Origin of the sequence: Pedobacter lithocola (assembly GCF_042650845.1) — a bacterium.
GTDB lineage: Bacteria > Bacteroidota > Bacteroidia > Sphingobacteriales > Sphingobacteriaceae > Pedobacter > Pedobacter lithocola.
Map to the genome: position 1 here is coordinate 173,015 of NZ_JBHSBW010000011.1, position 57,671 is coordinate 230,685.

Here is a 57,671-nt window from a genome sequence, read left to right on the forward strand (position 1 = left end):
CAACAATCTTATCTGCCCTGATTTTAGCCACCTTTGCGCAAGAGCAAATCATATTTAAAACCAAAAATTTATCGCAACCCGATACGACTTGGGTCTTCTCGCCAAAAAATCTGGATAAGAAGCTAAAAGCGCCTACTGTAATTTTATTGCATGGCTTTGGCGGCAATTACAAACAGTGGAACAACATAATGGATGCCCAAAAATATGCTGATGAGTATGGCTATATTTTAGTTTGTCCTGATGGTTTAGTTAAATCGTGGTATTTAAATAGTCCTGCAAAAGCAAACTGGCAATATGAAACTTTCTTTTTTGATGAGCTTTTGCCGAAACTTAAAAAGAATTACCCAATTGATACGAATAACCTTTTTATCACCGGCTTAAGCATGGGTGGACATGGTGCGCTTTGGTTATTTTTAAAACATCCAGAGGAATTTAAAAGTGCAGGAAGCACAAGTGGCGGCATAAATTTGAGAGATGCTATCGGTAAATTTGGCGTTCCTGAGCTTTTGGGTAACCCCGACAAGGATAGTGATGTTTGGCTTAAATATTCTGTAATTCAAAACATCGATAAACTTGTAGGAAGCAAAAAGGAAATTATTTTCGATTGTGGTTCGAGTGATTTTTTTTACCAGTCGAACAATGAGATGAAAAGGAAATGTGATAGTTTAAAAATAAACGCTACCTACATTTCTCAACCAGGCAATCACAATTCTACCTATTGGAAAAAATCGATAAAACAGCAGTTTGAATTTTTCAGCAAACAGATCTCGAAGTAATTATTTCATGACTTCTGATTTTAAATCCATATCGCAGCCATTCTCAAATACCATTGAAATTGATGGGACAGCGTATTTATACTTTGGTGGAACGGCGTATTTAGGTATTCCTCAAAACGAAGAATTTATAAAACTTTACATTAAAGGAATTAAATTATTTGGATTAAATAACGGCACAAGTAGAGCCAATAACATTCAGTTAGGAATATATAACGAAGCCGAAAACGTTGCTGCGAAACGATTCGGAGCAGAAAGTGCGTTAATTACCTCGAGTGGGTATTTAGCAGCTCAACTAACGGTGAAAGCTTTATCTACAACAGGCCAAGTCATTTATGCTCCAGCAACGCACCCTGCTCTTTGGTTAGAGAATCAACCTTTAGTATTAAAATCCTTTTCAGATTGGAAAGCGGAAACCATTCAATTAATTAATAATTCGAAACAGCAAAGTTGGGTTATTATAAGTAATTCTATGAATAATCTTTTTCCTGAAATATATGATTTCAGCTTTTTAGAAGAGATTCATGGCGATAAAAAAATCATGTTAATTGTCGATGACTCTCATGGAATTGGCATAAATAATAACGGTTTAGGTACTTATTGTGACTTGCCAAAAAAGGATAATATTGATGCGGTTGTTGTGGCATCGATGGCAAAAGCACTTGGTGTAGATGCAGGATTGGTTCTAGGTTCAAAAGAAATCATCAACAAACTTAAAAACACAAACACATTTGTTGGTGCTTCACCCCCACCAGCGGCAGCGCTATATGCATTTATAAACGGTAATGAAATTTACAAAAGAGCGTGGAACAGTTTGCAAAAAAATATAGAATTGTTAGAATCAAAAATTAAAATCTCTGGTAAATTTGAGGCCGGTTTTCCTGTATTTCACTTTGAAGATTCGAATTTAGCTGAGAGGCTATTTACTCACAAGATTTTGATTTCTTCATTTTCTTATCCAAATGCAAATGATGCGCTCATCAATCGAATTGTGCTCAGCAGTTGGCATACAAATGCAGATATTTTAAAAATTTCATCAGTTATTTAATTCTGCGGATATAGCTATTTGTGCTTTGCGGTTAAAAATCATTTCATCGTAAACAGGCAAATTAAACACGAGTTTTATTTAACCACTTAATTTTTCAATATTTACTTCATGAAAAAATTATTTTTATTTCTATCCATAACCTTTTTATTTACCTCTTCTATTTTAGCGCAAACTACAGAGATTTGGGTAGTTCGCCATGCCGAAAAAGATAAGTCAAATCCACAGGAAAAAGATCCAGAATTATCTGATGAAGGAAAAATAAGAGCAAGAGATTTGGCGGAGTATTTAAAAAAAGAAAAAATCGATTTCGGATTTACCACACCATATAAAAGAACCCGAACAACTTTAGATTCTTTGATTATACCTAAAGTGTTGAATTATACTGATATTAAATCACTAGTCGATAGTATCAAAACAAATTACGTTGGTAAAAAAATTGTAATTGCTGGTCACTCAAATACTGTTCTAGAAATTATCGAAGCCTTTGGAGGAAAACGCCCAAGAGAAGAACTTACTGATGATGATTACGATTTTATCTTTCACTTAACCGTAAAAGGCGATAAGGCCAGAGTAAAAATGGACCAATACGGTGTTCCGCATCATTTGTAATTTAGGTTGAAACCTAGCTTATTAAAAAAGCTGAACGTATTTATATCTTTTCAAAAGGAATATCCATTAAAGTATAATTCTGCCAACCTTGAAAATCATAATGCCACCATTCATTTTCAAGAACGTTCAGTTTATGTTTTCTCATTAATGAAATAAAGAATTCGCGGTTCTTTTTAACTTCTGCTGATACATTTGGGTAATTGGCTGCCGCAGCCGCAGAAAAACTATCGTAAGGTGTAGGCATAGGAATTTCCTTACCAGTTTTTAGGTTAATGATAGTTAAATCAACGGCGCAACCTCTATTGTGTTTCGAACCTTGCTTCGGATTTGCGACAAAATTTTTATCGCTTGCTTTTTTATAAAACGCAACTGTAATTGCATACGGTCTGTATCCATCAAAAATCTTTAAACCCAAACCTTTTTTATTCAATTCTTGCTGCACCTTTTTTAACGATTCTACAACTGGTTTCCTGGCGAAAGCTCTAGCCTGCCCATACATAACCTGCCTCATAAAATTGTTTTTAGTAGCGTAACGTATATCTAGCTTAATATTCGGAATCGCTTTCTTTATCTCAACAAGTTCGTTATTTGGATTAATTTTAACCGATTGTAAATATTGATTGTAAGAATTTATTACAACAAGTTTCTTTGTTTTTTCAGGCTTTGTTTGCGCAAAAACAGGAAAGGAAACAAATACGAAAAGTACAAAAATGTTAAATTTCATCTGTCATGATTTTGAGCATCACAATTATCAAGATTATTTTACTGATTTGATACAACCAGTAATTCCAAATCTTTAAAAGGCAAATTAAACATATCTGCTAAATCTTTGTTGGTAACATTACCTTGGTAAATATAAAGTGCCTCGCGAATACCAGGATTATTCCAAACCATATTCATTAAACCACCAAATTCGCCAATATCTAACAAAATTGGTGCAAATATATTGGTTAAAGCGTAAGAAGCTGTTCTAGGAACTCTAGATGCAATGTTTGGAACGCAATAATGAATTACATCGTATTTTCTAAAAACCGGGTTAGTATGGTTGGTAACTTCAGAAGTTTCAAAACACCCACCCTGATCTATGCTTACATCAATTACCACAGAGTGTGGTTTCATCCGCGCAACGGTTTCTTCCATAACAATACAAGGACTACGACCATGACTTGCACGAATAGCGCCGATGACTACATCACAAGTTACAATTGCTTTATTTAAAACGATTGGCTGCATTACAGATGTAAAAACCCTGCTGTTGCCAAGGTTATTTTGAAGTCTGCGTAAACGATAAATAGAACTATCAAAAACTTTTACTTCCGCTCCTAGTGCTAAAGCCGTTCTGGCTGCATATTCGCCAACGGTTCCTGCACCTAGAATTACAATTTCTGTTGGTGGCACACCTGTAAAGCCCCCGAGCATTAAGCCTTTACCGCCGGTAACATTGCTTAGGTATTCTGCAGCAATTAAAATTGAAGTAGAGCCAACAATCTCACTCATTGCTCTAACTACACTTAATACATTACCTTCATCACGAAGATTTTCAAAACATAATGCATTAATCTTTTTCTGCATTAAAGCTTTAAGGTATTCTTGTTTAAGCGTGCCTGTTTGTAAAGATGATATTAAGGTTTGCCCTGCATGCATCATTGCAATTTCCTCCAACATGGGCGGTGCAATTTTCACTAAAATATCACAATCGAAAACTTCCTTTTTATCGTAGGCAATTTTAGCACCTTGCTCTGCATATTCCGAATCTGAAAAATTTGCTGCTATACCCGCACCGCTTTCTAAAACCACCTGATGCCCATTATTAACCAGCAAAGCAACCGATAAAGGCGTTAAAGCAATTCTATTTTCTTGAAAAGATATTTCTTTGGGGATTCCTATATAAAGGTTATTCTTTTTATTTCGGGTTTCAAGCGTTGCTTCTTGGGTTTGCAATAAACCCTGACGAGCTATATCGGCCATTCCTTCGCGTAATCCTGTAGCCATGTTTTTATATCGGTAAATGTTTTGATTTAGGTTGATGAAGGTACGGAAAATCTGTTAAAATACTGATAACAAATCACATCAGAATTTAGATTTTACTAAACTCGAAAATTCTTTGGTGCTCATCTAAAATTGATATTACTACCTTTACATAATGTTCTGGCAATAATTCTTCTATTCTTTCCGGCCATTCGATAAGGCATATTCCGCCACCGTAAAAATATTCTTCATAACCTAAATCATAGGCCTCTTGAATGTTTTTTATGCGATAGAAATCAAAATGATATACCGCTCCAGCGTTGCCTACATACTCGTTGACGATAGAATATGTTGGGCTAGAAACTGCATCATTAACGCCTAAAGTTTTACAGAAATTTTTTATGAATGTTGTTTTGCCAGCACCCATTTCTCCTTCAAAAAGAAAAATTTTATGTTCGCCTGCAAACGCTAAAAGCTTGTTGGCAACTTCCGGTAAATCTTCTAAACCATTAATCTGAACTCTCATTGCTACAAAAATAAAAAGCAAAAGTAATACATAATTGTATTGCTTTTGCTTTTTGAATTTAAGCATATAAATAAGTGAAGCTTTCGACTACAGCACAGAAAGCGTTGTATTTTTGAGTTTCGGTCTGTGAAGACACAGACCGAGGGAAATAACTACATCGTTTTTGTTTTTTCTCCTGGTTAGGAGATTATCTAGGAGAATAAGTTACCACAGGAATAATCATTTCTTCTAACGATATTCCGCCGTGCTGAAAAGTTTCGTTGTAATAATTAACAAACTGATTGTAGTTATTAGGATATACGAAGTAGCTATCTTCTTTTGCAAAAATATAACTGCTGCTGATATTAATTTTTGGCAGTAAAGCATCATGCGGATTTTTAATTGCAAAAACCTCTTTTGCATTAAAATTCAGATTTCTACCTTGTTTATAACGCAAGTTGGTATTTGTGCTTCTATCTCCAATAACTTTTACTGGTTTTTTAACACGAATGGTTCCATGATCTGTGGTAATGATAACTTTAACCTGCTTTTGCGATATTTTTTTCAATAAATCCCAAAGCGGAGAATGTTCGAACCACGATAATGTTAATGAACGATAAGCAGCATCATCGTTTGCCAATTCCCGAATCATTTGCATATCGGTACGGGCGTGGCTTAACATATCAACAAAGTTGAATACAATTGCGTTAAAGTCGTTTTTTAGAAGATTATTGGTTTGCTCTACCAGTTCCTTTCCTTGCTCAAAAGTTAAGATTTTGTTGTAGCTAAACTTGCAATCTTTACGCAAACTACGTTTAATGTTATCTGCTAAGAAGGCTTCTTCGTGCATGTTTTTTCCACCTTCGTCATCATCGTTTTGCCACAAACTAGGAAAGCGCTTCTCCATTTCCAAAGGCATTAAACCAGAAAATATCGCGTTCCTTGCGTATTGAGTTGCAGTTGGTAAAATACTGGTGTACATATCTTCCTCATCAATTCTAAAATACTCAGAAATTAATGGGTTAATAATTTTCCATTGATCGTAACGCAGGTTATCAATCAGAATAAAAAACACCGGAGTTGTATCGTTAATGTGCGGAAAGGCTTTTTTCTTCAATAATTCGTTTGATAGAAGCGGTGCGTTATCCTTATCCTTAATCCAGTTTAAGTAGTGTTCTTCAATAAATTTAGAGAACTGTGTATTGGCTTCTTGTTTTTGCATGGTTAAGATCTCATGCATTTGCGGGTCATCCAACTTCTCAAGTTCAAGTTCCCAAAAAATTATTTTTTTGTAAGTATCTACCCATTCCTCGTAACTAAGGCGGTCGCCCAATGTCATTCCCAACCTTCTAAAATCTTGTTGGTATGCCATTGAAGTTTTTTCACTTACCAAAAGTTTTTTATCAATCAGCTTTTTTATGGTTAAAAGAACTTGTTTCGGATTTACCGGTTTAATCAGATAGTCATCAATTTTACTTCCAATTGCATCCTCCATCAAATTTTCTTCTTCACTTTTGGTAATTAAAACTACCGGTACGTCTGGGTTTAGGTTTTTTATCGCCGAGAGGGTTTCAATTCCACTCATACCAGGCATGTTTTCATCCAAAAAAACAAGGTCGAAATGGGCTTTACCAAAGGCTTCGAGCGCATCGTTACCATTTGTAAATGTAGTAACGTTGTAACCTTTATCGTTGAGTAATAATATATGAGGTTTTAGTAGATCGATTTCATCATCGGCCCACAAAATTTTAGTTTCTTGCATGTTTTTGTAAAAATTGTTGTGTATTAAGCCATATATTTTGGCAGGCAATCAAAGTATAAATAAAAATAGCAATTTTTGTACCGTATATGTGTATTTAACTATTTTTAACGCTTGAATAAGAAGAAAATCATAAATGATCCGGTTTACGGATTTATCAGCATTCCAACCGAATTAGTTTACGATGTTATTTCGCATTCGTACTTTCAGCGATTGCGCTACATAAAGCAACTTGGAATGACGCATCTTGTTTATCCAGGAGCATTGCACACCCGATTTCATCATGCTTTAGGTGCTATGCATTTAATGAGCTTGGCAATTGGTTTATTAAGAAGTAAAGGACATACAGTTAGCGATGGTGAGGAAGAATCGGCAATATTGGCCATTTTACTGCACGACATTGGCCACGGACCTTTCTCTCACGCCCTCGAGCATTCATTAGTTACCGGAATAAAGCATGAAGACATCTCAGCAAAGCTGATGCAGGATTTAAACCGCCATTTTAATGGGAAATTAACGCATGCGATTGAAATATTTAATGGCACTTATCACAAACGCTTTTTACATCAGTTAATTTCAGGTCAGCTAGATTTAGATAGAATGGATTACCTGAATCGAGATAGTTTTTTTACAGGTGTAAGCGAGGGTGTAATAAGTTTCGATAGAATTATAAAAATGTTTAATGTTTTTGATGATGATTTGGTTATCGAAGAAAAGGGCATTTATTCAATCGAGAAATTTCTTATTGCCAGGCGTTTAATGTATTGGCAAGTATATTTGCATAAAACCGTAATCTCTGGCGAAATGATTTTGGTTAAATTGTTAGCACGAGCTAAAGAATTATCAGCCAATGGAGATGATTTATTTGCTGCACCATCATTAAACTATTTTCTTAAAAACGATATCAACGAAGAAAACTTCTTTAATCAGCACGATAATTTAGAGCATTTTACAAATCTTGATGACCAAGACATTTATACTTCAGTAAAAGTTTGGACTAAGCACCCCGATAAAATTTTGTCTGAACTATGTAAAATGCTTACCTCACGAAATTTATATAAAGTTGAAATGAGCAATGAAAAACCAGATGAAGAACGTATTGAATTTTTACAAAATGCTGCTGCGGATTTACTAGGCATAACCAAAGAGGAAGCTAAATATTTTGTTTTTACCGATTCTATACAAAACAGAGCTTATAATGCAGGTGTTGGAAATATCAAGATATTGATGAAAAATAACGATATTGTTGATATCGCAAAAGCATCAGATTTATCCAACCTAGAATCATTGCAAAAAACGGTAGAAAAATATATTCTTTGCTATCCTCGTGGGATTTAAGCTTATTTAACAAAATATTTAACTTTCAGTGCCGTTTTAAGTCTTATTATTGTGTATTAAATACACGAGTTAACCCGAACAGGTTTTTTTGTTCATATCAATTTAACATTTACCTTTGTACAATGCAATTTACTGCCAAGCAGATAAGCGAGTTTTTAAACGGTTCCATTGATGGTAACCCAAATGTAGCTGTAACAGAACTCTCTAAAATAGAAGATGGTAAAGAAGGCTCTTTGTCTTTCCTTTCTAACCCCAAGTATGAAAACTTTTTATATTCTACACAGGCATCGGTAGTAATTGTTTCTAAAGATTTTAAACCCACACAAGAATATACAAGCACGTTAATTCGTGTCGAAAACCCTTACAGCTCTTTTACAGTATTATTAGATAAGTATAATGAAGCCGTAAATGCCCAGGCAGAAAAATCTGGTGTTGACAAATTGGCTTTTGTACATCCATCAGCAAAAATTGGTAAAGGTGTATTTATTGGTCCGTTTTCTTATATAGCCGAAAATGTAGAAGTAGCCGATGGTACGAAAATTAATGCTCAAGTATTTATTGGAGAAAACTCTAAAATAGGAGAATCGTGTTTGTTTTTTCCGGGCGTTAAAGTTTACCATAACTCTATTATTGGTGACCGGGTAATTATTCATTCAAATACGGTTATCGGTAGTGATGGTTTTGGTTTCGCTCCTCAAAAAGATGGCACCTACAATAAAATACCTCAAATAGGTAACGTGATTATCGAAGATGATGTAGAAATTGGCGCAAACACAGCTGTTGATAGGGCAACAATGGGTTCTACAATTATTAAAAAAGGCGCCAAAATCGATAATTTAATTCAAATTGCCCATAACGTAGAAATTGGCGAACACACTGTTTTAGCGGCGCAATCGGGCATTTCAGGAAGTACCAAAGTGGGTCCAAATAGTGTTATCGGTGGTCAGGTAGGCATTGCAGGGCATTTAACACTTGCAAAAGGCACACAAATTGGTGCCCAGGCTGGCTTAAACTTTAACATTACCGAAGAAAATAAACAATGGCATGGCAGTCCGGCGCAACCATTACGCAACTGGATGCGTGCTTCTGTAATTTTTAAACATCTACCTGATGTTGAAAAAAGAATTAATGTGCTCGAAGAAGAATTAAAAAAACTTACAGCAGAATTGGAAAAGAATACAATTAATAATGAACGTTAGACAAAGAACAATTACTAAAGAAATATCAGCATCGGGAGTTGGTTTACATACTGGCGCTAACGTTACCATTACTTTTTGCCCTGCGGCAGAAAATCATGGTTTCAAATTTCAACGTGTTGATTTGAATGGTCAGCCCGTTATTGATGCCGATGCCGATAATGTAACTGACACCTCCCGAGGAACCACAATAACTCAAAACGGAGCAAGTGTTAGCACAATCGAACATGTAATGGCCTCATTAATAGGCATGGATTTAGATAACGTTCTAATTAAACTTGATGGACCTGAAACACCAATAATGGATGGAAGTTCCATTCAATTTATTGATTTGTTGGAGGAAGCTGGCACAATTGAGCAAAATGCTGATAGAGAATACTTTACCATCCCTCATAATATTACCTATACCGAAGCAGATAGAAAAGTAGAAATTGTAGCCATGCCTTTGGATGACTACCGTTTTACTTGTATGATTGATTATAACTCTCCTGTTTTAGGCAGCCAACACGCTGGGATTAACACCATTGCCGAATTTAAAAAGGAAATTGCTTCGTGTCGTACTTTTTGTTTTCTACACGAGTTAGAATATCAATTGCAGCATAACTTAATTAAAGGTGGCGATTTAAATAACGCTATCGTTATTGTTGATAAAGAAGTTACTAAAGATGAATTAAACCATCTGGCAAAGCTTTTTAATAGAAAGGACATTGATGTAGCTCCACAAGGAATCTTGAATAATATGGAACTGCGTTATCAAAACGAGCCAGCCCGCCATAAATTATTAGATATGATTGGCGATTTAGCGCTGGTTGGTATGCACTTGAAAGGCCACATCATGGCTGCTCGTCCAGGCCATGCCGCCAATGTTGCATTTGCCAAAAAAATAAAAGCCGCTATAAGAAAAGAGAAAAATAAAAAGATTCAAAAAGTTTACGACCCTTCTGCCAAGCCATTGTATGATGTAACTCAGATAATGGAAATTTTGCCACACCGCCAACCTTTTCTTTTTGTTGATAAAATATTAGAACTATCTAAAAACCATGTTGTTGGTTTAAAGAATGTAACCATAAATGAGGAGTTTTTTAAAGGTCATTTTCCAGGTGCGCCGGTTTTTCCAGGAGTAATTCAGATAGAGGCAATGGCACAAGTTGGAGGTATTTTAGTTTTAAGCACTGTACCCGACCCTAGCAATTATCTAACTTATTTTTTAAAAATAGATAATGTACGTTTTAGGGCGCAGGTTTCTCCAGGTGATACCATTATTTTCCGTTGCGATTTGCTTGAGCCAATTAGGAGAGGCATTGCACAAATGAAAGGTGTTGGAATGGTTGGCGAAAAAATTGTAGTAGAAGCCGAAATGATGGCTCAGATTTCAAAAGTTAAACAAACAGAACCAGTCTAATAATGATACAACCATTAGCATATATACATCCCCAGGCAAAAATTGCCGAAAACGTAGTTATAGAACCTTTTGTTGTAATACATAAAGATGTTGTAATTGGCGAAGGAACATGGATTGGTTCGAATGTTACCATTATGGATGGCGCTCGGATTGGCAAAAACTGTCGTATTTTTCCTGGAGCCGTTATTTCTGGTGAACCACAAGATTTAAAATTTGCTGGTGAAGTTACTACTGCAGAAATCGGTGATAATACCACCATTCGCGAGTGTGTTACCATTAACCGTGGAACAAAAGATAAATGGAAAACCACTATTGGCAGCAACTGTTTAATTCAGGCATATTCGCACATTGCACACGATTGCGAAGTTGGCGATAATTGCATTTTCTCTAACAGCACAACGCTAGCTGGTCATATTACCATAGGAAACAATGTAGTACTGGCTGGTTTAGTTGCCATCCACCAATTTGTTAAAGTAGGTTCTTATGCATTCGTAACTGGTGGTTCACTAGTACGTAAAGATGTTCCTCCTTATGTTAAAGCTGCTCGCGAGCCACTTTCTTATGCAGGAATTAATTCTGTTGGTTTACGTAGAAGAGGTTTTACCAATGAGCAAATTGATGAGATACAAGAAATTTATCGTGTGCTTTTTGTAAAACATAACAACGTTACCAAAGCTTTGGATATGATTGAAGCCGAATTTAAACCAACAGAAATTCGGGATGAGATTGTAGATTTTATCCGTAACTCTAACCGCGGTGTGATGAAGGGTTTCGGCATGGGAAGCTAGGTTTACAAGATTGAGGTACAGGATTAAGGTTAAAAGGTATGCCGGCTTAGAGTGCTAAGGGTTACAGTATCTTCATAGCGAGGACCGAAGCAATCTCTTACCTAAACCACATCTATAAATATTCTAAAATTTATTTAATGTCTATAGCATTAGTTTAGCTTTCTTAGGTGACTAAAACGGTAAAAAATAAGAATATGAATAATCTAGCGTTAGTCAGAACCGATTCAGATAATACCGATTTTAGACAATTGGTTGCATTACTGGATAAAGATTTAGCGATTAGAGATGGTGATGAACATGCTTTTTATGCTCAATTTAATAAAGTTGATGCAATAAAAGAAGTTGTTGTTGCTTATCAAAATGAAATTCCCGTTGCTTGTGGAGCCATAAAGCCTTTCTCAGTTTCTGCAGCTGAAGTGAAAAGAATGTTTGTTCATCCCGATTACAGAAAGCAAGGCATAGCGGCAAAAGTTTTATCTGAATTAGAAACTTGGGCAGCCGAATTAAACTACAGCGAATGTGTTTTAGAAACCGGTAAAAAGCAACCTGAGGCTATTGCATTGTATCAAAAAGCGGGTTATCAGATTATAGATAATTACGGGCAATATGTTGGTGTAGAAAATAGCGTTTGCATGAGTAAAACCTTAATTGATATTTGATACTCAATTTTTGATAAAAAAAATGAAGATAAGCTTAAACAACGTTGGCAGAAGATTTAATAAGGAGTGGATTTTTAGAAACCTAAGCACTGAATTTACTTCTGGAAACAGCTATGCGATATTAGGTCCGAATGGTTCAGGGAAATCTACATTGTTAAGCGTTATAACAGGAAGTTTAATGCCATCAGAAGGGGATATTTCCTTTACAGATACAAAGGATATTCCGGTTGAAGATATTTATAAACACATAAGTTTAGCTGCCCCATATTTAGAGCTCGTTGAAACTTTTACCCTAAGAGAACTTATAGATTTTCATTTTAAGTTCAAAAATTTTACAACAGGCGTTGATGCAAAAGAACTTGTTACTATTCTCGGTTTAGAAAAATCGGCAAATAAAGAAATCAAGTATTTTTCGTCGGGAATGAAGCAAAGAGCCAAACTAGCTTTGGCTTGCTGTTCTGATTCACCAATATTATTTTTAGATGAGCCAACGAGTAATTTAGACGTTCAAGGGATGAATTGGTATCTTGAATTGATACAAAATTTCACTAAAAACAGACTTACCATTATAGGTTCAAACCAGATTGCCGAATACGAATTTTGTAATAACCACATTCAAATAGCTGATTATAAGTAGATTAATCCGATTTAGTTATCCACTCCAAGACGTATTTTTGTCATTAATTTGTATTAAAAAAATATTATATTAAAAATATTTTGTGAGTAATAAATTATTCTTACCTTTGCACCACCAAAACGAGAAACAAATTTCATATTTTTTCTCTTTAGGAAAACATAAAAATTCCCGCACTCGCGGACAAATGATATAGCCAGTAAATGGCAAAGAGTTTTTCATAGTTTAGTTTGAGGTTTAGGTTGATTATGCCTTTGGAGTGGTTCCCAAAGGCATTTCTTTTATACAAGGTTTTTTTTGCTAAACGCAGGAGCAGGTTTTTGTTGTTTGCAATGCCATAGGTTAATTAAACCCGATTGCACGAAAATACTTTTTTAAAACCCCGAAAGGGTATTAATTAAAAAAGATTGTAGTAAAAGCGGGACTAACCTTAACCGATTTACACAGGTATTGCTTTTCATATTAAAAATGAAAACACTCTTAAAAAAAATATGGTGTGAAATGAGCCTTAACCCCCCTAAGCTTATGCCTTTAACTTGCTAGGTTTTTATTAAAATAATTTTACCTTTGCCATCACAAAAAATCGAAATTAATCCATTAAGGATAACATTATATGGCAAAAGCATCAGAAATTAAAACAGGTAACATTCTTCGTGTAAATAATGAGTTGGTTACTGTTGACGAATGGAACCACCGTACGCCAGGTAAGGGCGGCGCTTTTTACACAGGAAAGTTTCGTAACATTAAATCGGGTAGAATTGTTGAGGCTCGTATGAATACCGATGAGGCCGTGGAAATTTGCCGAGTTGAAACCAGCGATTATCAATATTTGTACGAAGATGGTGATTATTTGGTGGTGATGGATAACAACACTTATGAGCAATATAATGTTGAAAAAACGTTATTTGGTTCGGCAATTAAATTCTTAAAAGAAGGCATGAATGTTATCGTTTCTATGGAAAGCGATGAGGCTATTATGGGCCAGCTGCCAAACTTCGCGGAGTTCGAAATTACATATTCGGAACCAGCAGTTAAAGGTGATACTTCTACAAATGCGTTGAAAGCAGCAACGCTTGAAAATGGCGTTGAAGTTAAAGTGCCGATGTTTGTAAACCAAGGCGATAAAATTAAAGTTGATACACGTACAGGTGAATATGTGGAGCGTGTAAAATAATATTTACTATTGAATAGAAAGCCTTTGAATTATATTCAAGGGCTTTTTTGTTTTAAAGAATTGCCTCGAAACAATTTGAGCAAAAAATAAGATAAGATGTTTTAAATTTGAGCGATGTTAAAGGCAGAAATTAGAAAGCAAGCTTTAAAAGAGCGATTATCTTTGACTAATGAAGAATATGAGCGTAGAAATGATGGGCTTTTATTTCAATTTAAATCGCTCGATTTTAGTATTGTAAAAGGATTGCATATTTTTTTACCGATTGTAGAGAAAAAGGAGCCGAATACCTTTTTGTTGATTGATTGGTTGGCGAGAAATCACCCAGAAATTAAAATCGTAATACCCAAGGCAGATTTTAAAACTTCATTAATGACTCATCACGAATATACGGGCTTTAACGATCTGAAAAAAAACAGCTACAACATTTTTGAACCACAAGTAGAAAATCAATACCAAGGTAAAATTGATGTGGTTTTTGTGCCATTGTTGGCTTTTGATAAACAAGGATATCGTGTTGGTTATGGCAAGGGCTTTTACGACCGCTTTCTGGAAAATTTAAATGCTCAAAAAATAGGCTTATCTTTATCGCCAGTAATAGAAAAAATCGATGACGTAAATGAGCACGACATTCGTTTAAACTCTTGCATTACACCCACAGAAATTATTAAATTTTAATCATCATGGCATCCGAAATCGTTATCAAAACAGAAAAGCAATACGAAGATAATATGGTTGCAGTGTTTGAGTTGCAAGAAAAAGAAGAACTAACGGCCGATGATTTAAAACAAATTGAACTGATGCTAAAAGCGGGCGAAAAATACGAGGCTGAACATCTTTAATGCAACTCCAATAAAACCGGGCAATGGTCTGAATGAATTGCATCGGGCAAAATCCTCACATTTTTTAACCGATTTTCCATCGCTCGGGTAACCAGGTGATAATCGATACGCCAGCCTAAATTCTTACCTCTAGAACCAGCCCGATAACTCCACCAAGTATAGTGGTGTGGGTCTTTGTTAAAATGACGGAACGAATCTATAAAACCATTTTCTAAAAACAGCTGCATCCATTCACGTTCTTCAGGCAAGAAACCAGATGAATTGGCATTTGATTTTGGGTTGTGAATATCTATTGATGTATGGCAAATATTATAATCGCCACTCACAATCAGGTTTGGAATTCTTTCTTTTAATGCTCCGATGTAAACATCAAAGAATTTCATAAACTCATACTTTTTTACTTGGCGCTCATCGCCACTTGAGCCTGATGGCATATACAAACTCATTAGCGAAAACTCATCGAAATCAGCCCGTAAAATCCTTCCTTCTCGGTCAATCCATTCTTCACCACAACCATATTCTATATTATTGGGTTTTAATTTGGTTAAAATTGCAACGCCACTATAGCCTTTCTTTTCTGCCGGAAACCAATAATGATGTTAGCCTAGTTGTTCTACCAAGGCAATGATTTCTGGTATTTGTGATGGCATTGCTTTTATTTCCTGCAAGCAAATCATATCGGCATTAGTGGCTTGCAACCAGCCAAAGAAGTTTTTTGTGCTGGCAGCACGTATTCCGTTAACGTTGTAAGAAATAATTTTCATTCCAAATTTTCAATGATATTGCAAAAAGTATAATTAGAAATTAATTGAGTAATTGAGATTGCTTCGCCTTTGGACAAACCCGTCGTCACCACTAATCCATTTAAGGGTCTTATCGGCAGAAAAGATGCTGTTATGAATTCAGCATGAAGAGAGTATTATCCCTGCGCCAGCTGCTTTTCTAACTTCTTTGCTGCTCTCCTTTTCAAAATTGTGATATCCATTTTTACATCCTGCTTTGGACGATTATTTTTATCTGTAACTAAAGCCGCAATTTTATCAACCATATCTAAACCAACAACAATTTCACCGTAAACGGTATAATTTCTATCTAAATGAGGCGTTCCACCAATGGTTTTATAAACTTGACGTTGCCATTCTGGAATCTTATATTTTAACCGCTTTTCCTCCACGATATTCAATTGTTCATCTGTAAAAACCTTTCCCTGTACCAAATAAAACTGACTTCCACTTGAGGCTTTGCTTGGATTAACACCATCACCTTCCCGGGCCGCAGCTAAAACACCCTTTTTATGAAAAAGACTATCTCTAAATTCTGCCGGAATGGTATATTTAGGTCCACCCTCTCCAAGCAAAGAATCTGGCTTAGCATTTCTAGAATCTGGGTCTCCCCCTTGAATCATAAAATCTTTTATCACACGATGAAATAACGTACCATTATAATAACCCTCTTTAGTTAATTTCAAAAAATTATCACGATGCAATGGTGTTTCATTGTACAACTTTACAATGCAATCTCCGAATGCAGTTTTAATACGGATATATTGGTTTCTGGGTTTAGCTGCGAAGCTTGAAAGAACAGAAAACGTAAAGATGAACAGTAATAATTTCTTCATGTTGATAGTGTTTGAGCCTAAATTAATCTAAAAAATGAAATTGAGTAAATAAAAGCATGTATTATGTGATTTATTTTCTATTACCTTTGTATTAATGAAGTTAAAACAAAAAATAGCACTTTCTTTGGCCGTACTCTATGCGGTTAGTGTTATGGGTTTGGCTTTAAGTTTGCATTTCTGCAGTGGTAAACTTGAAAATGTAAAGCTATTCAGTAATGAAGTTTCTTGTAAATTTTGTGCAGATATTCCTGCTGAAAAGATAAAAGATGACGGCTGTTGCAAAAACACACAAGTATCCGTAAAAGTTAAAGATAGTCACCAAACAGAGGCACAAACCCAAATGCCGAAGTTATTCTCTATTCAGTTATTTTTACATCCACCAGTTTTATCTTTTCTAAGCAACGTTAGCCCAGCTTTTTTTAGCAAATTCACTAACAAAGCACCGCCAACTTCCACAAGGGTCGCTTTACATGTTTTCAATTGCATTTTTAGGAATTAGGATTAATCATTGTCCATTGCGTTATGCAAAGCATTTCGACTGGTTTAATATGACATTTCTTAAATTCTAATTCAAAAAATCATGAAAACAATAAAATTATTTAGCATTATTATGCTTCTTTTTGCCGTTAAGGTTTCGGCTCAACAAATAGCAACAGCAGATTTACAAGTAATTGGTTTAACTTGTTCAATGTGTTCAAATGCAACTCAAAAATCACTAGAAACGTTGAGTTTCATCAATTCGGTAAAACCAGATTTAAATAAAAATATTTTCGTTTTAACCTTCAAAAAAGGTGCTGATATCAATTTAGATATGGTACGCAAAAAAGTTCAGGATGCTGGTTTTTCTGTGGGCGGCTTAACTGCAGATTTCAATTTCAATCAAGTTAAAGTAGATGAAAAAGGCCAAGCGATTGTTAATGGCAATGTTTATCGTTTTGTAAATGCAAAAAACAAAACCTTAAATGGAATGGTAAAAGCATCGGTTGTTGATAAGAATTTCATTTCTGGTTCGGCTTTTAAAAAACAAGCTACAACCGTAAATTCTGATGCATATGCAAATGGAACTGCCGTAGTAAACGGAAAGAAAACTCGTGTATATCACTTAGTGCTTTCTTAAAAAATGAAGAGTGTTTTAATAACAGCGCTGATTGTAATCGGCGCTTACTCTTCTGTTATGAGTCAGGAATTGTACGTTTTTACAGAGCCGGCCAGCAATATGCCAACAAAATCTATTGGCGTTAGGCTTACAAATGAAGGCATGAATAACCCAGATTTCATGAGCAGAACCATTCCGGAAGTTATGGTTGGTTTCAATAAAAATCTGATGATGCATGCCCAAACCTTCTTATCCGATATGGATGGAAAATATCGTTTGGAGGGTGGAAGTTTATATGCAAAATATCGTTTTTTATCTTTAGATGAGGCTCATTCTCATTTTAGGGCAGCTGCTTATGGGCGCATAAGCACAAGTAAAAGACCAACATTTACAAGAGATATAAACTTAGAGGGAGATAATAGTGGTGTTCAGGGTGGATTAATTTTTACCCAACTTTTGCACAAACTGGCGCTATCGGCAACTTTAGGTTACGCACATGCTTTCAAAGATTACGATAAACAGATTGTAGGCATGCCGCGACCGAACAATATGCTATCGTATAGTTTATCATCGGGTTATTTAGTTTTGCCTATCACATATAAAGACTATAAACAGCCAAACTTTAACGTTTATTTCGAAGTATTAGGCAAAACAGACCCAAGCTCTGGTCAATCTTATTTAGATTTGGCTCCTGCATTACAGGTTATTTTAAATAGCACGACAAGAATTGACTTGGGCTATCGCTTTCAGGCTACTGGAAATATCGCCAACCGATATACCAAAAATATGTACCTAATAAGGGCAGAATTTAATTTTTTTAACGTTTTAAAATAGCAAAAAAGATGAAAAAAATAATGATAATGCTGGCAATAATTGCTATCGCAAATACCAAACTTACATTTGCACAAAGTAAAACCGATGTTGCATTTAATCAGGTTTTAACTGCATATTACGATGTTAAAAATGCCTTGGCAACAGATAAAAAAGATGTTGCCATTGAAAAGGTAAAGGTTTTAACGGCAAAAGTAGATGCTGTGCCGCATAAAAATTTACCTGCCGCACAACATAACGTTTGGATGGAACAAGCTAAAATCATCAAAGCAAAAGCAGCAGAATTAGCTGCTGGTAAAGATATCAAAGTGCAAAGAAAATCATTTGAAGGAATTTCTTATGCGATGATTAAAACCGTAAAAAACATCAAATTTAATTCGGCTACAGTTTATGTTCAACATTGTCCAATGGCGAAGGCAAGCTGGTTAAATGAAAAAGAAAACATCGAAAACCCGTATTATGGAAGTATGATGTTTGATTGTGGTGATGTTGCTGAAACAATAAAAGCTAAATAATGAAGCTGCATATCAAAAACATGGTATGCAACCGCTGTAAAATGGTGGTTAAAGCCGAGCTAGAAAAGCTTGGTTTTAACCCTATTTCGGTCGAATTGGGGGAGGTTTTTTTAGTCGATAATATTTCTATTGATGATAAGTTGGAAATAGCGGAAAAACTAACTCATTTTGGTTTCGAATTATTGGAAGACAGGAAAAACCAGATTGCAGAGCAAGTAAAAACTTCGATTATCAACCTGGTTCATTATGCAAAAGAGCCCATAAAAATTAATCTTTCGGCTTATTTAAGCCAGCAACTCAAAATTGAATACCCACAGATAAGTTCGGTTTTTTCAGAAGTGGAAAATCAAACAATTGAGAAGTATTTCATCGCCCAGAAAATAGAAAAAGCTAAAGAAATGCTTACTTATGATGAGTTAACACTTAGCCAAATTGCCTACCAACTTAACTACAGTAGTGTTGCACATCTTTCAGCACAGTTTAAAAAGGTTACTGGTTTAACACCATCGGCTTATAAAATTGAAACTAATGGTAAAAGAAAAACGTTGGATGAAGTGTAAAAATTGATATAGCAAATTGCCGAAATAAAATAGAGGCAAAATTAGTTGATTATCAATATCCGTCAGTTGAAACTGACGGCCAGGACCAACAGGATGTTTACGCAATAGAGAGAGAAAAAATCAAATAATTTCAATTATAATTCATCAGTTGAAACTGTCGGCAAGGAATAACAAGGGGATATGAATTATTGAAGTTGAGGAAGCCTAGTTAATATGTACACTATCCATTTCATTGACGTTGAATTTAGTCAACGGATAATAAATATTCTATATACAAAGTCTACTTTCTTATCCTAAGTTAAGTTGCCACTAAAAGTTGCGCCGTATCTTTAAGCTTAATCTTAAATAGATGTCAACTTTATCACAATTCAGAAATTTCACTCAGCGTTTGCCTCAAACGGATTTAATGCCAACCCTTTTTATTGGGCATGGTTCGCCGATGAACGGAATTGAAAACAATGAATTTAGTGAGGGTTGGGCAAATTTAGCTAAGAACATTCCTGTTCCTAAAGCCGTTTTGGTAGTTTCTGCACATTGGTACACCCACGGTACTTTTGTTACGGCAATGAATTTTCCTTATACCATTCACGATTTTGGTGGTTTTCCTCAGCAGCTTTTTGATGTTCAATATCCTGCACCAGGCGATGCTGAGTTAGCAGCTGAAATCCCAACCTTGATTAAATCGTCCCAAGTTGGGCTAGACCACGATTGGGGTTTAGACCATGGAACCTGGACAGTAGTTAGGCATATGTACCCTGAGGCTAATATACCAGTTTTACAATTAAGCATTGATTACACCAAATCGCCTGAGCAACATTACGAAATTGCTAAAGAAATTTATGCCCTAAGAAAAAAGGGCATTCTAGTTATTGGCAGTGGCAATATGGTACATAATCTTCGTATGTTGAGTTGGGATATGATTAACGGAGGTGGTTATGATTGGGCAAATGAGATGAATGATAAATTTAAAAATATTATTGTGAATGGCGATCATAAACCCTTAATTGATTACCGAAATTTAGGTGCTGATGCGATGCTGGCCATTCCTACTCCCGAGCATTATTTGCCTTTGATATATACTTTAGGTTCAAAAAACGACAAAGATGAGGTTTCTTTCTTTAACGATAAAGCTGTGGGCGGTTCACTCACAATGACTTCGGTTTTGGTGGGATAAACCAATTAACCCAGGGACGAACTCGCTTTGTTCATAAACCCGATTGAATGAATGCCGATTTTTCTTCGGCAGTAAGGAAAGCGGGGCTGCTATTTCCGATGATACACAGCACATTCATTTCCAATAAATAAATTGCTCTTAAAAAATCTAAAATTCTATAACATTTTATGATTATTCAGTAACGCTTTACGGGCAGCTAAAAAGTAAATTTGTACAAACATTTTAACATGACACATACCTATCAACTTACCGGAATGACTTGCGGCGGTTGCGAAAATAAAGTTAAAAGTAACCTTTTGATACTGCCAGATGTTACGGCGGTTGAAGTTTCGAAGGATACAAATTCGGCAACAATTAGCATGGATAAACACATTGGCTTAGCTGAATTACAACAAGCTTTGGGTGGCAAGGAAAGTAAATATCAAATTTCAGCAACCATGCAAACCGAAATAACGGAAGACACAAAATCATGGCTAGAAACTTATAAGCCAATCCTGCTTATTTTTGGTTACGTTACGGCAATATCACTGGTTGTTTCGTGGCGTAATAATGCAGTTGATTTCATGATTTTCATGCGCATTTTTATGGCTGGTTTTTTCCTAACTTTTTCTTTCTTCAAGATGCTAAATTTGAAAGGCTTTGCTGAAAGCTATGCGATGTACGATATCGTTGCGAAAAAATTTAGTGCTTGGGGATATATTTATGCCTTTATAGAACTTGGGTTGGGATTAAGTTTTGCTTTAAACCTTGCGCCTGTTGTGGTAAATTGGGTAACATTAATTGTTATGACCATTAGCATTTTAGGCGTTTTAGAAAGTGTTTTGAACACGAAAAAGATTCAATGCGCATGTTTGGGAGCCGTTTTTAACTTGCCCATGAGTACGGTTACCATTGTAGAAGATGCAATTATGATTGCCATGAGTGCTGCAATGTTGGTTTTGATGTAGATTCCTTATTTGAATTTTACTTCATAAGGAAGAATATAAGACTAGGTTTTCGAAACAGTATTTACAATATGCGCCAAATGGTGTTTACCATGCCATGCGTACATGCCCAACATATTTGCTAAGGTAAGTTGCTTGTTTTGTGCAGGATGAATATATTTTCTTTGATAATCTTCCATTTTCAAGGTGTTTAGAAAAACAACCCAACGCTGATGTAGACTTTTTAAAAGAGAAATTGACATCTGAATATCGCCATTTTTTGCTTCTTCTGTTTCTGCCCAGCGCTCTTCGTAATACGGTCTGATGATTGGAATATCCTCTGTAATTGAGAGCTTAAAACGAATATAAGCATTCATGTGGCTATCGGGAATATGATGAACCACCTGTCTTAAAGTCCAGCTATTTGGGCGGTAAGTTTGATTCAGTTCTTCTTTAGTTAGGTTTTCAGTTGCCGTTTTGATTTGATTTGGCAAATTCTCGATTTCAGAAATCCAGATTTTGGCTTGTTGCTCATCAAATATTGCCGGCATGATAAAATGCCCAATTGGGTATTTAAGTTGTTCTAAATCCATAAAAGCAAAATAGGGTTTATATTGTAATTGCAAAGGAGTTTGTTTAAGCTTTAACTAAATAGTCATCAATAAACTCAGACTAACGTGTTATGCGAATAGAATCATCTTAAAAATCTTCTAATATTGAATTAATCTCTTTTCATCTTAAAATCCTACAATCCTTTAATCCTAGCCTTACAGTATTTTCTTCAACCACTTCAACAAATCCATTTTTTCTTTGTAAGGTGGATATATCATGTTCGTCATGCCTAACTTTGATTGAAAGACTATAGCTCTTTCGTGTGAGAAGTTTTTAAATCCGAAGATACCGTGGCAACTTCCCATTCCGCTACTGTTTACACCTCCAAAAGGAAGATTCGGATTGCTGATATGAACCAAAACATCATTTACACAAGTGCCACCTGAGCTGGTTTCTTTAATGATTTTATCCTGATTACCTGAATTATTGGAAAAAATGTAAAGCGCCAAAGGCTTATCTTTTGCATTTACAAAATCGACAGCATCCTGTAAGTTTGCATAGGTTATTATTGGCAAAATCGGACCAAAAATTTCTTCCTGCATAATGGTATTTTCAGCGGTTACCGAAATTAAAATGGTAGGTTCAATGGTTAAATCTTCAAGATTGGTTTTACCTCCCCAACTCAGCTTAGCACCATCTTCAACCGCAGTTTTAATTAAGCCATCTAACCGCTGAAACTGTTTCTCATTGATGATTTTGCCGAAAACTTGTTTATCAATTTTACCATCGTTATAAAACATTTTTTCTGCTGATGTTTTAAAGTACGACACAAATTCTGTCTCGTGCTTTTCATCAATTAAAACATAATCTGGTGCGATACAAGTTTGCCCTGCATTAACCAGTTTACCCCAGGCAATTTTTTCTGCTGCTTTTTTTAAATCTGCAGAATTATCAACAATAGCTGGCGATTTACCGCCCAATTCCAATGTTACAGAAGTAAGGTTTTTAGCTGCTGCCTGCATTACTACTTTGCCAATGGCTGTGCTGCCGGTAAAAAAAATATGGTCGAATGGTAGTTCTAGTAATGCTGTTGATACTGACGCATCACCTTCAAAGCAAGCAATTTCATTGTTATCAAAAGTTTGGCTAATGATGGTATTAATAACATTTGCTGTTGCAGAACTGAGTTCAGATGGTTTTAGAATTACACAGTTTCCTGCAGCTATTGCAGAAATTAGCGGACTCATAATTAATTGAAAAGGGTAATTCCATGGTGCAATAATTAAGCAAACGCCCTTTGGCTCGTAATAAATTTTATTGCCGGCAAAAAGGTTACTTACCGTTCTACCTACCGAAACTGGTGTCATCCATTTATTAAGATTCTTTATCGCATGGTCTATTTCAGCATAGGTAAAAAACAATTCGGTTACTGCAGTTTCAAAACGGCTTTTGCGTAAATCAATTTCTAGAGCTGTGTAAATTTCTTCTTCTGCGCTTTCTAAGGCTTCCTTAAGTTTTTTAAGTTTCGAAATACGTGTTTTTGCATTGGTTTTACGCAATTCAAATTTGTATTTCTGCTGTAAATCGAAGGTTGCTTTTATTTTTTCTTCCATGTTTGGCAATACTCTTTATTTAACATTTAAAGAATGTAAGAAAATATAAGGCTGTTGAGCTTATATGAAATCTTAAATTTCTTAATTGGTCAATTAGATACACTGTGTTTAAATTTAGTTAAAATAACTTCATCTCATTAAAAATTCATCGATTTAAGGCATATTGCATTAATTTTTCAAATCATCGTTTATGAAGAGATTGTTTCTGCTATACGCCTTTTTATTTCCATTCATTATCCAAGCACAAACCCTAAAAACGGATGTATTAATTATTGGAAGTGGAGATGCTGCATTAGCCTCCGGAATTCAATCTTATAAATCGGGTGTGAAAACGCTAATTTTAACTCAATCAACTGGTTTTTCTAGTCAGAAAAGCGCTGTGAAACAATCAATTGCTGTTCAAAATTTATTTAAGACTTTAGCTGCATGGGAAGTTAAAAAGTTAAATAAGCCAATTGAACAGACTTCAAAATCAAAAGCTAAAAACACTAAAAAGCCAATTGATAGTGCAGCTTTTTTAGATGTAGTTAATAACGTAAAATACACCGAAATTAAGCGTTCGGGAAATGGATGGGCTTTAAATTTGAGCGATGGCTTGGATATAAAAGCTAAAATTTTGGTGTTAGCCCATGAGCCTGCAAAACTTGTAGCTGCTTTAAAAATCAATGAGCTTGCACCTGCCAAAACCGAGGTTTTAAATTATAACGATAATCTGTACAGAACTACAATTTCCAGACTTAATACAACAGAATCGCGTTATTTATCTTTATATAATTTGCTCATTCCGAATCAGGAAAACTTATTGTTCATCCCTCCCGGAAATGTGGAAATTGGTCAGGCTGCTGGAGCTACCGCAGCATATTCTGCTTTCTTTGATACAAAAACTAGTTTATCAAATTTAAAAAGGATTCAAGGCGAATTGCTCAGTTATAAACTTGCCTTAATGCCTTTTGAAGATGTTAAAGCGGCAGATTCCAATTGGTTAGCACTGCAAAAAGTTGGTATTACCGGGATTTTAAAAGCAGATATTAAAAATGGAAAAGCATTTTTTAATCCGGAGCTGGAAGTTACTTATGATGAAATAAAACAGCCCATAAAAGATTACTATTACAAAGCACAAATCTGGTTTGATGACAATAAAAACATTCCTATCAACCTAGTAAACACAATCACTTTGGTTTGCTATGTTGGCAATAAGGCAATTGATGCCACAACAAATGAAATCGAAAAGAAATGGAAGAAGAACTATAAATTTTCGTCTAAATATGATTTGAAAAAAGTGCTAACCCGTAGAGAGTTTTCAGTAATCATCAATGAATATTTAAAGCCGTTTGATGAGGTGAATGTAGATAAAACAGGGAGAGTGATTCGTTAGAATCGGTTCTCTTTTTAACTAAAGGTTTAAGGTAATTCTGTGAAAATCTGCGTTTCTGTGGCAAACTGCTGCACCTGATAGAAAACAAAATTTTGCCGCGGAAACACAGAAGTCACAGAAACTATTTATGTCAAAAAACATCATCTGTAAAATCTTTTTTATTTGTGGTTGATAGATACGAGCGTTGTAACATTTCCATTTCCTTAACAATTTAATTACTGCATTATTTAAATTGCAGCATCCAAAATAAAATTCATGAAGAAATATTTACTTTTCCTTTTCCTTTTCCTTTGCTCAGGCGAATACACTTTTGCACAACAAATTGCCCCGCTAACCGTAGAAAAAATAATGCGAGACCCAAAATGGATGGGAATTGCACCAACAAATTTCCGTTGGACCGCCGATAGCAAAACATTGTATTTTAATTGGAATCCTGAAAATAAAACTAAAGAAGAGTTGTTTAAAATTTCGGCTTCGGCAACTAAACCAATTAAGGCGGTTGAAAAGGAAGATGAAAAATTATTGAGCTTAAATTACATTTACAATAAAGATAAATCGCTAGGCTTGGTAGAGAAAAGTGGCGATATTTATCTTCAAAATTTTAAAGCCAAAAAAGAACGTCGACTTACAAATACCATGGAAAGGGAAAGTAGTCCTGTTTTTTTAACCAATGGCGATATTGTGTATCAGTTAGGTGATAATCTTTTTCAACTGAACTTAAAAACTGCCGAAACGAAACAAATTACAAATTTCACTAAAGGCAAACCTGCTGGAAGAACGGCAACAAAACCTGCAACTGAGCAAGATAGTTGGCTAAAAGCGCAGCAGACTGAGCTTTTTGATATCATTAAAAAAAGAAATGCCGACAGCCGCGGCGGCGCTCGTGGTGCCAGAGGCCGTTTTGGTACACTGACTGCTGATACAAAATCGCTAAAACCCCTTTATACTGATGATAGGTTTTTAAATGGTGTGGTTATTAGTCCTGATGGCCGTTATGTTACCTACAAATTAACTACTCCGGCAACCAATAACCACAATACGATCGTTCCAAACTATGTTACAGCATCTGGCTATACAGAAGATATTCCCGGCCGAACTAAGGTTGGAGAAAGTGAAAATGTATCTCAAGGATTTATTTATGATACGCAAAAAGATTCGGTTTATGCAATTCAAACGGCAAGCATTCCGGGCATAAAAGATATTCCAGATTTTTACAAAGACTATCCTAAAGAATTGGATACTTTAAAGAAGAAAAATGCTGATAGGCAGGTTAACTTTTTCGGTCCGCTGTGGAATGAGAACGGCAGTACAGGAATTGTAGTAGCAACCTCTACCGATAATAAAGACCGCTGGATATTAAAATTAGATGCCGCAACAGGAAAATTTAATTTACTAGATCGCCAGCATGATGAGGCCTGGATTGGCGGCCCGGGCGTAAGCGGTTTCTTTCAAGGTATTACAGGCTGGATTGATAATAACCGTTTCTATTATCAGAGCGAGGCCACCGGATATTCGCATTTATATGTAGCAAATATTTCTACTGGCGATAAAAAACAATTAACATCAGGTAAATGGGAAGTTCAATCTGTTCAGCTTTCGAAAGATAAGAGTACGTTTTTCATTAAAGCAAATAAAGAACATCCGGGCATAACGAACTTTTTTAAAATTGGTGTAAACGGTGGTGCACTTACGCAAATTACTTCAATGAAAGGTTTGAACGACATCACACTTTCTCCTGATGAAAAATACCTGGCCATAAATTACTCTTACCTGAATAAACCAGGCGAATTATACATTCAACCGAATAAGGTTGGTGCAAAAGCAGTTAAAATTACCGAATCTACATCAGCTGAGTTTAAATCGTACAAGTGGCGTGAACCCGATATGGTTTCGTACAAAAACCGTTATGGCGCCGATGTTTATGCAAGGGTTTACAAATCTGATAATCCACATCCCAATCATCCTGCCGTAGTTTTTGTACACGGAGCAGGTTATTTACAAAATGTTCACTTTGGCTGGAGTACCTACTTCCGTGAGTTTATGTTTAATAATTTACTGGCTGATAATGGCTACACCGTTATTGATATTGATTATACCGGAAGCTCTGGTTACGGCCGCGACCATAGAACAGGAATTTACCGCCACATGGGTGGAAAAGATTTAACCGACCAAGTTGATGGCGTAAAATTTTTGGTTGAGAAATATGGCGTAAATCCTAAAAATGTTGGTTTATATGGAGGCTCTTATGGTGGCTTTATTACGCTAATGGCGATGTTTAACGAATCGGATGTGTTTGCCAGTGGAGCAGCTTTACGTTCGGTTACCGATTGGGCGCATTACAACCATGGTTATACTTCGAATATCTTGAATGAACCTTTTAACGACCCAATTGCATACAAACGGAGTTCTCCAATTTATTTTGCTGATAAGCTTAAAGGAAATTTATTAATGGCGCATGGAATGGTTGATGTAAATGTTCATTTCCAGGATATTGTGCGCATTTCACAACGATTTATTGAGCTTGGAAAAAACAATTGGGAATTGGCAGTTTACCCGGTTGAAGACCATGGTTTTATCGAGCCAAGCAGCTGGACGGATGAGTACAAACGGATTTTTAAATTGTACGAGAATACGTTAAAGAAATAGTTTTTTAAATCCCTCTTGATAAAAAATTAAGAGGGATTCGTGTTTAAGCTCCTCCCCATCCCCCTACAAAGTGGGATAGCTTGCGCCATACCTGCAATTTGTTAAGAAATTTAAAAGGTTTTTTGAGCTATATGCGATTGGCACTCTGTCTGCCCCGCTAGCAGGGAATTAAAGGTGATGGCTTTATCCCAAGAACACTTAGCCTTGATAAATAAACCAGACAGCAGTGGAAATCCTTTTTGATGCAAAATTTTCTCGGATTTCACAATCATCCGTTTAAGTAAAACCGTAGAATAGGCAGAAGTACCCAAAAAGATTGCAACGAATGGCGGGGCTGTAAACCGCCATCTACCCTTCCTTTCATTACCAAAAAAACAAAATAGTCAAATTATATATACCAAAAAAAGATTATAGTTTTTAACTATATCGTTATCAATAAATACAATTAACTATTAATAAATCTGGGTTGATTGCCATATGATTTAGCCGTACCTTTGCAGCACAAAATTAAACACAAAAAATTATGGCAATAGTAGGCAAAAAATTCCCGAGTGTAAGTATTGATGCAATGTCTGACATGGGCGATGACATGAAAATCAACGTATTTGAAGAGGCTGTAAATAAAAATAGTAAAGTATTATTATTTTGGTATCCAAAAGATTTTACTTTCGTTTGCCCTACAGAATTACATGCTTTTCAAGCGGCTTTACCTGAGTTTGAGCAAAGAAATACAATCGTTATTGGTGCATCTTGCGATACAAATGAAGTTCATTTCGCTTGGTTAAATACACCAAAAGATAATGGCGGTATTGAAGGTGTTACTTATCCAATTTTAGCAGATACGCACAGACAATTATCTGGAATTTTAGATATTTTAGATCAGGAAGTTAATTACGATGAAGAAGGAAATGAATCTTTCTCAGGCTCGAATGTTTCTTTCAGAGCAACTTATTTAATTGATGAAACTGGTAAAGTTTTCCATGAAAGTGTTAATGATATGCCATTGGGTAGAAACGTTAAAGAATATTTGCGTTTAATTGATGCTTATACTCATGTACAAAAACATGGTGAAGTTTGTCCTGCAAACTGGGAAGAAGGAAAAGAAGCAATGAATGCAAACAGAACTGGCGTTGCTGAATATTTAGCCGCTAACTAATAAAATAAAACATTATGTTTTTAGAATTAACAGAAGATAATCTTCAACAATATTTAGCCGACAATTCTAAAGTTATGGTTCAGTACGCTGCATCTTGGTGTGGTAACTGCAGAATCATGAAACCAAAGTTTAAAAAATTGGCTGCTGAAAATGAAGATGTTGCTTTCTTAATTGTTGATGCAGAGAAACTTCCAAACTCACGCAAATTTGCAAATGTTGATAATTTACCAACTTTTGCAGCTTTTGAAGGTGGTGCTTTGGTAGATCAGGTGCAAACTAACAAAGCAGAAGGTTTAATTGAATTATTTAGTAAGATAAAATAATGAAGATTCCGGTTATAAAACAATTATTTCAAAATACCACACCAGCACAGCTAGAAACTACTTTAGAGGTTTTGGAAGCTTTCTGCGAATTTAGAGGTGTAAGCGAGCATGAAGTTGATGTGGCTGGAGAAATGATTACCAATATTTGTGGTGCGCTGGAAGTGCATCAAATGGTAAGCGATGGCGCAGTTGAAAAAGACGCCCTTAACGCGTTCGGCCAAAAAGTTATGGGCTCGATTGATAGATAGTTTTTAAATTCCTTTTAAAATATAAACCCTTTGCAGATTCATTTGCAAAGGGTTTTTGTTGACTTATTTTCTAGTACCCGTTTTAGACTTGAAAAAAAAGGTATGTGCGGACACAGGGGTAGAAAAACTTATATGTCCTTAACTTTCTTATGTGGTAAATTAACCTTAGCTAAATTTTACGCCAAATTCCTGCCTGCGTTAACAATTCCAAAAACCGTTCGTACTGCCAATTTTTCTAACGCGGTTTGGTCTTTTTCGCTTTGGTCGTGCTGTAATTTTTCTAAAGCAAAATGCTGAATGAGCACCAAAGGCAAAATAATTTTTTCTCTTGTAGCGATAGACTTTTTATCGACCGGATAATTCGCCATTAAAGTTTCCTGTCCTGATAGTTTTAAAAGCATCTCCTTTGTTAATTCAAATTCATCTCGTAGTTGTGTCCAAAATGTACCAAATTCCTTATCGTTTGCCAAATGGGCGGTAATCACAAAGTCTGATTTGCTCATACTCATCATACAATTATCTACAATTGTTTTTAGATAATCAGAATCTTCATAAACCCTTACAACTTTATCCCAATTGCCAGCACTTTCTTGATTTTTCATTGCCGTTCCCATACCATAAAAACCAGGAACATTTTGTTTTAGCATACTCCAGGCAGTAACAAAACTAATGGCTCTTAAATCTTCCAGTTTCATTGCACCGCCGCCATTTCTTTTTACCGGGCGACTGCTAATATTTGCTTGAGACAATAATTTAAGTGGAGATAATTTTTCTAAATAACTTACAAACAACGGATGCTCCCGCAAATCGACAAAGGCCTTATAGCCATCTTCGGCCATGGCATCTAATAATGATTTATTTTCTGGATCTAATAGTACATTGTGTTTTTCTTTTAAGCCAGATGATATCCCTGCGTTAATTAACTGCTCGATGTTAAATTCTGCGCTTTCAATTGAACCGTATTGCGAACTGATGGTTTGCCCTTGCACTGTTAACTGCATGTTTTTATTGGCAATTTCTTTACCCATCGATGCATAAAAACGGTGTGTTTTACCTCCACCGCGAGATGGCGGTCCGCCACGACCATCAAAAAATGCCAATTGAATATTGTGTTTTTTAGAAACCGCTGATAACGTAGTTTTTCCGTTAAAGATAGACCAATTGGCCATCAAATAACCACCATCTTTTGTACTATCAGAATAGCCCAGCATAATATCCTGTTTATTTCCTCGGCTAGCCAAATGCGCCTTATAAAAAGGATTGCTGTAGAGTGTTTCCATAATATCGGCAGCACCTTTTAAATCATTTACGGTTTCGAAAAGTGGTACGAAATCGATAGTCAAAGCATCTTTACTCCAACCATTCCAAAGAAAAAGTTCGATTAATTGAAGAATATCACTTGCTTGTTGACAATTGCTAATAATAAAACGGTGGCAAGCTTTTTCTCCATTTCGCCTTTGGATGCCTTTAATTTCATTGATAACCTGAATGGTATCTTTAATCAAATCATCTCCTTCAGTAGCATAAACTGGTGTAGCCTCTTTAAAAGAAATTAATTTTAGTTTTTCCCCCTCCGAAAGCTCATCATAATCTGCCGGGTAAAGCGATGAAATAGGTTTATTTTGGCGACAATAAGCATGCACACTTCTTAAAACTCTGCTATCCTGACGAATATCTAATGAGGCAAAATAATTTCCATATAAATCTACCTTACGGATTAGGTCGTTTACCAAATCAACAAATAAGCCATCATGTTCTGCAAGTAGCGTTTCTTTTATTTTATTTAGATTTTCTCTTAATTCATCTGAAATATCATGTAGTTCGCAGGTTTGGTCGAAAGCGTTTTTATACAAAACATCATGCAAAATGGCAATATTTTCTTCTACTCCTCTGAACGTAATTCGGCGTTTAATTACCCTAAAATCGCGATAGTAACAACGGAAAAGGATTTGGCGTAACATTTTAGAAACTTCCAACGTGGTATCAGCATGGATGTTTGGATTTCCATCTCTATCGCCACCCGGCCAAAAACCAAGCTCTAAAATCTTTTTAGTTTCAAGGTTGTATTCGTCTAAATTCTGGTCTATTTCTTCCTGAATATTTGCCGCAGCGAAGTAAAATGTATTTTCTAAAAACCAGGCAAGGTTTAGTGCTTCATCAACAGGTGTTGGCGATTTTTTATTAAAAAATGGCGTTTTACCCAATTGCTGCAATAAAGAATTCATCGATGTGATGTTATTCTCACGTATGGCTTTGGTTAAATCGGTAATAATTGCCAGCACACTTCCGGGATAAAACTGTGTTGGGTGCGCCGTTAAAACCAAACGCAATGATAATTCATCAATCAGTTTCTCGATTTTTGAAAGCATTGGTTTGTTATCCGCATTTTTCTTTAAGATAAACTCAAGCGTACTTTGTTCATCAGTTGTATTTAACTTGGTGAAGGAAGCGTCTTCAACGGCATCAAAAAGTACTACCTGCCGCTCAATGTATTGAATGAAACGGAAAAGTAAATCGATAATATCTTTTCGGTCGGTGTAGCTGGTGTATTTAGCAAAAAATTCTTCGATAACCTGGGCCGGAGTTTGCCCGTTTGCGATACCTTCTTCGCAACTTTTAAAGAATAAAGGCAATAATGTTCCAGTATCTTTTATTTTATAAAAAGGCAGTGTTAAGAAAAGACTGTTAAAAAGTTCGAATTTCGAGATAACCTCGTTATTAAAAATAGATTCTCGCTGTGTGGTCAAACGGAGTTTAGGCATAGCTTAAGCAATAGTTTTGTATATGGTAATACTACAAAAAATGCTTAAGGTATTAAAATTCTAGGGCTTACAATTTGGAATTTTGTAGAATATATTTTAATTTTAAAATCTTATTTGGCTACTTGGTAGTTAAGTAAGAACATTTGCAATGTTTAAGGGCGTTGCATTGATTGTTAATTTTTTGGGTTAAAACAGCCGGTGTACTAAAATACACCGGCTGTTTTTGTTTGCACCTCCTAAAAATCCTACCCTTCAAGAGTAAGACGGTACAACTTACGTCAATCTCAAAACTCTTATTGGTTAGGATTAATGCGCATCCGTAACAATATTTGCATTTTTCTTAAATTTTTGCAGATACAGTAATGGTATCGAGAACAACATAATCAATCCGGCAACCCAATAAGCATCGTTGTAAGTAAGCAACATAGTTTGTTTAATTACGGTACCCTCAATCGCTTTCATTGCCATTAATTTTGCATCAACAAAAGATGAACCTCTAGCCATAAAATTATGAACCAAGCCATTTAGTTTTTGTGTAAATGCAGGGTTATATTCGTTAATGTTGGTTAACAGATTACTTCTGTGGAAACCGGCACGAATGTGAATCAAAGTGGTTAAAGCTGCGATACCAAAAGAACCGCCTAATTGCCTGCTCATATTGTTCAATCCCGAACCTTGACCAATTTCTGGTCCAGTTAAATCTTGCATGGCTAGTGTAGTTAGCGGCACGAAAAGCAAAGCCATTCCAAATCCTCTAATTACTAAAGGCCAGAAAAAGTCGCCCGTTCCTGATGCCAAGGTTGACTTGCTCAGCATCCAGCAGAAAACGAAAAATAAAAACATCCCTCCGGTAGCCATAAACTGAGCCGGAACACCTTTTTTAAGCATAATACCAATAAACGGCATCATTGAAATGGTACAAATACCGCCAGCAATAAACAGCTTTCCGGTTTGTAAAGGCGTAAAACCTAATAAATTTTGTGCAAAAACCGGGAAAACGAATACAGAACCGTACAATCCAAATCCTAAAATAAAGGAAGTTACCATCCCGATGGAGAAACTTCTTTTTTTCATAATTCGCAAATTTACGATAGGATATTCAGTACTTGTTTCTCGCCAAATAAATAACAGCAAACCAAAAACAGATGCTACCGCTAATGCAACGATATAGGGTGTTGAGAACCAATCTTCGCTCTCTCCTTTTTCTAATAAAGTTTGTAAACTTCCAACCGCGATAGCTAATAAACCAATTCCCCACCAATCGACAGGTTTTCCTTGCCCATCTTTGGGCGTCTCTCGAATAAAGGTTATGGTACAGTATGCGGCGAGTATCCCGACGGGAATGTTCACATAGAAAATCCAAGGCCAATCTGCTATTTCTAAAATGTAACCGCCAATGGTTGGTCCAACTGTTGGTCCAACAACAGCACCTAAACCAAATAATGCTGTGGCAATTCCTACATCTTCACGTGGCCAGGTTTCAATTAAAATGGCTTGTGCCGTTGATATTAAACCACCACCGGCTAAACCTTGTATAATCCTAAATAAAATTAGCTCGTTTAATGATGTTGCATTTCCACATAAAAAGGAAACTAGCGTAAAAACAATGATGGAGGTTAAGAAGTAATTTTTACGCCCGAAACGGCTACCCAACCAGCCCGACATAGGCAGGATGATAACATTCGCTACGGCATAACCGGTAGATAACCAAGCCACGTCCTCCAGGGTTGCGCCCAGGTTTCCCTGTATTTGAGGAATTGCTACGTTTACAATGGTTGTGTCAATCAGCTCTAAAAGCGAGGCTGTGATTACCGTAAACGTAATAATCCATTTTTTTAAACCTACTTCGGCCATTATAATATTAGTTAGTAGAAACTGATGCTTTAACGCTCATTCCTGGACGTAATTTGGCTAACAATTCTTTTGATGGATGAATTTTAATTTTAACTGGAATACGTTGAACAACTTTAACGAAGTTACCTGTGGCATTATCTGGAGGCAATAAAGAACCTTTCGCACCGGTAATTGGCGAAAAGTTATAAACCTCTCCCTGAATTTTTTCATCAGGATAAGCATCAACTTCAATTTCTACTTTAGAACCTGTTTTGATTTTTTCTAATTGCGTTTCTTTAAAGTTTGCAGTAACGTAAATACTTCCATCGTTTACAACTGAAAATAAAGATTGACCTGGCTGAACCAATTGTCCTTTTTGAACATTCTTTTTTGATACGATACCGGTTGCAGGCGCCTTTATCTCTGTATAGGATAATTGAAGTTTAGCAAAATCGATATCACTTTGGCGTTGATTAATTACATTGCTGCTTACCGCCAATTGCGATTGCGTAGTACCAACTTGCTTAACAGCAGCATTGTATTGGTCTTGAGCTGCATGATATGCTGCCAAAGCCGATTGTTTTGCCGCCTCTGCAGATTCTTTATTTGCTTTTGCCTGGTCGAAAGCCTGTTGCGTAATGGAGCCATCTTTCACCAGGTTTTCATAACGGTTATAATCTTTCTGTGCTAAATTTACTTTAACTGTTGCCGCCTGAACATTTGATTTTGCTGCATCAACATTAGCTTTAGCGGTGCTTGTATTGGCTTGCGTTGCTGCAATTTGCGATTGCGCCACACCAACACCTGCATTTGCACCTTGCTGACCAGACTGTGCTTGTTCTAACTTTACTTTGTAATCATTATCATCAAGTTTAACCAAAACCTGACCTTCGGTTACACGTGTATTTTCTTCGAAATTAATGTCTTTTACATAACCACCAACACGAGCCACAACCGGACTGATGTCTCCATCAATCTGTGCATCATCCGTATCTACGTGCTTGCTAAAATAATTCCACTCTGTGATACCAAAAACGATACCTATTACTATTAAAATACCTAAAATGATGGGTACTACTTTGCTCTTCTTTTTATTTTCAGTTGTCATTGTTTGTATTTATTGCGTTATTTTTCCTGTTGATTTTAGTAAAGTATAGTAAGCTAAACCAGCGTCGGCTTTGGCTATTTCTAAATTTATTTTTGCTTGATATAATAAAGTTTCAGCGTCGATTCTATCAGTAACTGATGCTACGTTATTTTTGTATTTCGAAGCCAATAATTTATCGTTTTCTGTTGCCTGAGCGATTGAAGTTTCTAAAACCTGTATCTTATTTATCGCAACCTGATAATTTTGAAAGTTTTTATTGATATCGGTTTTTACGTTATCCGATAAAATATCCTTTTGAATGGTAATTTCGCTTTGCTGAATTTTAGCCTCGCTAACTTTATTTCTGTTAGACCAAAGGCTCGCAATATTCCATGAAACTGTAGCGCCTACAGTAATTGGCATTAAATATTGGTTTGTTGGTGGAATAAAATTGCCGCTTGGATTAATATAATACAAGTTTGCACCAACACCTACGGTAGGTAAAGTATTTGCCCTGATGGTTTTGATATTGAAATCGGCAACTTTGTTTTGTACATCAAGCTGTTTTAATTCCTGGCGATTTGCCATAGCCATTCCGATGTATTCGTTAAGCGAACCTGCAGTTTTTAAGCCCGCATTTGGATCGGTAATTTTAACTTCAGTATCTTCAGGCAAACCCAATAAAATATCTAAATTATAATTGATGATTTTGCGGTTGCTTTCGATATCCAATTGTGTTAGCGTAACATTAGCCTGTTGCAATTGAAAACGCAATACATCATTCTTGGTTACAATTCCTTGTTCGAAAAAACGCTGTGCTTGTTTAATTTGTGCAGCGATAGATTCTAAATTCTGGTCGATAACTTTTTTGCTTTGCTCAACTTTATATAATGCATAATACGTGTTGATTACAGCATAAGTCACTTCTTCTTTGCTTTTATCGGCATCTAATCGGGCAACATCAGCCAGTAATTTAGTCGATTCTTTGGCATATTTAAGTTTGCCACCACCATAAACCAACTCTTGTACTGCAGCTGTACCCACAAAGGCATCAGCTCTTTTTGGCAGCTGTAAAGAAGAACCACCTCCTGGCAAAGTAAAAGTTGTAGTTGGTATTTCAGCGTGGTTATATAAGAAACTTGCATTCGCGGTTGGCAATGCATTGTCTTTCACTACATCAAGCTTTGCTATGGCTTGGTCTATTTTATTTTGAGATAATTTTAAGTTTTTACTATTGGCTATGCCAAGTTCAATTGCCTGATTGATATTTAATTCTTTTGTACTTTGTGCAAATAAAGCCGCCGGAACTAATGATGCCACAAGCATTAATCTAATCGATTTGGGTATCATTTTTTTGTTGTTAAATAAACTGTTAATAAATCTTGAAGATGAGCAACCGCTTTATCTTTAATCATTTTTTTGTCTTTCGGGTTGTTTAGGTCTAAATCGAATTCGGGCAGAACTTTATGCGGAGAAATTACAATGTTGGTTAAGGTGCCCATAATCGTAGCAATTACCATTCGGTTATCTGCTTGCTTAAAACTTCCATCCTCTTGTCCATCAGTTAAAATTTTCTCTAGTAACTGCATGTTCAAACTCATGGCGTCCTTAATTTTATTATACATTTCGGGCCTTTGAGTTAGCGACAATTCTCGGTGCATCATTTTGTGAAATGATGGATTAGACAAAATACGTGTTGCATAACCATCTATCACTCTATTCAATTTCTCTATTGACGATATTTTATCTTCGTTGATGATTTTTAACTGAGAGCCGAAACCAGCAATGCGGTTATTCATAATCTCAACAAAAACGCCTTCTTTCGAACCGAAATAATAATTAATCATCGCCATATTCGCTCCCGATTCCTTTGAAATCTGGCGTGTTGATGTTCCTTCGTAGCCTGTTTCGCAAAACAGTTTTTCCGCAGCATCAATTATGGCTTGTCGTTTATCTATCTTTTCTGTTTTCATCTCTTTTTGATGTTGCAAAATTAATCAAACGATTGATTAAAATGCAAATGGTATTTATCATCTTTTACATTATCTTGATAAATCAGTTTATTATCTCAAAATTTATGCTGTTGCAAACAATTGATTATGCCATAATTTAGGCTATGCCTATTTGGTGTTTTGTTTCTCTGATAAGAAGAGGTTCATTTGGTTGAGAAGATTAGAGGCAAAATAATTAGAATTTCATTTCATAAAAACAAAACGCTTTTTTAAACAGTTTCTCAAATTAAAATTTAAAATAAATATTAACTTTGCCACCAAATACTATAAAAATGAGTGTACAACAAAACAGCAGCAACAATTTTAACTGGTTATATTATGCTTTAGGATTATTCTTCGGTATTTTAACTGGAGCAGTAATTACCCAGAGTTATATTTTTGCGCTTTTAGGTGGCGTTTTAGGTTTGTTAACTGCAGGCTTATTTTTAAATGCGCTTGTTAAAGGTAGAAAATACTAGTTTTACTTTTTGCCTTTAAATTTCCGTAACGGATTTTAAATCATATCAAATGAAAAACATCATACTTGTTGTTTTCGCTCTTTTATGCTTTAGTGCCAAAGCACAAGAAACACCCAATGCTGAATTGAAATTTGCACCTGCAGATTCTAGTCCTGCAGATATAGTTTATTTTCCGCTAAATGCTGCGAAAGTAAAAGCAGGTGATATTACCAAGCCAAAAATCAAGGTTGTTTATTCTCGTCCGCAAAGAAAAGGCAGGGAAATTTTTGGTGTATTAGAACAATACGGTAAGGTTTGGCGCTTTGGCGCAAATGAAAGTACTGAAATCCGTTTCTTCGAAAAAGTAACCATCAGTGGCAAAAAAATTAAAGCCGGTACGTATAGTATTTTCGCCATTCCTAATAAAGACACATTCACAATCATTTTAAATACTCAAACCGATAGATGGGGTGCTTTTACTTATGATGAATCAAAAGATGTTGTACGCCTTAATGTTCCGGTAAAAACCTTAACAAAACCTGTAGAGTATTTCTCGATAACTTTTACACCACTTGCTACTGGAGCAACACTAATAGCGGCTTGGGATAAAATTCAAGTTGAATTGCCAATAGGATTTTAGTTAGTTTTTGCAATATTATTTAGTCAGCTTTTAAAAAAAATCGGTGATTCTTTACCGAAAAGCGCACAAAGAGAAAGCGCAAATTAATATAAAATTAGGCGCTTAATTAACCGCACTTCTAAAGCTTTATAATTGCAGGGAAGCTTTTTCAGCCAAAAAGCAATCTTAATTCTTTCAATAACATAACCTTACAAATTCTTAAATTATATTTCCCATAAAAGGATCGGTTGTGGTGATGGCGCCAGTTTCTATTTTACCTGCGTAGCGATGCTTAAAAAGCTCATTGCCTGTATGCAAAATACTGAAATCGTACCAATTCGAGCTTTTAGATAAATTTAAAATCACATTAGTTACTGACTTAGGTTTCAAGTTTACCACTTGCTTTGCTAATTTGTATTTATTATCAACAACAAGAATTTGAGCAACGGCAGCGCTTTTATTCTCTAAAGAAAAAATTAAATTCCCTGAAAGCTTTTTACTAATCAAACCGCTCTGCTCTGGCGAAGCTTTGATTGCCAACTGCGGATTTTTTTTGCTGCCAACAAAATGCCTGTAAAAACCGTTTGGTCCATGAATGGCCAAATCATAAACTTGGTTATCAAAATCTTCTAAGCTTAATTTATCCTTTAAAATATCGCCAGCTTTAACTGCATAAGCCCAAATTTTTCCTTGAACGCCTTTAAATTTGGCGATAGTGCTCATGTTAAATGGTGCGCCAACTGTTTCCGTTTCGTTACCAAAAAGGGTTCTAGCCGATTGAAAACTTAATTCGATTTCACCATTAAGCAAGCTTGCATCAACCATTAAATTATACGGCAAGGCACAAGCTGGCTTTGTTCCATTTTCTTGTTTTGGTGCGTGTATAGATGTTTGCAAAGAAAAAGACTCGAACTTATTAATCTTTGCAATTTCAGTTTTATTTAATGCGGTTGGGTTAACTTGTGCTGGTTTGTTTTTAGCGTTTCCGATATTTTTAACTACAGTTTCTCTGTTTAAAGCTTTTGGAGATTCAATTTCTTCGCCATTGTAAGGACGGAACACGGAAGTTAAATCGCCACAAATGTTTCTCCGCCAATCGCTTATGTTATTGCTCCTGATACTTTTTCCTGTCTTTTTGCTTAACCATTTTTCCATAAACATTAATGATGAAGTGTGGTCGAAAACCTGCGAATTTACAAAGCCTCCTTTGCTCCATGGCGAGGCAACAATGAAGGGTACACGGTAGCCCAAACCAATCGGACTGCCCTTTCTGCCTTCAAAATCTGTAGCATAATTTATTCCTGCAGAAACTTTTCCGCTCGATGCATCATCCGGATTTGGAACCACAAATGGTGGCTGATGGTCGAAATAGCCATCGTTTTCATCATATGTTAAAATGAAAATAGTCTTTTTCCAAACCTCCGGGTTTTTCGTTAAAATATCCAAAGCCTCACTTACATACCATGTTCCATAAAGTGGCGAGCTGGTATGATCTGAAAATCTTTGTGGTGCAACCAGCCAAGAAACGGTAGGCAATTTACCGCTGTCAACATCCTTTCTAAACTGATGAAAGATATCACCTTTCGGAATGTTTATCGTTTCTGATTTTCCCTCATCATTTGTAAAAGTAAAAGGTGCCAAATCCAGGTAATCCTTTTCGCTAATATTAGTTTGAAAAGCTTTATCTATCAGGTTTTTTTCTCTCTGAGATAATTTATCATATTTCGCCTGAACTTCTTTAGCTGATAATGGTGGTTTCACGGTATTATCGCCATTTTTTCTAAAATAAGCAGATAATTTTACCTGGTGCCGGGAAATATATTCTACTGGATTATCACCATAATTGCCTAACCAATCATCCATTTCTCCTTCTGGAAGTTTCGAAGTCCAGAGTTCGTTTTGATAAATTCGCCAGTCGATGCCGGCATCTTCCAAAGTTTCCTGAAAAGTTGGCCAATCTACAAAAACATTATTTTGCGATTCAGCCTGGTCGTTATTCACTACTGCCACACGATTGGCACTTTTTTCTCCTCTAACCGTCCCAGTAAAAAAGAATAATCTGTTTGGAGTGGTTCCGGTAAGCGAAGAACAAAAATGTTGGTCGCATACGGTAAAAGCATCAGCCAAAGCATAATAAAAAGGAATGTCGTTTCTATCGTAATAAGATAAAGTCATAGGTGCTTTTGCCGGCAACCATTTATCATATCTTCCGCCATTTCGGGCGGCAACTTGGTCGTTCCAAGAATGTGGCAAACCGCCTTGCCAGGTTATTTTTGTTTTGTTAATATCAACGTGAAATGGCACATAAGTGTAACCTTGACCATCTTTTTGCAACCAAACTTTATTGCCATCGGGCTGAATGTGAGGATGGGGTTCGTTAAAACCTCTAACGCCTTTCATTTTCCCAAACATGTGGTCGAAAGAACGGTTTTCTTGCATTAAAAAAACAATATGCTCAGCATCTTGAAATGTAGTTCCAGGCTCTGCATTTATCGCCATTGCCTTGAAAACCGAACTTGGCAAGGTATTGGCCACGCCTGTAGCGCCAGCAAAAAGTGCAGCCTTTTTTAAAAATTCTCTACGTGAATCCATCTGATATATTTAAGAAATGTAAGATGGGTTTTGGATGATGTAAGATGGGAGATGGAAAATGGTCTAATTCACATTCCACCTAAACATCTTACGTCATCAATCATTTACCTTATACGTTGGCCCAAACCCATTTTCCATCTCCTATCTTACATTCTAATTTATTTTTGAAAAACCCGAACATAATCAACTTTCATTGTAGCAGGAAATATAGTTTCGTCAACACCCTTTTTTCCACCCCAACCGCCACCAACGGCAACATTTAAAATTAAATGAAAATCTTGATCGAAAGGCCATTCTGGAGAACCTTTACCTGTGTTTTTAAAGCTTAAATATTTTTGGTCATCAACAAAGAAATCTATACGGTCTTTATACCATTCAATAGCATAAATATGGTAGGCGTTGTATGGATTAATTTTTACGCCTTTGCCAACCTGAGTATGGATAATGTGATTAAATTTTTCTGTATGCACTGTTCCGTAAACGCTGTCTGGCTCGTAACCAACATGTTCCATGATATCAATTTCGCCACTTTTAGGCCAACCTCCATATTTTGGAACAGTTGGCAAAGCCCAAACTGCCGGCCACAAACCTCTTCCCTTCGGCAACATTGCCCTAACTTCTACCCTGCCATATTTAAAATCAAATTTATTTTTACTAACCAACCGTGCTGAAGTGTAGTGGTTACTTTCTTTGTCGGCTTTAACTACCGTAATGTTTAAATTCCCTTTTTTAACGTTTGCATTTGCCGAATCCGCATCAGTGTAATACTGTAGTTCGTTATTTCCCCAACCTTTACCACCAACATCATAGCCCCAGTTTTTGTTTAAAGGCAAACCTGCATCATCAAATTCGTCGGCCCACTTTAAATTCCAGCCGTTTGCAACAGGTGTTTTCTTTAACTCTTCAAAGGTTAATTCTGGTTCATTTGTGGTAATAAAATCTACTTTGTGCGCTAGCAACCAATGAATTTCCGGAACGGCATTTACCGTCCATGCGTTAACTGTTAAACCCAATTTTTGTGCGTTTTCAATCCAGCCATCTTTTTGGTAAACACTAAAGTGATAATCTGCACCGGTTAGTTTATCGGCTTTTAGCTGTTCTGCACTAATTTCTCCTCTTAAATAGGCAACTTTAGCTTTTGGCAAAACCGCCAAAATGCGTTTGCAATAATCGTAATCAAAGCTGATGTATTCGGTCCAATCGATTACGCCAACCTTTTTTACCATTTCTATACAGGCATTTGTTAATTCGATTCCGCGTTCTTTGCTTATTAACGACGGCTTTATTTCTAAAATTAATTTGGTGGTTCTTTGCTTTTTGCCTGCCTGTAAATAGGCTTCCAATGTTGGAATTTTCTCTCCGTTACTCATAGTTTTGGTGAGTAACTCTTCATATTTTACCTTTTCGATGGATAAACCTTGAAATTCAGGATCGTGATTTACAACCAAAACATTATCTGCTGTCATCCAAACATCAAACTCAGAACCATAACAACCCAACCTTACAGCCTCATTTAGCGATGCAATTGAATTTTGAGGAAAATTATTCTTCTTCCATGCACCACGATGGGCAATAACCTGGTTTTTATTCCAGTTAAATTTTTGTGCAAAAGATGAAGTAAAAATGGATAACATTAATGTAAATATAAGTGCTTGTTTCATGTTTGGGGTGATTATACAAAAAATCAAAAGTAGAGGTTTACGATAATATTCATTTAAAATCTATGTAACCTTTGTATTAATTAACAACAAGATAATAAATTATAGTAATCCGTTGGCTAAAGCCGAATGGTTATGAAGTTGAATAGCGCTATGGACTTAAATTTTGAAGTTTCCCAAAAGCACTAATGTTTGTTTATTAAACCCGATTGACGCGGAAACCAAAAGCTTTTTCTGCTTTTGTTGTAGCATAAAGCGGGGCTGAAGTATCCGATAACTACAAAACTTTCATTTCCAAATCATTAATCGCCTTCTAGAATATGTAATTTGAATTTATGAGGTTTCTTTAACTAGTCTTAATTTTCTTATTAAATAAACTATTTGAAATAAACACGTTACCTTACTAAAGTTTCTTTTCAATTGATGGAACAATTTTTAAATTTACGGTGATGGGGAGTAATAACTACAGCGATTTACTGAAAAAGATAGATGAATTTATTCGTAAGTTTTATTTAAATAAGATTTTACGAGGAAGCATTTATGCTGCGGCAATTCTACTGGGCTTGTATTTGCTCGTTTTCTTAAGTTTATATTACCTAAATCCAACAGCCGGATTTAAAACTTTCGTCTTCTTTGCTTACCTTTTACTTGGGTTGCTGCTTATTGGCTTTTTAATCGTTAAGCCACTATTTTCTATGCTCAAATTGGGCAAACATTTATCTTTTGATGAGGCATCTGTTATTATTGGAAATCATTTTTCGGATATAAAAGATAAGTTGCTAAATACCTTGCAGTTGCACAAACTTTCCGAAAACCAACCAGAACACAATCATTTGATTTTAGCTAGTATAGATCAAAAAATTTTAGAGCTTAAGCCTGTTCCCTTTTACACGGCTGTTCGGATAAACGACAATCGTAAATACTTGAAATTTCTTTTCATTCCGCTTTCGATTATTTTATTAATTGCGATAATAGCGCCCGCAATTTTACGCGAGGGAACCAACAGTTTTATTAAATATGATGAATACATTGCCCCGAAAGCACCATTTAGTTTTGCTGTATTGAACAAAAATTTAACTGTTACTCAGGGCGATGATGTAAACATTACTTTAAAATTAACTGGCGATGAAATTCCTGCCGAGGTATATGTTGAGGATGGAAAAAATACTTATAAGCTTGAAAAAGAAAGCATTAGTAAATTTAGTTATAGTATTAAAAATATCCAGAGCGATAAGAAATTAATTTTTAAAGGTGGTGGGTTTAGCTCTTCTGAATTCACGGTTATTGTTAAACCTCGTCCGGAGTTGTTAGGTACTACAGCAACTTTAAATTATCCATCGTATCTGGGCAAAAAACCAGAGGTGATTTCTAACGTCAGCGATTTACTTTTACCTGAAGGAACCCGTGTAACCTGGAACTTTAAAACCGAACAGAGTAATTCGCTTGTGTTCGTTTTAAACGGAACTGAGCATGTGCTTAATGTGGATGATAATGAATCTACTTTTAACGCAACGATTAGAAATAATTCAAAATACAGCATTACACCTAAAAATGATTTCGTTTCGCGGAAAGATTCTTTGTCGCACCAGATTACGGTAATTAAAGACCAATCGCCAGCCATTCAGGTAAATGAAAAATCAGATTCGATAAGCAATAAAGCTTTGTATTTCAGCGGACAAGTAACTGATGATTATGGCTTTAGCCGTTTGAGTTTTAAATACAACATTAAAGAAAACAACAAAATTATAAGTTCGGCTTCAAAGAATATCGCTATTAAAGCAAATGCTACCGAAAATTCATTTTTTTATTTCTGGGATTTAAAAACTGCAATGGCGAAGCCAGGACAAGAAATTGAATACTATTTTGAAGTTGCTGATAATGATGGTATTAATGGCGCTAAAACTACTCGCTCGGATATAAAAACATTAAAATCACCTACAAAAAAGGAAACCGCCGAACAGGTTAACGCCAACAGCCAGGCACTCAAACAAAAAGTTCAGTCGGCTATTCGATTAGCAAATACCATCGAAAAAGAAAGTAAAAAAGTTGCCGAAAGCTTAATTGATAAGAAACAGATTTCTTTTGAGGATAAAAAACAAATTGAGGCTTTGCTAGATAAACAAAAGCAATTGGATGAAGCAGTAAAAGAAATTAAGGAACAGAACGACAAAAATATTCAGCAACAGGAAGATCAAAAGCAAACGGAAGAGCTTTTGGAGAAACAAAAACAGATTAAAGATTTGTTTGATAACGTACTTGATGAAAAAACAAAAGAGCTTTTGCAGAAGTTGCAAAACCTGATGAATGAGAAAAATAAAGACCAAACGCAGAACGAGCTTTCGAAAATGCAATTGGATAATAAAACCCTTAAAAATGAGCTTGATAGAATTTTAGAACTTTATAAGCAATTGGAATTTGAACAAAATCTTCAAAATGATATCGACCGATTAAATGAACTGGCAAAAGAACAAAAAGCGCTCTCAGAACAAACTGCAGGTAAAAAACAGGATAATGAATCGCTTAAACAAAAGCAAGATGCTTTAAATAAGGAAATGAATAATTTAAAGGATGATTTGAAAAAACTGGAGGAAAAAAATCAAAGTTTAGAGAAGCCAAATCCGTTTGAAAACCCTGAAAAAGAGGTTCAAGAAATCGAGAAAGAACAACAAGATAGTAAAGATGCATTAGATAAGAAAGACTCGAAGAGTGCTAGCCAAAAGCAACAAAAAGCCGGCGAGCAAATGGAAAAACTTTCGAAAAAGATGAATGAAATGCAGCAGCAAGGTGAAGAAATGGAGAATAACCTCAATGCAAAAGAATTGCGACGTTTATTGGAAAATCTCCTAACTACTTCCTTTGAACAGGAAAAAGTGATGCTGACGCTTAAAAAAATGAATCAGGCAGACCCCTCATACACCACAAATGTTCAAAAGCAACGCAGTATAAAAGATAACCTAAAAACCATTGCCGATAGTTTATACGCGTTGAGCAAGCGTGTTCCTCAAATAGAATCGACTGTAAACGAGGAGATGAATAAAATAAACTTTAACCTGGATAAAAGCTTGGAAAGCCTTGGTGAGCGAAGAACACCAGAGGCCAATCGTTACCAACAGTTTACCATGACCTCGATTAATAACCTGAGTTTGATGTTAAGCGAGGCCTTGAATCAGCTGCAGAATATGCAGAAAAATTCTAAATCTGGAAGTGGCAAAAAACAAAAGCAAGGCATGAAACAGCTTTCGCAAATGCAAGAACAGCTGAATAAAAACATGCAAAAAGCCCGCGAGCAAATGCAGAAATCTGGCGGTGAGAAAGGCACTGTTGGTAAAGGCGAAATGAGCGAGGAATTTGGCAAAATGGCACAACAGCAACAAATGATTCGTCAGGCATTAGAGAAAATTAATCGCGAAGAAAATAAAGATGGTTCGGGTAAAATGGGTAACCTTAACGAAGCCATTAAAGAAATGAAGCAAACGGAGAGCGATTTGGTAAACAAACGCTTGCAACAGGAAACGCTAAATCGCCAGAAAGAGTTATTAACCAAATTATTGGAGGCAGAAAAAGCAGAACGCGACCAAGAGGAAGATTCGAAACGAGAGAGTAAGGCAGCTAAAGAATTCCCGCCATCATACCAAAAAATGGTTGAACAGTTTAAAAAGCAGCAACAGAATGGCAATGATATGTTACAAAAAATGCCGCCAAGTTTAAATTATTACTACAAGAATAAGATTGCTGAGTATATGAAATCGTTAAACATGGCAAGGTAGTTGGATGACGATTTTTTAATATATTTGTATATGAGAACAATAACCTTAGATATTCTAGATGACAATGCTATTAATCTATTAAAGGATTTAGAGTTGCTTAAGATAATTCGATTAAGGAAGGATAGCGTTTCAGAAAACGTAACAGCCGACGACCTCGTGAAAAAGTATAAGGGTAGCATGGTTGCCCAGAGTAAAGATGAAATAGATAATCAACTGGAAAATTTACGAACCGAATGGGAGTAAATTTTATTTTGGATACAAACACAGTAATTTATTATTTACAAAAGCAATTATCCCCTTCTGCTGAAAAATTTATTGATGAAATATTAGCATTTTCAAAACCATCCATCTCTTCTATAACAGAAATAGAACTTCGCTGTTGGAAAACTGCAACAGAAAATGACATTGCAGTTTTTAAGTAGTTTTATTGGCGACTCACTGGTTTATGAGTTATATGATGACATTAAAAATAAAACTGTAGAACTTCGCAAATCCTACAACATAAAATTGCCCGATGCAATTATTGCTGCTACCGCAATGGTAAATGATAGTATGCTTTTAAGTAGAAATTCTAAAGATATCATCCGAATTAATAATTTAAAAGTTATAAATCCTTTTGATTTATAACATCAAAAAATCAGCTAGACAGCAACTAATTTATTTTCTAAATTTGCAGTCTTAATTAATTTTAACATGCCTGCAATTTCATTCTTTACCGAATCTATCAACTACAATCTTCCTCAAAAGCTAAAGGTTAAAAAATGGATAAAAGCTGCTATCGAAAAAGAGGGCTTTGAATTGCAGGAACTCAATTTTATTTTCTGTAGTGATGAATATTTATTGGGCATCAATCAGCAATATTTAAACCACGATACTTATACCGATATTATAACTTTCGATAATTCTGAAGAGGACAACCAGATAGTTAGCGATATTTTCATCAGTATTGAACGGGTTAAAGAGAATGCAAAAACCTTTAAAACAAATGATTTCGATGAAGTTTGCCGCATTATGATTCATGGAACTCTGCATTTACTTGGTTATAAGGATAAAGGCAAAGCCGCTAAAACACTTATGACTCAAAAAGAAGATGAATATCTTGGCTACAGAAGTGATGTAGGATTAATCTAACCATATTATAATATCAATTTATTGAACATCACTAGGTTTTTTGAAGCTCATCTCTCATAATTTCTATACTTACCTCTTTACTACAAAAAATTTCCTTCCTGTTCGTCTAATAGTTACAGGCGTTCGTCGATAATTAATCTACTCTGGTATATTAAGCCAAAAGTGTGTGCAACGTTTTTGCCTTAGCACAGTCTTATAATCAAAACAACAACAAAAGATTTTAAAAAATTAAGATAGAAGATTATGAACCTCCGTTTCGGAAGCTACATAACCGCTAAAAAAAAAAGAAAATATTATGAAAACCTCTATTAAAACATTATTCGCAACAGCTTTAACTACAGCTATTTTAGGTACTGCAAGCATTGCAGCAATTGCAAACGAAAACAATAACAACTATACAAATTTAACCTCAGTTAAAAATATCAGCAAGATAAAAATTAGCGGTAATGTAAAATTAGTTTTGATACAAGATGCTAAAGAAAGTGTAGAAGTTTATGATAATTACTTTGCCAAAAACGCATTGGTACAGCAACAAAATGGCGAATTAAGAATAAGTTCTTTTACATCTGAGCCCTTAACAATTATTGCTCACGTAAATAATTTATCTGCAATTGAAGCCTCAAACACATCAAGTATTATAACTTCAGGCAACTTCAATTTGCTAAACCTAAATGTGGTTTTAAATGATAATGCAACGGCAGATATTAAAGCAAATACGGTGAGCCTAACTACACACATAAATGGCACATCAAACTTAGCGTTAAGTGGTTCGACAGAAAATTATACAGCAATTTTAGGTTCGGTTGCTAAAATAAAAATGAATGATTTTGCTGCCAATGATAGCAATGTTAGCGCAGCTCCTGCAAATGCAACTTATAGCGCAAACAGATATGAAGACATTAAGATTGATGTATTAGAATCTATTTTCTAGTCAACATTACAAAGATAAAGTTTAGTTTTAGTTAATGATTGAAGCAGCGGCGGAGCGATTCCAGCCGCTGTTTTCGTTTATTGGAATCTGAAAAAGAAATTAAATTTCAATTCATTTTCAAGTCACTTCTCATCATACAACAATCACCATTCTGCCATTTTTAATAGATACATAAATGCTTTAAAACATCCTTATACCCTGCCAAATAATTTATCCTTACTTTTGCACTAATTTTCCTTTATAAAACCGAAATACAAAGAAATTGAGCACACTAATTGCGGCAGAAAGCTTAGGTCATGGTTATCATGATGAATGGCTATTTAAAAATTTAACCTTAGGCATTAACTCTGGGCAGCGTGTAGCGTTGGTTGGAATTAACGGTGCAGGTAAGAGTACATTATTAAAATTACTTGCCGAAAGATTTCCTCCGCTTGAAGGTAAAATCGTTAAAAATAAAGCTGTAAAGATTGGCTTTCTAGACCAAGAACCTCAATTTAATGATGGATATTCTATTAGCGATCATATTTTTTCTTTAGAGAATAAACAACAACAGTTGATAAAAGAATATGAGGAACTGATTGAAAACCCAAATCCGGATGAAAAAACACTTAACCGATTATATGAAGAGTTAAGTGAACACAATGCCTGGGAGTATGAGCATGAGATAAAAACCATATTAAACAGAATGGGGATTACGCACTTGCAACAAAAAATATCTACACTTTCAGGCGGGCAGAAAAAACGTTTGGCTTTAGCTAAGCTTTTGATTGAAGACCCTGAAATTTTAGTTTTAGATGAGCCAACCAACCACTTAGATATTGATACCATTGAATGGTTAGAAAAACTTTTAACTACTGGACAAAAAACTATCCTTTTGGTAACCCATGATAGGTACTTTTTAGATAATGTTTGCAATACAATAGTAGAATTGGATAGAGGAAAAATTTTTAATTACAATGGAAACTATGCTTACTATCTAGAAAAAAAATCAGAAAGAGAAGCGCTTGATGCTACCGTTTTACATAAGAATCAACAGCTACTAAAGAAAGAATTGGAGTGGATGGGGCGCATGCCTCAGGCTCGTGGAACGAAATCTAATGCAAGGATTAATGCTTTTTATGATTTGGAAGAAAAATCAAAGAAAAAGTCTGATAATCAAAGTGTTACGCTTCAAATGAAAATGTCCCGTCAAGGAGGTAAAATTATTGAAGTAGAACATATTGCAAAAGCATTTGATGGGCGACCAATAATAAATGATTTCAGTTATACATTTAAAAAAGGTGATAGAATTGGTTTAGCTGGAAAGAATGGTACTGGAAAATCAACACTACTAAATATTATTACCAGCCAATTGCAACCAGATGCCGGTAAAGTTGACACAGGCGAAACTACAGTATTTGGCTACTATAAGCAAGGCGGATTAACATTCGATCCGAAAGAGAGAGTTATTGATATTGTAAAATCTGATGCTGAATATATTAAGATGGCAGATGGTTCCGTTATTACAGCATCTGCCCTATTAACACTATTCCTTTTCCCTCCAAAAAAACAACATGGATTGGTTGAAAAATTAAGCGGTGGAGAAAAGAAACGCTTAAACTTAATGAAGGTTTTAATGCAAAATCCAAACTTTTTGATTTTGGATGAGCCAACAAATGATTTAGATATTGATACACTTAATGTTTTAGAAGAGTTTTTGGAGAATTTTCCAGGTATATTAATGCTTGTCTCTCACGATAGATATTTACTTGATAAGATGAGTGATCAGCTATTTATAATGGAAGGTGAAGGCGTTGTAAAAATTTATAATGGAAATTATTCTGAATATCGTTTAAGTTTAGACCAGCCTAAAGTTAAAGCTGAAACTAAAAAAGTTATTGATGCAACCATTCATGAAACGCTAAATAAATCGTCAAAGAAACTGAGTTTTAAAGAGCAAAAAGAGTTGGATGATAGTGAGAAGTTAATGGTTGATACGGAAAATAAAATAGCCGAGTTGACTGATGAATTATCTAAAATAGAAGCTACAGACTATATAAAAATTCAAGAAGTTTCTGCCACAATTGATGATTTAAAAATTAAACTTGATGAGTACACCATGCGTTGGTTAGAACTATCGGAATAAAAAGAACAATTTGTTTCACGTGGAACATTAATTACAAGAATTGCAATCTTAATAAATAACAGATTGTTTCACGTGAAACAACTAAAGATATAACAACATGTTTTCAAAATACGATCTTATTGTAGTTGGTGCCGGACACGCGGGCTGCGAAGCTGCTGCTGCTGCTGCCAATCTAGGGTCATCCGTTTTACTTATTACAATGAACATGGGCACGATTGCTCAAATGAGTTGTAATCCTGCTATGGGTGGCGTTGCTAAAGGACAAATTGTTCGTGAGGTAGATGCAATGGGTGGTTATTCGGGAATTATTTCCGACAAATCTACCATACAATTCAGAATGTTAAATAAGTCGAAAGGCCCTGCGATGTGGAGCCCTCGGGCCCAAATTGATAGGATGCGCTTTGCAGAAGAATGGCGCTTGGCTTTAGAAAGAACTCAAAATCTAGATATTTGGCAAGATAGCGTTGTTGGTTTATTAGTTAAAGACAATACAGTTTACGGTGTAAAAACATCACTAGGCATTGAAGCAGAATCTACTGCTGTTGTACTAACTAATGGTACTTTCTTAAATGGAGTAATGCACATCGGAGAGAAAAAATTCGGAGGTGGTAGAACTGCAGAAAGAGCATCAACAGGTATTACAGAGCAATTAGTAGAACTTGGTATGGAAGCTGGCAGAATGAAAACCGGCACCCCACCCCGTGTTGATGGCAGAAGTTTAGATTATTCTAAAATGGAAGAACAATGGGGAGATAAAAATCCAAATAAGTTTTCGTTTACAGATACTCAGGTTTCGACAGACCAACGTTGCTGTTGGATAACATATACCAATAATGAAGTTCATGAAACTTTGAAAGAAGGCTTTGAGAAATCTCCGATGTTTACTGGCAGAATTAAAGGTTTGGGTCCTCGGTATTGTCCCTCTATCGAAGATAAAATAAATAGATTTGCAGAACGAGATAGACATCAAATTTTTGTTGAGCCAGAAGGATGGAATACTTGCGAGATTTATGTTAATGGTTTTTCAACCTCGCTTCCTGAAGATATTCAATTAAAAGCTTTACACTTAATACCAGGTTTTGAAAAAGCCAAAATGTTTAGACCAGGTTATGCTATTGAATATGATTTTTTTCCACCAACACAGCTTTCATTAACGCTAGAAACCAAATTAATTAAAAACCTGTTTTTAGCAGGGCAAATTAACGGAACGACTGGATATGAAGAAGCCGCATGCCAAGGATTTATGGCTGGTATAAATGCACATCAGAAAATCAATGAAAAGCAGGAATTAGTAATGAAAAGGTCTGACAGTTATATTGGCGTTCTGATTGATGACTTGGTAACTAAAGGAACGGAAGAACCTTATCGGATGTTTACCTCAAGAGCAGAACACAGATTATTATTGAGACAAGATAATGCTGATATACGCCTCACTCCTATTGGCCATGCTTTAGGTTTAATATCTGACGAACGCTTAGAAAAAGTAAATCAAAAAGTAGCAAATGCTGATGCACTTGTTAAGTTTACAAAATCGCAAGGGATTGAAATGTCAGATGCAAATCCAGTATTAGAAAATTTAGGTTCGAGTGCGCTTAATCAAAATGTAAAAATTCATAGTCTAATCGGCAGACCGCATGTTGGTTTACAAGATATTATTAAAGTTAGTAAGCCATTAGCAGAAGCTACTAAAAACTTGGATAATGAAACAGTAGAACAAGCTGAAATTAAAATAAAATATGAAAGCTACTTTGAAAAAGAAAATGAGATTGTAGCTAAAATGTTAAAAATGGAAGACAAAGAAATAAAAATGGATTTTGACTACAATAAGATCGTTTCTATTTCAAAAGAAGCACGTGAAAAATTATTCAAAATAAAACCACGTACTTTAGGTCAAGCTTCAAGAATTTCAGGTGTTTCACCTTCAGATATATCCGTTTTAATGGTTTATATTAATAAATAACTTATAATCAGTTAATTAACTATTAAAAATGGTGAATTATTTTAAAACGATTTAAGCGATTATTTTAATTTTTTAATATTATCAATCCAAAATCAGTGAAAATTCGTCAGAACGCGTAAAATATGCCAAAATTAAAAAAGCCATTTTCTAGTTTTATAAGTTTATTTGTGATTGCTGTAATTATGCAGCTTTTTGGATGTGCTTCACCTCAGCCTGTAACCGGTGGTCCTCAGGATAGGATTCCGCCGAAGGTTGTAAGCATGACACCAAAAAATCTGACAAGAAATTTCTCAGCAAAAAAAATATTAATAGAATTTGACGAATATTTCAAAATTCAAGATGAAACCAAAGAATTTAATATTTCTCCTGAATTAGAAAAAGCACCAATTCTTAAAATAAAGAAAAAAGTTTTAGAAGTAAGCTTACCCGACACACTCGAAAAAAATACCACCTACACTTTAAACTTTGGAAAAGCGATTGCTGATATTAACGAGAGTAATGTCATTAAAAACTTAACCTATGTATTTTCTACAGGAAATGAAATCGATTCGTTAACGCTAAGTGGAAAGGTGAACAGTGCTTTAACAGGAGAAGCAGAAAAAGATGTAACAGTTTTTATTCTCCCTGTAGAACGAGATACTTTATTTGGTAAAAGACGTCCTTCGATTTATACTTTAACAGATAGTTCTGGAAATTATAAACTTAATAATTTACGTAAAGGCAACTATAAAGTTTACGCACTTAAAGAAGCAACTGGCGGTGGAGATAAAATATATCAGCAAACTTCGGATGAGATTGGATTTTTAAAAGAGCCGATAGTTATTGACAAGAATATTGATAATATAAACTTGCAAATATTTAAAGAAAAATCGGCCGACTTTAGAGTATTGGAAAGAAAAATAAATATCGATGGTAGCATTTTATTAACTTTTTCTCAGCAATTAATACAACCCAAGCTTACCATTACTGAACCTGCTGCATTAGATGTAGGTAAAAGATTAATGCTAAATAGTACAAATGATACCGCTAGAATTTGGTTGAACGACTTAAGCTTTGATTCTGTCAAAGTAGCTATTCAAGACCAAGGAAAGCTATTGCAAGTTGTAAACTTAACCAGAGGCAAAAAAGATAGCTACACAAGAGATTTAATGCCTACTGATAATGCTGCAAATGGCAAATTAAATCCTTACCAAATCTATACATTAACATTCCCTATACCGATTACTGCAGCCGATGCATCCAAAATTACTTTGCTAGATGATTCTATAAAAAGAACAAATTTTGAACTTTTAAAAGATTCGGTCAATTTTTTAAAGTATTACATAAAATTTCCATGGAAAATAAAAAGATCGTACGATTTAAAATTCTCTGCTGGGGCCTTTACCGGAATATTTAACTCAAAAAATAAAGAATTTATTAAGAAATTTAATTTAGACCCTACAGAAAATTATGGTTCCAGAACTTTAATTATTGACGTACCTGACACAACCAAAAGTTATATCGTAGAGTTTATAAACGAAAAAAAACAGCCAGTAAAGCAATATATAATCAATAAAAAAACCAAAATCGTTTTGGCTAATTTCCTTGCAGGAAAATATTTTGTAAGGGTAATTTACGATGAAAATAAAAATGGTGTTTGGGATACCGGAAACGTAAAATTAGGTACACAACCCGAAAAAATTTGGTATTCGCCAGAAGAACAATCTCTTCGACCAAATTGGGAAGTGGAAAATAGTATGACTATACCAAAACCGCCTAATCCGTAGTGTTATTGGTTATTTATCTATGTTGTAAACCAGCCAGAATACATTATATAATTATCAGGTAACTTATTTAATAAAGCCCTTTGCTCTTCAGTAATTGGCTTTATTTTTTTTGCAGGTGTTCCGGCATAAAGGTATCCCGTTTCGCAAATGGTGTTTTCTAATACAACAGAACCAGCTGCTATAATGCAATATTCTTCTATAATTGCATTATCCATTACAATAGCTCCCATACCTATTAAAACATTATCCTGCACTGTGCAGCCATGAACGATAGCGTTATGACCAACAGATACTCTATTGCCAATATGCGTTGATGCTTTAAGATAAGTAGCATGAATTACTGCACCATCTTGAATGTTAGATTCATTTCCAATTGTAATAGCATTTACATCGCCTCTAACAACTGCATTAAACCAAACCGAACAATTATCACCAATCTTTACATCGCCTACAATAGTAGCATTCTCAGCTATGAAGTTATCTTTTCCAAATATGGGCGACTTATCTTTTACAGGAAGTATTAAAGGCATATTAACAATGTAAGGTGGTAAATGTAAAATATTATAAGGATTTAAATCCCATTGAAGATATTTTTAAAAAAATGTATCTACCAACTTATCTGCATGGTCAGGGTAATCCGTTGTAAAATGCAATCCCCTACTTTCTTTACGTTGCATAGCTGATTTAATAACCAAATAAGCCGTTTGAATCACATTTCTTAATTCGCAAAGTTGAACGGAAACCTTATTTTTTTTATAAAATTCTTCAGTTTCCTGATGTATTAAAAACAATCTCCTGTGTGCCCTTTCCAATCTAAAATCAGAACGCACTATTCCAACATAATCGCCCATAACTTTTTGTAACTCTCTAAGGTTATGTGTAACTAAAACATCTTCATTGGTCTGTGTAACTCCTTGAGCATCCCATTCAGGTATATTATCAGGTATAACGTTGCTTTTAAAATTTTCGATAGCATCTTGATAAATGCGATGTGCAAAAACTGTTGCCTCCAATAACGAGTTTGAAGCCAATCGATTAGCGCCATGCAAACCAGTAGAAGAACATTCTCCACAGGCGTATAAATTTTTGATAGATGAGCGCCCGTATTCATCTACTAAAATACCACCACACATATAATGAGATGCTGGAGTTACTGGAATAAAGTCTTTCGTCATATCTATACCAATGGAAAGGCATTTGGCATAAATATTTGGAAAATGCTTAAGTATATCAGCTTTCTTACGCATGGTAATATCAAGATAAACAAACTCATCTCCAGATTTTTTCATTTCATTATCTACAGCTCTTGCCACAATATCACGAGGCGCTAAAGATTTACGCTCATCGTATTCATGCATAAACTCTTCACCGTTTTTACGTCTTAGTACTCCACCAAAACCACGAACTGCTTCAGATATTAAAAAGGAAGGATACTCTCCAGGATGATATAAAGCTGTTGGATGGAATTGAATAAACTCCATATTCCTAACTTTTCCTTTAGCACGATAAACCATTGCCATACCATCACCTGTAGCTATAACTGGATTAGTAGTAGCAGAATATACATGTCCGGCGCCTCCAGAAGCCATTACCGTTACGTTTGCAACAATCTTTTCCACATCGTTAAGCTCTGTGTTAAAGGCATATATACCGTAACAGTTAATATCTTCTGTACGTTTATCAACAAATTCACCAAGGTGATGTTGCGTAATTAACTCCAGTGCAAAGTAGTGTGTTAATATCTCTATGTTCGGATTTTCATGAATTTCTTGCAATAAAACACGCTCAATTTCATACCCTGTAATGTCCTTATAGTGCAAAACCCGGTGTTCAGAATGACCACCTTCTTTGGCTAAATCATAAAAACCAGAGTTGTCTTTATCGAAATTAATACCGTAGTCAATAATCTCTTGTATACGCTGAGGACCTTCTTTTACTACAATTTCAACAATTTTCTCATCACATAATCCATCACCAGCAATCAAAGTATCTTGTATATGTTTTTCAAAAGAATCACCTTTATCAACAACTACAGCTACCCCACCTTGTGCATATTTTGTATTAGATTCATCTTCATTTGATTTGGTAACAATTAATACCTTACCAAACTTAGCAGCCTTTAAAGCAAAACTTAAACCTGCTATACCTGAACCAATTACCAGAAAATCTACCTTCCTCATTAAATAAAATCTTAAATTGTTTACTATGTTAACAACTATCAATAAAGTGTTAACACAATGTATAAACTATACTAACAAATAAATTAGAATGTTTAAAGCTACTCTAAAAAGATAATTTGCCACAATCTTTTGCCCAATTTTTAAGCACATTTGTGTAAGTAATTAACTTTTTAAACTTTATAAACAATTAACATTCCAGTATTGATAAAATTTAAGACGTTTCTAGATAGTCCTGAAAATCAATCTGATTATATTAATAAAATGTAATATGAATGTTAGTAAACGATTAACAACTTACATAAAAGAACTTTTTTAGCAAACTTGCCAACATTACTAACACACTAATAAACAAACAAGATCTATTTATTTAAAATAACTTATTAATTATTGAAACGTGGAAAGCTTTATCTTTGACCGACGTCGAAATTCAAAAAAAGGGAAAATTTAAAATGAACATTGATATTTTAGAAGAAATTAATAAAAAAGGATTTGTGGATGAAGCAATTGATCCAACCCTCGACCTTTTTGCTGAAATTGAAAAATTAAAGAAAGAGAAAAATGCAATTATATTAGCACATTATTACCAAGAGCCTGATATACAAGATATTGCAGATTATATTGGTGATAGTTTAGGATTATCTCAAGAAGCGGCAAAAACCGATGCAGATGTGATTGTATTTGCAGGTGTGCATTTTATGGCCGAAACAGCGAAGATTTTATCACCGTCAAAAAAAGTTTTATTGCCTGATGTTAAAGCTGGTTGTTCTCTAGCTGATAGCTGCCCGCCACACTTGTTTAGGAAGTTTAAAGAAAAATATCCAGATCATTTGGTAATTACTTACGTGAATTGCACTGCAGAGTTAAAAGCTTTGAGTGATATTGTATGTACATCTACCAATGCTGTTCAAATTGTAGAAAGCTTACCGAAAGATCAAAAAATTATATTTGGTCCTGATAGGAATTTAGGCGCTTATGTTGCAAAAAAAACAGGAAGAGATTTAGTGCTGTGGAATGGAGCCTGCATGGTTCATGAAATTTTCTCTCAAGAAAAAATTACAAAATTAAAGGAACACCATCCAAATGCAAAGTTTATTGCACACCCAGAATGTGAAGAAGTAATTTTGAAAATGGCAGATTATATTGGTTCAACCACCGGACTGCTAAAATATACCATTAATAATCCTGCTTCAGAATTTATCGTAGCAACTGAAAGCGGAATTATTCATCAAATGGAGAAGGCAAATCCTACAAAAACTTTTATTCCGGCACCACCAAATAACAGTTGCGCTTGTAACGATTGCCCGTACATGAAGAGAAATACTTTAGAAAAACTATATTTATGTATCAAAAATGGTTTACCAGAAGTGACTGTGCCAGAACATATTATAGAACTAGCTCGTAAACCGATTCAAAGAATGTTGGATATTTCGGCAGAGTTAGGATTGTAGTAAAAGTAGTTATTGAAAGAAATCAAATAATGAAAGTAAAC

General features: G+C 35.2%; 53 protein-coding genes and 1 pseudogene (2 of these 54 running past the window's edge). 37 read left to right on the forward strand and 17 right to left on the reverse strand.

Features of this window, described 5'->3' with window-relative positions:
* The 3 genes from ACFOWA_RS11075 to ACFOWA_RS11085 form a co-directional block, all read left to right on the forward strand.
* Positions 1 to 776, forward strand: partial view of an alpha/beta hydrolase gene (locus ACFOWA_RS11075; RefSeq protein WP_378985078.1) — the 3' portion only. Its footprint begins 16 nt before the window's first position; the window shows 776 of its 792 coding nt (coding positions 17-792); its start codon lies beyond the left edge, outside the window; it ends in the stop codon at positions 774 to 776.
* Positions 777 to 783: 7 nt separating this feature from the next.
* Positions 784 to 1,821 carry an aminotransferase class I/II-fold pyridoxal phosphate-dependent enzyme gene (locus ACFOWA_RS11080; protein ID WP_378985080.1) on the forward strand — a complete coding sequence of 346 codons (1,038 nt, stop codon included), beginning with the start codon at positions 784 to 786 and terminating at the stop codon, positions 1,819 to 1,821.
* 108 nt (positions 1,822 to 1,929) lie between these two features.
* Positions 1,930 to 2,430: a SixA phosphatase family protein gene (locus tag ACFOWA_RS11085; protein WP_378985082.1), complete on the forward strand. Its 501-nt coding sequence runs from the start codon at positions 1,930 to 1,932 to the stop codon at positions 2,428 to 2,430.
* Positions 2,431 to 2,470: 40 nt separating this feature from the next.
* Here ACFOWA_RS11085 and ACFOWA_RS11090 read toward each other — a convergent pair whose 3' ends face one another.
* From ACFOWA_RS11090 to porX, 4 genes are all read right to left on the reverse strand, one after another.
* On the reverse strand, positions 2,471 to 3,154 hold the full coding sequence (locus tag ACFOWA_RS11090; protein ID WP_378985084.1) for a M15 family metallopeptidase: 684 nt from the start codon (positions 3,152 to 3,154) through the stop codon (positions 2,471 to 2,473).
* Positions 3,155 to 3,192: 38 nt separating this feature from the next.
* Complete coding sequence (locus ACFOWA_RS11095; RefSeq protein ID WP_378985086.1) at positions 3,193 to 4,422, reverse strand: alanine dehydrogenase; 1,230 nt, start codon at positions 4,420 to 4,422, stop codon at positions 3,193 to 3,195.
* An 85-nt stretch (positions 4,423 to 4,507) separates the two neighbouring features.
* The gene (gene tsaE / locus ACFOWA_RS11100; RefSeq protein ID WP_378985088.1) at positions 4,508 to 4,990 is read right to left on the reverse strand and encodes a tRNA (adenosine(37)-N6)-threonylcarbamoyltransferase complex ATPase subunit type 1 TsaE; all 483 of its coding nucleotides are present in this window, start codon (positions 4,988 to 4,990) and stop codon (positions 4,508 to 4,510) included.
* 121 nt (positions 4,991 to 5,111) lie between these two features.
* The gene (porX, locus tag ACFOWA_RS11105; protein WP_378985090.1) at positions 5,112 to 6,665 is read right to left on the reverse strand and encodes a T9SS response regulator signal transducer PorX; all 1,554 of its coding nucleotides are present in this window, start codon (positions 6,663 to 6,665) and stop codon (positions 5,112 to 5,114) included.
* A gap of 111 nt (positions 6,666 to 6,776) precedes the next feature.
* On the opposite strand from porX, the gene ACFOWA_RS11110 reads away from it, so the two are divergent.
* The 9 genes from ACFOWA_RS11110 to ACFOWA_RS11150 all read left to right on the forward strand — a co-directional run bounded on the left by ACFOWA_RS11110 (position 6,777) and on the right by ACFOWA_RS11150 (position 14,692).
* Positions 6,777 to 8,000 (forward strand): HD domain-containing protein, encoded by a 1,224-nt coding sequence (locus tag ACFOWA_RS11110; protein ID WP_378985092.1) that lies wholly within the window; start codon positions 6,777 to 6,779, stop codon positions 7,998 to 8,000.
* Positions 8,001 to 8,122: 122 nt separating this feature from the next.
* A complete protein-coding gene (gene lpxD / locus ACFOWA_RS11115) occupies positions 8,123 to 9,199 on the forward strand; it encodes a UDP-3-O-(3-hydroxymyristoyl)glucosamine N-acyltransferase (protein WP_378985094.1) in 1,077 nt (358 codons plus the stop codon).
* Positions 9,189 to 10,598 (forward strand): bifunctional UDP-3-O-[3-hydroxymyristoyl] N-acetylglucosamine deacetylase/3-hydroxyacyl-ACP dehydratase, encoded by a 1,410-nt coding sequence (locus tag ACFOWA_RS11120; protein WP_378985096.1) that lies wholly within the window; start codon positions 9,189 to 9,191, stop codon positions 10,596 to 10,598. Before lpxD ends, ACFOWA_RS11120 begins: the two co-directional genes overlap by 11 nt.
* Positions 10,599 to 10,600: 2 nt before the next feature.
* On the forward strand, positions 10,601 to 11,386 hold the full coding sequence (gene lpxA, locus ACFOWA_RS11125; RefSeq protein ID WP_123207015.1) for an acyl-ACP--UDP-N-acetylglucosamine O-acyltransferase: 786 nt from the start codon (positions 10,601 to 10,603) through the stop codon (positions 11,384 to 11,386).
* 194 nt (positions 11,387 to 11,580) lie between these two features.
* Positions 11,581 to 12,045 carry a GNAT family N-acetyltransferase gene (locus ACFOWA_RS11130; protein WP_378985098.1) on the forward strand — a complete coding sequence of 155 codons (465 nt, stop codon included), beginning with the start codon at positions 11,581 to 11,583 and terminating at the stop codon, positions 12,043 to 12,045.
* A gap of 22 nt (positions 12,046 to 12,067) precedes the next feature.
* Positions 12,068 to 12,682, forward strand: coding sequence for an ABC transporter ATP-binding protein (locus tag ACFOWA_RS11135; RefSeq protein WP_378985100.1), 615 nt, complete (start codon positions 12,068 to 12,070; stop codon positions 12,680 to 12,682).
* 610 nt (positions 12,683 to 13,292) lie between these two features.
* Entirely contained in the window at positions 13,293 to 13,853 is a 561-nt protein-coding gene (gene efp, locus ACFOWA_RS11140) for an elongation factor P (RefSeq protein WP_123207031.1), read from the forward strand.
* Positions 13,854 to 13,967: 114 nt separating this feature from the next.
* Positions 13,968 to 14,528 carry a 5-formyltetrahydrofolate cyclo-ligase gene (locus ACFOWA_RS11145; RefSeq protein ID WP_378985102.1) on the forward strand — a complete coding sequence of 187 codons (561 nt, stop codon included), beginning with the start codon at positions 13,968 to 13,970 and terminating at the stop codon, positions 14,526 to 14,528.
* Positions 14,529 to 14,533: 5 nt separating this feature from the next.
* A complete protein-coding gene (locus ACFOWA_RS11150; RefSeq protein ID WP_167459529.1) occupies positions 14,534 to 14,692 on the forward strand; it encodes a hypothetical protein in 159 nt (52 codons plus the stop codon).
* Here the strand turns inward: ACFOWA_RS11150 and ACFOWA_RS11155 are convergent.
* Both ACFOWA_RS11155 and ACFOWA_RS11160 read right to left on the reverse strand, forming a co-directional pair.
* Positions 14,689 to 15,456: pseudogene (locus tag ACFOWA_RS11155) on the reverse strand (exodeoxyribonuclease III). The gene ACFOWA_RS11150 and the pseudogene ACFOWA_RS11155 sit on opposite strands and share 4 nt — an antisense overlap.
* Positions 15,457 to 15,611: 155 nt before the next feature.
* The gene (locus tag ACFOWA_RS11160; RefSeq protein WP_378985104.1) at positions 15,612 to 16,310 is read right to left on the reverse strand and encodes a peptidylprolyl isomerase; all 699 of its coding nucleotides are present in this window, start codon (positions 16,308 to 16,310) and stop codon (positions 15,612 to 15,614) included.
* Between the two features lie 94 nt (positions 16,311 to 16,404).
* On the opposite strand from ACFOWA_RS11160, the gene ACFOWA_RS11165 reads away from it, so the two are divergent.
* From ACFOWA_RS11165 to ACFOWA_RS11195, 7 genes are all read left to right on the forward strand, one after another.
* Complete coding sequence (locus tag ACFOWA_RS11165) at positions 16,405 to 16,809, forward strand: HYC_CC_PP family protein (protein WP_378985106.1); 405 nt, start codon at positions 16,405 to 16,407, stop codon at positions 16,807 to 16,809.
* Between the two features lie 81 nt (positions 16,810 to 16,890).
* Entirely contained in the window at positions 16,891 to 17,427 is a 537-nt protein-coding gene (locus ACFOWA_RS11170; protein ID WP_378985108.1) for a heavy-metal-associated domain-containing protein, read from the forward strand.
* Positions 17,428 to 17,430: 3 nt separating this feature from the next.
* Complete coding sequence (locus ACFOWA_RS11175; protein ID WP_378985110.1) at positions 17,431 to 18,240, forward strand: hypothetical protein; 810 nt, start codon at positions 17,431 to 17,433, stop codon at positions 18,238 to 18,240.
* Positions 18,241 to 18,248: 8 nt separating this feature from the next.
* Entirely contained in the window at positions 18,249 to 18,752 is a 504-nt protein-coding gene (locus ACFOWA_RS11180) for a DUF3347 domain-containing protein (RefSeq protein WP_378985111.1), read from the forward strand.
* Complete coding sequence (locus ACFOWA_RS11185; RefSeq protein ID WP_378985113.1) at positions 18,752 to 19,312, forward strand: helix-turn-helix domain-containing protein; 561 nt, start codon at positions 18,752 to 18,754, stop codon at positions 19,310 to 19,312. The genes ACFOWA_RS11180 and ACFOWA_RS11185 overlap by 1 nt, the downstream gene beginning before the upstream one ends.
* Positions 19,313 to 19,661: 349 nt before the next feature.
* Positions 19,662 to 20,486, forward strand: coding sequence for a 4,5-DOPA-extradiol-dioxygenase (gene ygiD / locus ACFOWA_RS11190; protein WP_378985115.1), 825 nt, complete (start codon positions 19,662 to 19,664; stop codon positions 20,484 to 20,486).
* Between the two features lie 227 nt (positions 20,487 to 20,713).
* Entirely contained in the window at positions 20,714 to 21,433 is a 720-nt protein-coding gene (locus ACFOWA_RS11195; RefSeq protein ID WP_378985117.1) for a heavy-metal-associated domain-containing protein, read from the forward strand.
* Positions 21,434 to 21,474: 41 nt separating this feature from the next.
* Here ACFOWA_RS11195 and ACFOWA_RS11200 read toward each other — a convergent pair whose 3' ends face one another.
* On the reverse strand, positions 21,475 to 22,002 hold the full coding sequence (locus tag ACFOWA_RS11200; RefSeq protein ID WP_378985119.1) for a YfiT family bacillithiol transferase: 528 nt from the start codon (positions 22,000 to 22,002) through the stop codon (positions 21,475 to 21,477).
* Positions 22,003 to 22,176: 174 nt separating this feature from the next.
* Positions 22,177 to 23,574 carry an aldehyde dehydrogenase family protein gene (locus tag ACFOWA_RS11205; protein WP_378985121.1) on the reverse strand — a complete coding sequence of 466 codons (1,398 nt, stop codon included), beginning with the start codon at positions 23,572 to 23,574 and terminating at the stop codon, positions 22,177 to 22,179.
* Positions 23,575 to 23,764: 190 nt separating this feature from the next.
* Here ACFOWA_RS11205 and ACFOWA_RS11210 point away from each other — a divergent pair, with 190 nt between their 5' ends.
* The 5 genes from ACFOWA_RS11210 to ACFOWA_RS11230 all read left to right on the forward strand — a co-directional run bounded on the left by ACFOWA_RS11210 (position 23,765) and on the right by ACFOWA_RS11230 (position 29,322).
* Positions 23,765 to 24,949 carry a hypothetical protein gene (locus tag ACFOWA_RS11210; protein WP_378985123.1) on the forward strand — a complete coding sequence of 395 codons (1,185 nt, stop codon included), beginning with the start codon at positions 23,765 to 23,767 and terminating at the stop codon, positions 24,947 to 24,949.
* Between the two features lie 255 nt (positions 24,950 to 25,204).
* Complete coding sequence (locus ACFOWA_RS11215; RefSeq protein WP_378985125.1) at positions 25,205 to 27,595, forward strand: S9 family peptidase; 2,391 nt, start codon at positions 25,205 to 25,207, stop codon at positions 27,593 to 27,595.
* 523 nt (positions 27,596 to 28,118) lie between these two features.
* Positions 28,119 to 28,751: a peroxiredoxin gene (locus tag ACFOWA_RS11220; protein ID WP_378985127.1), complete on the forward strand. Its 633-nt coding sequence runs from the start codon at positions 28,119 to 28,121 to the stop codon at positions 28,749 to 28,751.
* A gap of 14 nt (positions 28,752 to 28,765) precedes the next feature.
* The gene (locus ACFOWA_RS11225; protein WP_378985129.1) at positions 28,766 to 29,074 is read left to right on the forward strand and encodes a thioredoxin family protein; all 309 of its coding nucleotides are present in this window, start codon (positions 28,766 to 28,768) and stop codon (positions 29,072 to 29,074) included.
* Complete coding sequence (locus ACFOWA_RS11230) at positions 29,074 to 29,322, forward strand: DUF6952 family protein (protein WP_378985131.1); 249 nt, start codon at positions 29,074 to 29,076, stop codon at positions 29,320 to 29,322. The genes ACFOWA_RS11225 and ACFOWA_RS11230 overlap by 1 nt, the downstream gene beginning before the upstream one ends.
* 176 nt (positions 29,323 to 29,498) lie before the next feature.
* Here the strand turns inward: ACFOWA_RS11230 and ACFOWA_RS11235 are convergent, their stop codons facing one another.
* The 5 genes from ACFOWA_RS11235 to ACFOWA_RS11255 all read right to left on the reverse strand — a co-directional run bounded on the left by ACFOWA_RS11235 (position 29,499) and on the right by ACFOWA_RS11255 (position 36,977).
* On the reverse strand, positions 29,499 to 32,084 hold the full coding sequence (locus ACFOWA_RS11235) for a phosphoenolpyruvate carboxylase (protein ID WP_378985132.1): 2,586 nt from the start codon (positions 32,082 to 32,084) through the stop codon (positions 29,499 to 29,501).
* A 306-nt stretch (positions 32,085 to 32,390) separates the two neighbouring features.
* On the reverse strand, positions 32,391 to 33,938 hold the full coding sequence (locus tag ACFOWA_RS11240; protein WP_378985134.1) for a DHA2 family efflux MFS transporter permease subunit: 1,548 nt from the start codon (positions 33,936 to 33,938) through the stop codon (positions 32,391 to 32,393).
* A 7-nt stretch (positions 33,939 to 33,945) separates the two neighbouring features.
* Positions 33,946 to 35,025, reverse strand: coding sequence for an HlyD family secretion protein (locus tag ACFOWA_RS11245; RefSeq protein ID WP_378985136.1), 1,080 nt, complete (start codon positions 35,023 to 35,025; stop codon positions 33,946 to 33,948).
* A 9-nt stretch (positions 35,026 to 35,034) separates the two neighbouring features.
* On the reverse strand, positions 35,035 to 36,354 hold the full coding sequence (locus tag ACFOWA_RS11250; protein WP_378985138.1) for a TolC family protein: 1,320 nt from the start codon (positions 36,352 to 36,354) through the stop codon (positions 35,035 to 35,037).
* On the reverse strand, positions 36,351 to 36,977 hold the full coding sequence (locus ACFOWA_RS11255) for a TetR/AcrR family transcriptional regulator (RefSeq protein WP_378985140.1): 627 nt from the start codon (positions 36,975 to 36,977) through the stop codon (positions 36,351 to 36,353). Before ACFOWA_RS11255 ends, ACFOWA_RS11250 begins: the two co-directional genes overlap by 4 nt.
* A gap of 311 nt (positions 36,978 to 37,288) precedes the next feature.
* Between ACFOWA_RS11255 and ACFOWA_RS11260 the strand changes: the two genes are divergently transcribed.
* Together ACFOWA_RS11260 and ACFOWA_RS11265 are read left to right on the forward strand one after the other, a co-directional pair.
* Positions 37,289 to 37,474 carry a hypothetical protein gene (locus ACFOWA_RS11260; RefSeq protein WP_378985142.1) on the forward strand — a complete coding sequence of 62 codons (186 nt, stop codon included), beginning with the start codon at positions 37,289 to 37,291 and terminating at the stop codon, positions 37,472 to 37,474.
* 49 nt (positions 37,475 to 37,523) lie between these two features.
* On the forward strand, positions 37,524 to 38,093 hold the full coding sequence (locus ACFOWA_RS11265; protein ID WP_378985144.1) for a DUF2911 domain-containing protein: 570 nt from the start codon (positions 37,524 to 37,526) through the stop codon (positions 38,091 to 38,093).
* Positions 38,094 to 38,291: 198 nt separating this feature from the next.
* Here ACFOWA_RS11265 and ACFOWA_RS11270 read toward each other — a convergent pair whose 3' ends face one another.
* Positions 38,292 to 40,664 carry a phosphocholine-specific phospholipase C gene (locus tag ACFOWA_RS11270; protein ID WP_378985146.1) on the reverse strand — a complete coding sequence of 791 codons (2,373 nt, stop codon included), beginning with the start codon at positions 40,662 to 40,664 and terminating at the stop codon, positions 38,292 to 38,294.
* 158 nt (positions 40,665 to 40,822) lie between these two features.
* Entirely contained in the window at positions 40,823 to 42,325 is a 1,503-nt protein-coding gene (locus tag ACFOWA_RS11275) for a glycerophosphodiester phosphodiesterase family protein (RefSeq protein WP_378985148.1), read from the reverse strand.
* Positions 42,326 to 42,771: 446 nt separating this feature from the next.
* Here ACFOWA_RS11275 and ACFOWA_RS11280 point away from each other — a divergent pair, with 446 nt between their 5' ends.
* The 9 genes from ACFOWA_RS11280 (at position 42,772) to ACFOWA_RS11320 (ending at position 54,002) form a co-directional block, all read left to right on the forward strand.
* Positions 42,772 to 46,089, forward strand: coding sequence for a DUF4175 family protein (locus tag ACFOWA_RS11280; RefSeq protein WP_378985150.1), 3,318 nt, complete (start codon positions 42,772 to 42,774; stop codon positions 46,087 to 46,089).
* Positions 46,090 to 46,119: 30 nt separating this feature from the next.
* Positions 46,120 to 46,332 carry a hypothetical protein gene (locus ACFOWA_RS11285; protein ID WP_378985152.1) on the forward strand — a complete coding sequence of 71 codons (213 nt, stop codon included), beginning with the start codon at positions 46,120 to 46,122 and terminating at the stop codon, positions 46,330 to 46,332.
* The gene (locus ACFOWA_RS11290; protein ID WP_378985154.1) at positions 46,323 to 46,511 is read left to right on the forward strand and encodes a hypothetical protein; all 189 of its coding nucleotides are present in this window, start codon (positions 46,323 to 46,325) and stop codon (positions 46,509 to 46,511) included. The genes ACFOWA_RS11285 and ACFOWA_RS11290 overlap by 10 nt, the downstream gene beginning before the upstream one ends.
* Positions 46,489 to 46,716, forward strand: coding sequence for a hypothetical protein (locus tag ACFOWA_RS11295; RefSeq protein WP_378985156.1), 228 nt, complete (start codon positions 46,489 to 46,491; stop codon positions 46,714 to 46,716). The genes ACFOWA_RS11290 and ACFOWA_RS11295 overlap by 23 nt, the downstream gene beginning before the upstream one ends.
* A 66-nt stretch (positions 46,717 to 46,782) precedes the next feature.
* The gene (gene ybeY / locus ACFOWA_RS11300; protein WP_378985158.1) at positions 46,783 to 47,220 is read left to right on the forward strand and encodes an rRNA maturation RNase YbeY; all 438 of its coding nucleotides are present in this window, start codon (positions 46,783 to 46,785) and stop codon (positions 47,218 to 47,220) included.
* A 295-nt stretch (positions 47,221 to 47,515) separates the two neighbouring features.
* Complete coding sequence (locus tag ACFOWA_RS11305; RefSeq protein WP_378985160.1) at positions 47,516 to 48,151, forward strand: GIN domain-containing protein; 636 nt, start codon at positions 47,516 to 47,518, stop codon at positions 48,149 to 48,151.
* 262 nt (positions 48,152 to 48,413) lie between these two features.
* Positions 48,414 to 50,276 (forward strand): ABC-F family ATP-binding cassette domain-containing protein, encoded by a 1,863-nt coding sequence (locus tag ACFOWA_RS11310; RefSeq protein ID WP_378985162.1) that lies wholly within the window; start codon positions 48,414 to 48,416, stop codon positions 50,274 to 50,276.
* A gap of 97 nt (positions 50,277 to 50,373) precedes the next feature.
* On the forward strand, positions 50,374 to 52,236 hold the full coding sequence (mnmG, locus tag ACFOWA_RS11315; protein WP_378985164.1) for a tRNA uridine-5-carboxymethylaminomethyl(34) synthesis enzyme MnmG: 1,863 nt from the start codon (positions 50,374 to 50,376) through the stop codon (positions 52,234 to 52,236).
* 122 nt (positions 52,237 to 52,358) lie between these two features.
* Positions 52,359 to 54,002, forward strand: coding sequence for an Ig-like domain-containing protein (locus tag ACFOWA_RS11320; protein WP_378985166.1), 1,644 nt, complete (start codon positions 52,359 to 52,361; stop codon positions 54,000 to 54,002).
* 17 nt (positions 54,003 to 54,019) lie between these two features.
* Here the strand turns inward: ACFOWA_RS11320 and ACFOWA_RS11325 are convergent, their stop codons facing one another.
* Together ACFOWA_RS11325 and nadB are read right to left on the reverse strand one after the other, a co-directional pair.
* Positions 54,020 to 54,532 carry a gamma carbonic anhydrase family protein gene (locus ACFOWA_RS11325; protein WP_378985168.1) on the reverse strand — a complete coding sequence of 171 codons (513 nt, stop codon included), beginning with the start codon at positions 54,530 to 54,532 and terminating at the stop codon, positions 54,020 to 54,022.
* Between the two features lie 63 nt (positions 54,533 to 54,595).
* A complete protein-coding gene (gene nadB / locus ACFOWA_RS11330) occupies positions 54,596 to 56,182 on the reverse strand; it encodes an L-aspartate oxidase (protein WP_378985170.1) in 1,587 nt (528 codons plus the stop codon).
* Positions 56,183 to 56,631: 449 nt separating this feature from the next.
* Here nadB and nadA point away from each other — a divergent pair, with 449 nt between their 5' ends.
* Together nadA and ACFOWA_RS11340 are read left to right on the forward strand one after the other, a co-directional pair.
* Entirely contained in the window at positions 56,632 to 57,630 is a 999-nt protein-coding gene (gene nadA, locus ACFOWA_RS11335) for a quinolinate synthase NadA (protein ID WP_378985172.1), read from the forward strand.
* A gap of 29 nt (positions 57,631 to 57,659) precedes the next feature.
* A protein-coding gene (locus ACFOWA_RS11340) for a dicarboxylate/amino acid:cation symporter (protein WP_378985174.1) crosses the window boundary here: on the forward strand, positions 57,660 to 57,671 show its 5' end (the start). Its footprint extends 1,224 nt past the window's final position; 12 of the gene's 1,236 nt are visible here — the first part of the coding sequence; it begins with the start codon at positions 57,660 to 57,662; its stop codon lies beyond the right edge, outside the window.

Coding starts and splice junctions, on each gene's coding strand:
- ACFOWA_RS11080 (WP_378985080.1), top strand. CDS start 784: ATGACTTCTGATTTTAAATCCATATCGCAGCCATTCTCAAATACCATT.
- ACFOWA_RS11085 (WP_378985082.1), top strand. CDS start 1,930: ATGAAAAAATTATTTTTATTTCTATCCATAACCTTTTTATTTACCTCT.
- ACFOWA_RS11090 (WP_378985084.1), bottom strand. CDS start 3,154: ATGAAATTTAACATTTTTGTACTTTTCGTATTTGTTTCCTTTCCTGTT.
- ACFOWA_RS11095 (WP_378985086.1), bottom strand. CDS start 4,422: ATGGCTACAGGATTACGCGAAGGAATGGCCGATATAGCTCGTCAGGGT.
- tsaE (WP_378985088.1), bottom strand. CDS start 4,990: ATGCTTAAATTCAAAAAGCAAAAGCAATACAATTATGTATTACTTTTG.
- porX (WP_378985090.1), bottom strand. CDS start 6,665: ATGCAAGAAACTAAAATTTTGTGGGCCGATGATGAAATCGATCTACTA.
- lpxD (WP_378985094.1), top strand. CDS start 8,123: ATGCAATTTACTGCCAAGCAGATAAGCGAGTTTTTAAACGGTTCCATT.
- ACFOWA_RS11120 (WP_378985096.1), top strand. CDS start 9,189: ATGAACGTTAGACAAAGAACAATTACTAAAGAAATATCAGCATCGGGA.
- lpxA (WP_123207015.1), top strand. CDS start 10,601: ATGATACAACCATTAGCATATATACATCCCCAGGCAAAAATTGCCGAA.
- ACFOWA_RS11130 (WP_378985098.1), top strand. CDS start 11,581: ATGAATAATCTAGCGTTAGTCAGAACCGATTCAGATAATACCGATTTT.
- ACFOWA_RS11135 (WP_378985100.1), top strand. CDS start 12,068: ATGAAGATAAGCTTAAACAACGTTGGCAGAAGATTTAATAAGGAGTGG.
- efp (WP_123207031.1), top strand. CDS start 13,293: ATGGCAAAAGCATCAGAAATTAAAACAGGTAACATTCTTCGTGTAAAT.
- ACFOWA_RS11145 (WP_378985102.1), top strand. CDS start 13,968: ATGTTAAAGGCAGAAATTAGAAAGCAAGCTTTAAAAGAGCGATTATCT.
- ACFOWA_RS11150 (WP_167459529.1), top strand. CDS start 14,534: ATGGCATCCGAAATCGTTATCAAAACAGAAAAGCAATACGAAGATAAT.
- ACFOWA_RS11160 (WP_378985104.1), bottom strand. CDS start 16,310: ATGAAGAAATTATTACTGTTCATCTTTACGTTTTCTGTTCTTTCAAGC.
- ACFOWA_RS11165 (WP_378985106.1), top strand. CDS start 16,405: ATGAAGTTAAAACAAAAAATAGCACTTTCTTTGGCCGTACTCTATGCG.
- ACFOWA_RS11170 (WP_378985108.1), top strand. CDS start 16,891: ATGAAAACAATAAAATTATTTAGCATTATTATGCTTCTTTTTGCCGTT.
- ACFOWA_RS11175 (WP_378985110.1), top strand. CDS start 17,431: ATGAAGAGTGTTTTAATAACAGCGCTGATTGTAATCGGCGCTTACTCT.
- ACFOWA_RS11180 (WP_378985111.1), top strand. CDS start 18,249: ATGAAAAAAATAATGATAATGCTGGCAATAATTGCTATCGCAAATACC.
- ACFOWA_RS11185 (WP_378985113.1), top strand. CDS start 18,752: ATGAAGCTGCATATCAAAAACATGGTATGCAACCGCTGTAAAATGGTG.
- ygiD (WP_378985115.1), top strand. CDS start 19,662: ATGTCAACTTTATCACAATTCAGAAATTTCACTCAGCGTTTGCCTCAA.
- ACFOWA_RS11195 (WP_378985117.1), top strand. CDS start 20,714: ATGACACATACCTATCAACTTACCGGAATGACTTGCGGCGGTTGCGAA.
- ACFOWA_RS11200 (WP_378985119.1), bottom strand. CDS start 22,002: ATGGATTTAGAACAACTTAAATACCCAATTGGGCATTTTATCATGCCG.
- ACFOWA_RS11205 (WP_378985121.1), bottom strand. CDS start 23,574: ATGGAAGAAAAAATAAAAGCAACCTTCGATTTACAGCAGAAATACAAA.
- ACFOWA_RS11210 (WP_378985123.1), top strand. CDS start 23,765: ATGAAGAGATTGTTTCTGCTATACGCCTTTTTATTTCCATTCATTATC.
- ACFOWA_RS11215 (WP_378985125.1), top strand. CDS start 25,205: ATGAAGAAATATTTACTTTTCCTTTTCCTTTTCCTTTGCTCAGGCGAA.
- ACFOWA_RS11220 (WP_378985127.1), top strand. CDS start 28,119: ATGGCAATAGTAGGCAAAAAATTCCCGAGTGTAAGTATTGATGCAATG.
- ACFOWA_RS11225 (WP_378985129.1), top strand. CDS start 28,766: ATGTTTTTAGAATTAACAGAAGATAATCTTCAACAATATTTAGCCGAC.
- ACFOWA_RS11230 (WP_378985131.1), top strand. CDS start 29,074: ATGAAGATTCCGGTTATAAAACAATTATTTCAAAATACCACACCAGCA.
- ACFOWA_RS11235 (WP_378985132.1), bottom strand. CDS start 32,084: ATGCCTAAACTCCGTTTGACCACACAGCGAGAATCTATTTTTAATAAC.
- ACFOWA_RS11240 (WP_378985134.1), bottom strand. CDS start 33,938: ATGGCCGAAGTAGGTTTAAAAAAATGGATTATTACGTTTACGGTAATC.
- ACFOWA_RS11245 (WP_378985136.1), bottom strand. CDS start 35,025: ATGACAACTGAAAATAAAAAGAAGAGCAAAGTAGTACCCATCATTTTA.
- ACFOWA_RS11250 (WP_378985138.1), bottom strand. CDS start 36,354: ATGATACCCAAATCGATTAGATTAATGCTTGTGGCATCATTAGTTCCG.
- ACFOWA_RS11255 (WP_378985140.1), bottom strand. CDS start 36,977: ATGAAAACAGAAAAGATAGATAAACGACAAGCCATAATTGATGCTGCG.
- ACFOWA_RS11260 (WP_378985142.1), top strand. CDS start 37,289: ATGAGTGTACAACAAAACAGCAGCAACAATTTTAACTGGTTATATTAT.
- ACFOWA_RS11265 (WP_378985144.1), top strand. CDS start 37,524: ATGAAAAACATCATACTTGTTGTTTTCGCTCTTTTATGCTTTAGTGCC.
- ACFOWA_RS11270 (WP_378985146.1), bottom strand. CDS start 40,664: ATGGATTCACGTAGAGAATTTTTAAAAAAGGCTGCACTTTTTGCTGGC.
- ACFOWA_RS11275 (WP_378985148.1), bottom strand. CDS start 42,325: ATGAAACAAGCACTTATATTTACATTAATGTTATCCATTTTTACTTCA.
- ACFOWA_RS11280 (WP_378985150.1), top strand. CDS start 42,772: ATGGGGAGTAATAACTACAGCGATTTACTGAAAAAGATAGATGAATTT.
- ACFOWA_RS11285 (WP_378985152.1), top strand. CDS start 46,120: ATGAGAACAATAACCTTAGATATTCTAGATGACAATGCTATTAATCTA.
- ACFOWA_RS11290 (WP_378985154.1), top strand. CDS start 46,323: ATGGGAGTAAATTTTATTTTGGATACAAACACAGTAATTTATTATTTA.
- ACFOWA_RS11295 (WP_378985156.1), top strand. CDS start 46,489: ATGACATTGCAGTTTTTAAGTAGTTTTATTGGCGACTCACTGGTTTAT.
- ybeY (WP_378985158.1), top strand. CDS start 46,783: ATGCCTGCAATTTCATTCTTTACCGAATCTATCAACTACAATCTTCCT.
- ACFOWA_RS11305 (WP_378985160.1), top strand. CDS start 47,516: ATGAAAACCTCTATTAAAACATTATTCGCAACAGCTTTAACTACAGCT.
- mnmG (WP_378985164.1), top strand. CDS start 50,374: ATGTTTTCAAAATACGATCTTATTGTAGTTGGTGCCGGACACGCGGGC.
- ACFOWA_RS11320 (WP_378985166.1), top strand. CDS start 52,359: ATGCCAAAATTAAAAAAGCCATTTTCTAGTTTTATAAGTTTATTTGTG.
- ACFOWA_RS11325 (WP_378985168.1), bottom strand. CDS start 54,532: ATGCCTTTAATACTTCCTGTAAAAGATAAGTCGCCCATATTTGGAAAA.
- nadB (WP_378985170.1), bottom strand. CDS start 56,182: ATGAGGAAGGTAGATTTTCTGGTAATTGGTTCAGGTATAGCAGGTTTA.
- nadA (WP_378985172.1), top strand. CDS start 56,632: ATGAACATTGATATTTTAGAAGAAATTAATAAAAAAGGATTTGTGGAT.